At 31.3% G+C, this 57671-nt stretch carries 53 protein-coding genes and 1 other RNA gene (2 of these 54 only partly in view); 30 read left to right on the top strand and 24 right to left on the bottom strand.

Features of this window, described 5'->3' with window-relative positions; translation table 11 throughout:
- The 4 genes in view from MUN68_RS10440 to deoD are tightly spaced (at most 54 nt apart) and all read left to right on the top strand, a layout consistent with a single transcriptional unit that may run on beyond the window.
- Positions 1-624, top strand: partial view of a pyrimidine-nucleoside phosphorylase gene (locus MUN68_RS10440; RefSeq protein WP_249996602.1) — the 3' end only. The gene continues 675 nt to the left of window position 1, outside the view; only the last 624 of its 1299 coding nucleotides appear in the window; its start codon lies off the left edge, out of view; the stop codon is at positions 622-624.
- A 54-nt stretch (positions 625-678) separates the two neighbouring features.
- On the top strand, positions 679-1686 hold the full coding sequence (gene deoC / locus MUN68_RS10435; RefSeq protein WP_249996603.1) for a deoxyribose-phosphate aldolase: 1008 nt from the start codon (positions 679-681) through the stop codon (positions 1684-1686).
- Between the two features lie 12 nt (positions 1687-1698).
- Positions 1699-4086: an aldehyde dehydrogenase family protein gene (locus MUN68_RS10430; RefSeq protein WP_249996604.1), complete on the top strand. Its 2388-nt coding sequence runs from the start codon at positions 1699-1701 to the stop codon at positions 4084-4086.
- 47 nt (positions 4087-4133) lie between these two features.
- Positions 4134-4835 carry a purine-nucleoside phosphorylase gene (gene deoD, locus MUN68_RS10425; RefSeq protein WP_249996605.1) on the top strand — a complete coding sequence of 234 codons (702 nt, stop codon included), beginning with the start codon at positions 4134-4136 and terminating at the stop codon, positions 4833-4835.
- 39 nt (positions 4836-4874) lie between these two features.
- Here the strand turns inward: deoD and deoC (MUN68_RS10420) are convergent, their stop codons facing one another.
- From deoC (MUN68_RS10420) to MUN68_RS10410, 3 genes are all read right to left on the bottom strand, one after another.
- Positions 4875-5540, bottom strand: a complete 666-nt coding sequence (deoC, locus tag MUN68_RS10420; RefSeq protein WP_249996606.1) for a deoxyribose-phosphate aldolase — start codon at positions 5538-5540, stop codon at positions 4875-4877.
- 298 nt (positions 5541-5838) lie between these two features.
- Positions 5839-6330, bottom strand: a complete 492-nt coding sequence (locus MUN68_RS10415) for an acyl-CoA thioesterase (RefSeq protein WP_249996607.1) — start codon at positions 6328-6330, stop codon at positions 5839-5841.
- Between the two features lie 52 nt (positions 6331-6382).
- On the bottom strand, positions 6383-6979 hold the full coding sequence (locus MUN68_RS10410; RefSeq protein ID WP_272792362.1) for a TetR/AcrR family transcriptional regulator: 597 nt from the start codon (positions 6977-6979) through the stop codon (positions 6383-6385).
- A 157-nt stretch (positions 6980-7136) separates the two neighbouring features.
- Here MUN68_RS10410 and MUN68_RS10405 point away from each other — a divergent pair, with 157 nt between their 5' ends.
- Positions 7137-7784, top strand: a complete 648-nt coding sequence (locus tag MUN68_RS10405; protein WP_249996610.1) for an OmpW/AlkL family protein — start codon at positions 7137-7139, stop codon at positions 7782-7784.
- Between the two features lie 212 nt (positions 7785-7996).
- On the opposite strand, the gene clpB is transcribed toward MUN68_RS10405, so the two are convergent.
- On the bottom strand, positions 7997-10603 hold the full coding sequence (clpB, locus tag MUN68_RS10400) for an ATP-dependent chaperone ClpB (protein ID WP_249996611.1): 2607 nt from the start codon (positions 10601-10603) through the stop codon (positions 7997-7999).
- A gap of 206 nt (positions 10604-10809) precedes the next feature.
- On the opposite strand from clpB, the gene ytxJ reads away from it, so the two are divergent.
- Both ytxJ and MUN68_RS10390 read left to right on the top strand, forming a co-directional pair.
- On the top strand, positions 10810-11193 hold the full coding sequence (gene ytxJ / locus MUN68_RS10395) for a bacillithiol system redox-active protein YtxJ (RefSeq protein WP_249996613.1): 384 nt from the start codon (positions 10810-10812) through the stop codon (positions 11191-11193).
- Positions 11194-11267: 74 nt separating this feature from the next.
- Positions 11268-13736, top strand: a complete 2469-nt coding sequence (locus tag MUN68_RS10390; protein ID WP_249996614.1) for an ELWxxDGT repeat protein — start codon at positions 11268-11270, stop codon at positions 13734-13736.
- 38 nt (positions 13737-13774) lie between these two features.
- On the opposite strand, the gene MUN68_RS10385 is transcribed toward MUN68_RS10390, so the two are convergent.
- From MUN68_RS10385 to fahA, 3 genes are all read right to left on the bottom strand, one after another.
- Positions 13775-17197 (bottom strand): DUF7619 domain-containing protein, encoded by a 3423-nt coding sequence (locus MUN68_RS10385; RefSeq protein WP_249996615.1) that lies wholly within the window; start codon positions 17195-17197, stop codon positions 13775-13777.
- Between the two features lie 147 nt (positions 17198-17344).
- Entirely contained in the window at positions 17345-18520 is a 1176-nt protein-coding gene (locus MUN68_RS10380) for a hypothetical protein (protein ID WP_249996616.1), read from the bottom strand.
- Between the two features lie 115 nt (positions 18521-18635).
- Entirely contained in the window at positions 18636-19928 is a 1293-nt protein-coding gene (fahA, locus tag MUN68_RS10375; RefSeq protein ID WP_249996617.1) for a fumarylacetoacetase, read from the bottom strand.
- A gap of 199 nt (positions 19929-20127) precedes the next feature.
- Between fahA and glyA the strand changes: the two genes are divergently transcribed.
- Together glyA and MUN68_RS10365 are read left to right on the top strand one after the other, a co-directional pair.
- Positions 20128-21399, top strand: coding sequence for a serine hydroxymethyltransferase (gene glyA / locus MUN68_RS10370; protein ID WP_272792361.1), 1272 nt, complete (start codon positions 20128-20130; stop codon positions 21397-21399).
- Positions 21400-21499: 100 nt separating this feature from the next.
- A complete protein-coding gene (locus tag MUN68_RS10365; protein WP_249996618.1) occupies positions 21500-23233 on the top strand; it encodes an FG-GAP-like repeat-containing protein in 1734 nt (577 codons plus the stop codon).
- Here MUN68_RS10365 and MUN68_RS10360 read toward each other — a convergent pair.
- The 4 genes from MUN68_RS10360 to MUN68_RS10345 form a co-directional block, all read right to left on the bottom strand.
- On the bottom strand, positions 23230-24768 hold the full coding sequence (locus MUN68_RS10360) for a hypothetical protein (RefSeq protein WP_249996620.1): 1539 nt from the start codon (positions 24766-24768) through the stop codon (positions 23230-23232). The two genes, MUN68_RS10365 and MUN68_RS10360, sit on opposite strands and share 4 nt — an antisense overlap.
- Positions 24769-24887: 119 nt before the next feature.
- Positions 24888-25631 (bottom strand): carboxypeptidase-like regulatory domain-containing protein, encoded by a 744-nt coding sequence (locus tag MUN68_RS10355; protein ID WP_249996621.1) that lies wholly within the window; start codon positions 25629-25631, stop codon positions 24888-24890.
- Positions 25632-25715: 84 nt separating this feature from the next.
- On the bottom strand, positions 25716-26105 hold the full coding sequence (locus MUN68_RS10350; protein WP_249996622.1) for an acyl-CoA thioesterase: 390 nt from the start codon (positions 26103-26105) through the stop codon (positions 25716-25718).
- A 1-nt stretch (position 26106) separates the two neighbouring features.
- Positions 26107-27138 carry a glutaminyl-peptide cyclotransferase gene (locus tag MUN68_RS10345; protein WP_249996623.1) on the bottom strand — a complete coding sequence of 344 codons (1032 nt, stop codon included), beginning with the start codon at positions 27136-27138 and terminating at the stop codon, positions 26107-26109.
- Between the two features lie 259 nt (positions 27139-27397).
- Between MUN68_RS10345 and ffs the strand changes: the two genes are divergently transcribed.
- The 3 genes from ffs to fsa all read left to right on the top strand — a co-directional run bounded on the left by ffs (position 27398) and on the right by fsa (position 29196).
- Positions 27398-27496: signal recognition particle sRNA small type (gene ffs / locus MUN68_RS10340), an RNA gene on the top strand.
- Between the two features lie 61 nt (positions 27497-27557).
- Positions 27558-28361: an SDR family oxidoreductase gene (locus tag MUN68_RS10335; RefSeq protein ID WP_249996624.1), complete on the top strand. Its 804-nt coding sequence runs from the start codon at positions 27558-27560 to the stop codon at positions 28359-28361.
- A 181-nt stretch (positions 28362-28542) separates the two neighbouring features.
- Positions 28543-29196, top strand: coding sequence for a fructose-6-phosphate aldolase (fsa, locus tag MUN68_RS10330; protein WP_249996625.1), 654 nt, complete (start codon positions 28543-28545; stop codon positions 29194-29196).
- Between the two features lie 55 nt (positions 29197-29251).
- On the opposite strand, the gene MUN68_RS10325 is transcribed toward fsa, so the two are convergent.
- A complete protein-coding gene (locus MUN68_RS10325; protein ID WP_249996627.1) occupies positions 29252-30691 on the bottom strand; it encodes a TlpA family protein disulfide reductase in 1440 nt (479 codons plus the stop codon).
- Between the two features lie 275 nt (positions 30692-30966).
- On the opposite strand from MUN68_RS10325, the gene MUN68_RS10320 reads away from it, so the two are divergent.
- Positions 30967-32592 (top strand): ABC-F family ATP-binding cassette domain-containing protein, encoded by a 1626-nt coding sequence (locus MUN68_RS10320; protein WP_249996628.1) that lies wholly within the window; start codon positions 30967-30969, stop codon positions 32590-32592.
- A gap of 65 nt (positions 32593-32657) precedes the next feature.
- Here MUN68_RS10320 and MUN68_RS10315 read toward each other — a convergent pair whose 3' ends face one another.
- From MUN68_RS10315 to nhaC, 5 genes are all read right to left on the bottom strand, one after another.
- On the bottom strand, positions 32658-32900 hold the full coding sequence (locus MUN68_RS10315; protein ID WP_249996629.1) for a putative signal transducing protein: 243 nt from the start codon (positions 32898-32900) through the stop codon (positions 32658-32660).
- A 129-nt stretch (positions 32901-33029) separates the two neighbouring features.
- Entirely contained in the window at positions 33030-33287 is a 258-nt protein-coding gene (locus MUN68_RS10310) for a DUF6952 family protein (RefSeq protein WP_249996630.1), read from the bottom strand.
- Between the two features lie 20 nt (positions 33288-33307).
- On the bottom strand, positions 33308-33616 hold the full coding sequence (locus tag MUN68_RS10305; RefSeq protein ID WP_249996631.1) for a thioredoxin family protein: 309 nt from the start codon (positions 33614-33616) through the stop codon (positions 33308-33310).
- 80 nt (positions 33617-33696) lie between these two features.
- Positions 33697-34335 carry a peroxiredoxin gene (locus tag MUN68_RS10300; protein ID WP_249996632.1) on the bottom strand — a complete coding sequence of 213 codons (639 nt, stop codon included), beginning with the start codon at positions 34333-34335 and terminating at the stop codon, positions 33697-33699.
- 140 nt (positions 34336-34475) lie between these two features.
- Positions 34476-35945 (bottom strand): Na+/H+ antiporter NhaC, encoded by a 1470-nt coding sequence (nhaC, locus tag MUN68_RS10295; protein WP_249996633.1) that lies wholly within the window; start codon positions 35943-35945, stop codon positions 34476-34478.
- Positions 35946-36039: 94 nt separating this feature from the next.
- On the opposite strand from nhaC, the gene MUN68_RS10290 reads away from it, so the two are divergent.
- Positions 36040-37059 (top strand): metal-dependent hydrolase, encoded by a 1020-nt coding sequence (locus tag MUN68_RS10290; protein WP_249996635.1) that lies wholly within the window; start codon positions 36040-36042, stop codon positions 37057-37059.
- Here the strand turns inward: MUN68_RS10290 and MUN68_RS10285 are convergent.
- The 3 genes from MUN68_RS10285 to MUN68_RS10275 are packed head-to-tail and all read right to left on the bottom strand — an operon-like array spanning position 37056 to position 39997.
- Entirely contained in the window at positions 37056-37592 is a 537-nt protein-coding gene (locus tag MUN68_RS10285; protein WP_249996636.1) for an OsmC family protein, read from the bottom strand. The genes MUN68_RS10290 and MUN68_RS10285 overlap by 4 nt on opposite strands.
- Complete coding sequence (locus MUN68_RS10280) at positions 37585-38895, bottom strand: trans-sulfuration enzyme family protein (protein WP_249996637.1); 1311 nt, start codon at positions 38893-38895, stop codon at positions 37585-37587. Before MUN68_RS10280 ends, MUN68_RS10285 begins: the two co-directional genes overlap by 8 nt.
- Before the next feature lie 16 nt (positions 38896-38911).
- Positions 38912-39997 (bottom strand): flavin-containing monooxygenase, encoded by a 1086-nt coding sequence (locus tag MUN68_RS10275; protein ID WP_249996638.1) that lies wholly within the window; start codon positions 39995-39997, stop codon positions 38912-38914.
- Between the two features lie 140 nt (positions 39998-40137).
- Here MUN68_RS10275 and MUN68_RS10270 point away from each other — a divergent pair, with 140 nt between their 5' ends.
- The 8 genes from MUN68_RS10270 to MUN68_RS10235 all read left to right on the top strand — a co-directional run bounded on the left by MUN68_RS10270 (position 40138) and on the right by MUN68_RS10235 (position 46914).
- Positions 40138-40599, top strand: coding sequence for an Lrp/AsnC family transcriptional regulator (locus tag MUN68_RS10270; protein WP_249996639.1), 462 nt, complete (start codon positions 40138-40140; stop codon positions 40597-40599).
- Positions 40600-40621: 22 nt separating this feature from the next.
- Positions 40622-41248: a CPBP family intramembrane glutamic endopeptidase gene (locus MUN68_RS10265; protein ID WP_249996640.1), complete on the top strand. Its 627-nt coding sequence runs from the start codon at positions 40622-40624 to the stop codon at positions 41246-41248.
- A gap of 46 nt (positions 41249-41294) precedes the next feature.
- The gene (locus tag MUN68_RS10260; RefSeq protein ID WP_249996641.1) at positions 41295-42065 is read left to right on the top strand and encodes a LuxR C-terminal-related transcriptional regulator; all 771 of its coding nucleotides are present in this window, start codon (positions 41295-41297) and stop codon (positions 42063-42065) included.
- A 227-nt stretch (positions 42066-42292) separates the two neighbouring features.
- Positions 42293-43693, top strand: a complete 1401-nt coding sequence (gene lpdA, locus MUN68_RS10255; protein ID WP_249996643.1) for a dihydrolipoyl dehydrogenase — start codon at positions 42293-42295, stop codon at positions 43691-43693.
- Positions 43694-44156: 463 nt separating this feature from the next.
- Positions 44157-44894, top strand: a complete 738-nt coding sequence (locus tag MUN68_RS10250) for a DUF6090 family protein (RefSeq protein ID WP_249996644.1) — start codon at positions 44157-44159, stop codon at positions 44892-44894.
- Positions 44887-45576, top strand: coding sequence for a DUF6090 family protein (locus MUN68_RS10245; protein WP_249996645.1), 690 nt, complete (start codon positions 44887-44889; stop codon positions 45574-45576). Before MUN68_RS10250 ends, MUN68_RS10245 begins: the two co-directional genes overlap by 8 nt.
- Before the next feature lie 97 nt (positions 45577-45673).
- Positions 45674-46483 carry a DUF6090 family protein gene (locus MUN68_RS10240; protein WP_449421295.1) on the top strand — a complete coding sequence of 270 codons (810 nt, stop codon included), beginning with the start codon at positions 45674-45676 and terminating at the stop codon, positions 46481-46483.
- A gap of 23 nt (positions 46484-46506) precedes the next feature.
- Positions 46507-46914: a DUF2721 domain-containing protein gene (locus MUN68_RS10235; RefSeq protein WP_249996647.1), complete on the top strand. Its 408-nt coding sequence runs from the start codon at positions 46507-46509 to the stop codon at positions 46912-46914.
- Positions 46915-46917: 3 nt separating this feature from the next.
- On the opposite strand, the gene MUN68_RS10230 is transcribed toward MUN68_RS10235, so the two are convergent.
- From MUN68_RS10230 to MUN68_RS10220, 3 genes are all read right to left on the bottom strand, one after another.
- Complete coding sequence (locus MUN68_RS10230; protein WP_249996648.1) at positions 46918-47508, bottom strand: hypothetical protein; 591 nt, start codon at positions 47506-47508, stop codon at positions 46918-46920.
- Positions 47509-47575: 67 nt separating this feature from the next.
- Positions 47576-48292 (bottom strand): LytR/AlgR family response regulator transcription factor, encoded by a 717-nt coding sequence (locus MUN68_RS10225; protein ID WP_249996649.1) that lies wholly within the window; start codon positions 48290-48292, stop codon positions 47576-47578.
- Positions 48285-49346, bottom strand: a complete 1062-nt coding sequence (locus MUN68_RS10220; protein WP_249996651.1) for a sensor histidine kinase — start codon at positions 49344-49346, stop codon at positions 48285-48287. Before MUN68_RS10220 ends, MUN68_RS10225 begins: the two co-directional genes overlap by 8 nt.
- 189 nt (positions 49347-49535) lie before the next feature.
- Between MUN68_RS10220 and MUN68_RS10215 the strand changes: the two genes are divergently transcribed.
- The 5 genes from MUN68_RS10215 to MUN68_RS10195 all read left to right on the top strand — a co-directional run bounded on the left by MUN68_RS10215 (position 49536) and on the right by MUN68_RS10195 (position 53016).
- Positions 49536-49958 carry a MotA/TolQ/ExbB proton channel family protein gene (locus MUN68_RS10215; RefSeq protein ID WP_249996652.1) on the top strand — a complete coding sequence of 141 codons (423 nt, stop codon included), beginning with the start codon at positions 49536-49538 and terminating at the stop codon, positions 49956-49958.
- A gap of 21 nt (positions 49959-49979) precedes the next feature.
- Positions 49980-51233 carry an alpha/beta hydrolase-fold protein gene (locus MUN68_RS10210; RefSeq protein WP_249996653.1) on the top strand — a complete coding sequence of 418 codons (1254 nt, stop codon included), beginning with the start codon at positions 49980-49982 and terminating at the stop codon, positions 51231-51233.
- Between the two features lie 149 nt (positions 51234-51382).
- On the top strand, positions 51383-51985 hold the full coding sequence (locus tag MUN68_RS10205) for an RNA polymerase sigma factor (protein ID WP_394357620.1): 603 nt from the start codon (positions 51383-51385) through the stop codon (positions 51983-51985).
- Entirely contained in the window at positions 51985-52161 is a 177-nt protein-coding gene (locus MUN68_RS10200) for a hypothetical protein (RefSeq protein WP_249996655.1), read from the top strand. Before MUN68_RS10205 ends, MUN68_RS10200 begins: the two co-directional genes overlap by 1 nt.
- Positions 52162-52188: 27 nt before the next feature.
- Positions 52189-53016, top strand: coding sequence for a mechanosensitive ion channel family protein (locus tag MUN68_RS10195; protein ID WP_249996656.1), 828 nt, complete (start codon positions 52189-52191; stop codon positions 53014-53016).
- A 188-nt stretch (positions 53017-53204) separates the two neighbouring features.
- Here MUN68_RS10195 and MUN68_RS10190 read toward each other — a convergent pair whose 3' ends face one another.
- Positions 53205-54554 (bottom strand): DEAD/DEAH box helicase, encoded by a 1350-nt coding sequence (locus tag MUN68_RS10190; protein ID WP_249996720.1) that lies wholly within the window; start codon positions 54552-54554, stop codon positions 53205-53207.
- Positions 54555-54655: 101 nt separating this feature from the next.
- Here MUN68_RS10190 and pabB point away from each other — a divergent pair, with 101 nt between their 5' ends.
- From pabB to ade, 3 genes are all read left to right on the top strand, one after another.
- Positions 54656-55981, top strand: a complete 1326-nt coding sequence (gene pabB / locus MUN68_RS10185) for an aminodeoxychorismate synthase component I (RefSeq protein ID WP_249996657.1) — start codon at positions 54656-54658, stop codon at positions 55979-55981.
- An 81-nt stretch (positions 55982-56062) separates the two neighbouring features.
- On the top strand, positions 56063-57379 hold the full coding sequence (gene tilS, locus MUN68_RS10180) for a tRNA lysidine(34) synthetase TilS (RefSeq protein WP_249996659.1): 1317 nt from the start codon (positions 56063-56065) through the stop codon (positions 57377-57379).
- A gap of 47 nt (positions 57380-57426) precedes the next feature.
- Positions 57427-57671: the 5' end (the start) of an adenine deaminase gene (ade, locus tag MUN68_RS10175; RefSeq protein WP_249996660.1), read on the top strand. It continues 1375 nt past the right edge of the window; 245 of the gene's 1620 nt are visible here — the first part of the coding sequence; its start codon is at positions 57427-57429; its stop codon lies beyond the right edge, outside the window.

The following is a 57671-nucleotide window of genomic DNA, read 5'->3' as shown; positions in this document are numbered from 1 at the left end:
ATGAATAGAAATGTCATTGCTGTAATTACTTCAATGAGCGAACCTCTTGGGTATACTATTGGAAATGCTCTAGAAGTAAAAGAAGCTATTGATACATTAAAAGGGAAAGGACCAAAAGATTTAACAGATCTCTGTTTAGAATTAGGTGGACATATGTTAGTCTTAGGAAACGTTTCTAAAAATCACGAGGAAGCTGTAGAAAAATTAAAGACCTTGATTAGCTCTGGAAAAGCATTTGATAAATTTAAAGAATTTGTAAAAGCTCAAGGAGGCGATGTTAATTCTGTAGAAAATACAGATCAATTGCCAAGTACTAAATATTCAAGAACTTACAAAAGCGAACATCAAGGTTATATAAGTGAATTAAATGCACTCGACGTAGGCTTAGCTTCAGTAAAACTTGGAGCAGGTAGAGAAACAAAAACCAGTAATATTGATTTTGGAGCTGGAATTGTGCTAAAAAAGAAAATAGGAGATTTTGTAAATAAAGGGGATTCACTTGCTGAATTATTTTCCAATGATGAAGGCTCTTTTGAAAAAGCAAATGAACTAATGACTTTAGCCTATAAATTTGCTGATAAAAAACCTTTAGCAAACCCATTAATCCTTAAAACAGTAAGGTAAATTCTTTAAGAATTGTTATTTTTATAAATAGAATAAAACTAAACGAATAATTGTATGAGTAATACAAAAATGAAGGTGAAGAATAAGACATCAAATAAGACGCAGAAATCTCTGCATCAACGAAACGATGGTATTCCATTTGATTCAAGTCTATTTGAAGATATAAATGTAAATAGAAGTGCTGTTGAAAGACGTGCTGCTACATTAAGTGGAAGAAGGTCTGTTAAGAAGGAATGGCAAGCGGCTTGGTTGTTAAAAGCTGTGAGTTGTATCGATTTAACGACACTTTCTGGTGATGATACCGAAAGTAATGTATTGAGACTTTGTGCAAAAGCAAAATCGCCAATAAGATTAGACATATTAGAGTCTATGGGAATGAAAGATGCAAATATCCAAACAGGAGCAGTTTGTGTTTATCATAACTTTATTAAGGATGCTAAAAAAGGTTTAAAAGGTAGTGCAATACCAATTGCTGCTGTATCAACAGGATTTCCAGCTGGTAATATTCCTCTTAAGGAACGGTTAAAGCAAATAGAATTATCTGTAGCTGCTGGTGCAACTGAAATAGACATCGTAGTTAGTAGAGATTTGGTATTACGATCAGATTGGAAAACATTATATGATGAAGTATCTGCATGTAGAAAAGCTTGTGGTGATGCCCATATGAAAACCATATTAGCTACTGGAGAAATCCCAACATATACGAAAGTTGCCAAGGCAAGTTGGGTTAGCATGATGGCTGGTTCAGATTTTATAAAAACGAGTACAGGAAAAGAGCCAGTGAATGCAACAATTCCTGTAAGCCTTGTAATGATTAGAACTATTAGAGAGTATCATGAATTAACAGGATATAAAGTTGGTTTTAAACCAGCAGGTGGAATTGGTAAAGCGAAACAAGCAATCAATTGGTTGGTTTTAATTAAGGAAGAACTTGGTGATGAATGGTTAAATCCAGATTTATTTAGGTTTGGAGCTAGTAGTTTACTTGGTGATATTGAACGACAATTAGAACATTATGTAACTGGACGATATTCAGCGTCATTTAGACACCCAATGGCATAAATAATATAACGCATGGAAATTAAAGAAATATACAATACAATGACATATGGTCCTGCTCCAGAAAGCACTGATGAAGCCATTCAATTTTTAGAAAGTCATAAAAGAAAATTCAAATTATTTATAAATGGAGCATGGGTTGCTCCTTCATCTAAAGAGTATTTTGACAGTATTAATCCTTCAAACAAGGAAAAATTAGCAAAAATCTCTGAAGCCAACGAAACAGATGTTAATAAAGCAGTTGCTGCTGCTAAAAAGGCTTTGCCTGAATGGGTGAAGATTGGATCGCATCAACGTGCTAGATATCTATATGCTTTAGCAAGACAAATTCAGAAGCATTCTCGACTGTTTGCTGTATTAGAGTCAATGGATAATGGAAAACCAATTAGAGAGACCAGAGATATTGATATTCCAATTGTAGCAAGACATTTTTATCATCATGCAGGTTGGGCACAATTAAAAGATTCTGAATTAAGCGATTATAAAGAACTTGGAGTCATTGGTCAAATTATTCCATGGAACTTTCCATTAATGATGTTGGCTTGGAAAATCGCACCTGCTATTGCAATGGGAAATACCGTAGTTTTAAAACCTGCAGAATCAACCTCCTTAACAGCATTGCTTTTTGCCGAAATTTGTGAACAAATAGGGTTGCCAAATGGTGTTGTAAATATTATTACTGGACATGGTAAGACAGGAGCAGATATTGTAAATCATAAGGATGTCAATAAAATTGCTTTTACAGGGTCTACTGAAGTTGGAAAACTGATAAGACGAGCTACAGCAGGAACAGGAAAAAAATTGTCATTAGAACTTGGTGGGAAATCACCTTTTATCGTTTTTGATGATGCAGATTTAGATAGTGTAGTGGAAGGTATCGTTGATGCTATATGGTTTAATCAAGGACAAGTGTGTTGCGCAGGTTCAAGATTATTAGTTCAAGAAAGTGTCGCAGAAAAACTTTATAAAAAAATTAGAGCAAGAATGGAAACCCTAAGAATAGGTAACCCATTAGACAAAAGTATTGATATAGGAGCCATTGTCGATAAAGCGCAACTTAATACCATTACAAAAATGGTTAAATTAGGCATTGATGAAGGAAATACATTAAATCAGCCATCTTGGTCATGCCCAAAAGAAGGCTATTATTTTCCTCCAACCATGTTTACTGATGTTTCGCCTTCTGCAACTATAGCACAAGAAGAGATTTTCGGACCAGTTTTAGTGGCAATGACATTCAGATCTCATAAAGAAGCTGTAAAATTGGCTAATAATACCAGATATGGCTTGGCTTGTAGTATTTGGACAGAAAATATTAATCTAGCTCTAGATATTGCTCCACAAATAAAGGCTGGTGTTGCTTGGATTAATTGTACCAATGTGTTTGATGCTGCAGCTGGTTTTGGTGGTTATCGTGAATCTGGATTTGGTAGAGAAGGAGGAAAGGAAGGTTTAATGGAATATTTAAAACCAAAAATTGAAGAGTCGTTTTCAGACCAACCTATTTCTCAATCAAAGCAAAAATTAAAACGCGTTCAAAATTCAGAACCAAATATAGGAATAGATAGAACGACTAAAATGTATATTGGTGGCAAGCAATCTCGACCTGATGGAGGCTATAGTGAGGTTGTTAACGGTGTTGATGGTAGCTATATTGGTGAAGTTTCGAAAGGAAATCGTAAAGATATTAGAAATGCCGTTGAAGCAGCTCATTCTTGTAGTAAATGGACCAATATGACAGGTCATTCAAGAGCACAAGTGTTGTATTATTTGGCAGAAAACTTAGCAATTCGTAGAGATGAATTTGCAAGTAGAATTGTTCAAATGACCAATCAAAGTAAAGCTGATGGATTAAAAGAAGTGGATTTATCTATTGAAAGAATTTATACTTATGCAGCGTTAGCAGATAAATATGATGGACATGTACATCATACTATTCATCGAAACGTGACTTTGGCAATGCCAGAATCTTTTGGTGTGATGGGAATTATTTGTCCTGATGATTTTCCGCTATTAGGTTTCATATCTACTGTAATTCCAGCGATTGCTATGGGTAACAATGTGGTGGTAGTGCCTTCTGAAAAATCACCTTTTTCTGCAACTGATTTTTATCAAATCTTGGAAACATCAGATGTACCAGGTAGTGCCGTAAATATTGTCACAGGACATAAAGATGAATTAGCACAGGTATTAGCAAAGCATGATGACGTAGACGCTATTTGGTATTTTGGTAGTAAAGAAGGTTGTAAGGATATGGAATTATTATCAGCGGATAATATGAAACGCACTTGGGTGAATTACGGCAAGTATAGAAATTGGTTAGATAAAGCACAAGGCGAAGGAGGAGAATTTCTTAAAAATGCAAGTCAGATTAAAAATATTTGGATTCCTTATGGTGCTTAATTTATGAGCTCCGAATAATGAAAAATAATTAAAAATAAAATTAGAATATGAGTAGTATACATTTAGAGGCTAAAGTTGGCGATATAGCCGAAACGGTACTTTTGCCAGGAGATCCATTAAGAGCAAAGCATGTAGCAGAAACAATGTTAGATGATGCTGTGTGTTATAATAGAGTTAGAGGAATGCTTGGGTTTACTGGTTATTATAATGGAAACAGAGTGTCTATACAAGGTACAGGAATGGGAATGGGAAGTACTTCTATTTATGTGAATGAACTCATTACAACATATAAAGCGAAAAATTTGATTAGAGTCGGTACTTGTGGTTCAATTCAAGAAGATATCAATTTAGGGCAAGTACTTTTAGCCATGAGTGCTTCTGGAGACTGTGATGCTAATAGCTTGTATTTCGAAGGCATGCAATATGCAGCTACAGCTGATTTTGATTTATTGCTTAAAGCTTACAATGCTGCAAAATCTATGAATATCAAAACGTATCAAGGTTCTGTATTTAGTACGAATACGTTTTATGATACTAGAGAAAATCGATGGGAAAAATGGAAAAAACAAGGGATTCTTGGTGTAGAAATGGAAACACAAATCCTATTCACATTAGCTAAACGATTTGGTGTAAAGGCACTTTCAGTACTTACAGTTAGTGATAATATAATTACAGGAGAAGGTACAAGTTCTCTGGAAAGAGAGCAATCTTTTAATGATATGATGAAAATCGCTTTAGAATTGGCTTAGAAAATCATTATACAGATGTGAAAACATCGAATAGAAAATTTAATTCATATTTTGGTTGATAATTTTATTTGATACGATTTCAATTCCTGAAAAAGTACCTAGCCGTTCAACTCCAATATCTATATATTTTTTAGCTGTTTCATAATCATCAATTCCTCCAAGAGCTTTTATTTTTGCATGATTTTTTAGAGTTTTCTTCATGATTTTAACTGCAGTAAGCGTAGCTCCACTTTTTGAAAAACCAGTTGAAGTTTTTACGAAGTTAGCTTTGGCGTCTAAACAAATTTCACATGCCTTAACAATATCGTTTTTTGATAATTCGCTTATTTCAATTGTAACTTTAAGTGGTGTTCTGCCAATTGCTAGCTTAACATCACTTATATCTTTAAAGACTTCAACGTAGTTTTTACTCTTTAAAAAACCAATATTAATGACCATATCGATTTCATGAGCTCCAGCTTCAATAGCTTGTTTTGCTTCAAAAACTTTAGCTTCTGTAGCACTTGCTCCAAGAGGAAAACCTACAACAGTACATATTTTTATTGAGGTTCCTTTTAATAATTGTTTTACAAGAGGTACATAACTACTGTTGACGCAAACCGAGTAAAATCTGTGCTTTTTTGCATCATTACAAAGATCGATAATATCTCTTTCAGTGGCTGTAGACTTTAATAAAGTATGGTCTATGTATTTATTTAATTCCATGGTATTCTTTAGTAGGTATTTGAAAATAACTTAAAAACTCTCTTTAAGTTGAGGGATTAACTTTTAGACAAAATAAATTATTGTCCTAAAGTCGTGTTGGAATTAATAGCAATTCAAAGTTAATATTTATATATTAATACTAATGTTAAAACTTTGCTTTTATTGTGCAGTTCATCGAATACTTTTATGTGAAAATTATAACTATTTAGTAAAAAGCAAGTTATCTAACTTAGAATTTGTACAAAAATTGAGATTTTAAATCGGTATATAAATGAATAAAAATTAAGCGAATTACGTACTATGTCATAGCGTTTTCTCCAAACTTTAAACGAGTTACTCTTTTTTCAAATTGTAATTCTTCAATCGGATTGAGTATAGATTTAAACAAAGACATGAATTCTTCTGCATGAGCTTCTTTTTGCTGTTTTAGTAAATTAAAATGAGTGAATCCACACCAAATGATAGCTTTAAGATTTGTCTTATCTGAATTGTACATGCGCATTTCTACTTTTAAATTACTGTTATTAAATGCAATTAATTGTGATTCGATAGTGATTTTCTCCATTAAAAAGGCAGGTTTAATGTATGCGATTTGATTACTGCTAGACACCCAACTTATTCCTGTTTTTCTCGCCATCTCATAAATATCAATATCATATGCTTTAATAAGTTGATCTTCACGATGGTTCATGAAGTAATTGATATAACTCGCATTGTTTAAATGATTAAAAGGATCACAATCTTGAAATCTGATTGTTGCTAAACTCGATACTGTTTTAGATAATTTCATTTTTTGTTTGTTTTCGAAATATACCAATTGGTATATTAAAAATTAAATTTTTTTATGCTTTCATTTCTGTTAATATCATATGGTCAATTTGATCCATGGTGTCTTTCATATAAAACTCATCATTCATAGTATAAGTCATGAATATTGCTCCTTGAATTAAAGTGTCTAATCGTTTTGCATATTGCATTGCATTAATTTCTGAAGATATTTCTCCAATTTCAATGCCATTTTCTATTATAGTTGCTACTTGATCTTGAATCTTCTCGATTACAATTCTAACGTTTTCTAATAATAATGTATTTTGATTATTAGCATCAACTCCAATATTCAAAACAGGACAACCACCAAGCTTCTTACTAAATTCATAATAGTTTCTGTAAAAGTCTGAAATTAAATATAGTTTTTGAATTGGTGAGTTGCTACGTGATAAGTGATCTGAAATTTTAGACATCATCTGTTTTACATTGTATTTAAATGCTGAAATAGAAAGAACTTCTTTATTTTTGAAATGTCCATATATTGCTCCTTTTGTTAATCCACTAGCATTGGTAATGTCGCTCATGCTTGTTGCAGCGTAACCATTTTTATTAAAAATAGGTGCTACAGTCTTTAAAATATGAAGTTTTGTATGTTCTGATTTTGTTAACACATTACAAATATACAAAATATACCAATTGGTATATTGTTAGTTGTATTATTTATTATTTATCGTAATAATTCATTACTATTTAATGGAGTTACTTACATTATTTTGCATTACATATTAAATCACATATATTGCGTTAAATATTAAACTATTAATTCTTATGAAAAAAATTATTTTTAGTGCTATTCTAGCATGCATATTTACTTTCAACACACAAGCACAAGAGGAAACAACATCTAATCAAGATGATACAGCGTCTAATGATGATTATAGTAAATGGCAGGCTCGTGTTAGAGCAATTTATATTGCACCTTCGCCTTATAATAGGCACAATGGTATTAATAATGTTGATGTTAATTTTTCTTCGACATATGCTCCAGAAGTTGATATCACCTATTTTTTGACTAAAAACTTTTCTGCTGAGTTGATGCTAACAACATCTAAGCATAATATAGAAATTGATGAAGGATCAGATTTAGGATCTGTTTCAATGATACCATTAAATATTAATTTTCAATACCATTTTTATTTCGGCAAGTTTAAGCCCTATTTTGCAACTGGAATGGTTTACTCTATTTTCTATGGTGAGGATGCTGGTGATTTAGAATCTCTTGAATTTGAAAGCGCACTTGGACATTCTCTCCAATTAGGAGCAGATTATAGTATAAATGATAAATGGTTTATAAATTTAGATCTAAAAAAAATGTTTTTGAAAACAGATATTACTGCTAACAATGACAATTCAAATAAAGTAGAAGTTAATGTTGATCCGATTCTTGTAGGTTTAGGTGTAGGAATGAGGTTTTAAGCATATAACTGATTAAAAATTATTATAAAAAAACGAGTCTATTTAGGCTCGTTTTTCTTTTTAAAGCAAATATCGTGTATGATTATTGGTTTTAATTTACACCTATTTGCAAAAAGAAAAGCAACGCTTATTTTATTTCTAAAATTCGCATTGCTTTTCAACTAACCAACCATTATAAGGACTCTTTCTTTTAGATTTTGTTACAATAGATTTTAAATTTCTTCTGTAACAAAACTCGCTTCATTTCTAAACACCAATTTGTCATCAAAAGCATCCAGTAATATAATGCTATCTGTTGTTATTTTTCCAGATAGAATTTCTTTACTTAAAGCATTTAAAACTTCTTTTTGAATCACTCGTTTTACAGGTCTTGCTCCATATTCTGGATTGTAACCTCTTTCTGCTAGATAGCTCATCGCTTCTGGTGTTGCATCAAATGTGATGCCTTGTTTTGCAATCATTTTTTGAACACCTTTTAATTGTAATCCAACAATTTCTTTAATATTGTCTTTGCTTAAAGGCGTGAACATGATAGTGTCATCGATTCGGTTTAAAAACTCAGGACGAACACTTTGCTTTAATAAGGCTAAAACATCAACTTTAGCAGCTTCCATAGCAGAATCGATATCTTTAGTCGCTTGAAAACGTTCTTGTATAATGTGACTTCCCATATTGGATGTCATAATGATAATCGTGTTTTTAAAATCGGCAACACGGCCTTTGTTATCTGTTAATCGTCCTTCATCTAATACTTGTAATAAGATATTGAAAGTATCAGGATGTGCTTTTTCAATTTCATCTAGTAACACAACTGAATAGGGTTTACGTCTCACTGCTTCAGTTAATTGTCCGCCTTCATCATATCCTACATATCCAGGAGGAGCACCTACTAATCTGCTTACACTATGACTTTCTTGAAATTCGCTCATGTCAATTCTTGTCATTGCATTTTCATCATCAAACAAGTATTCAGCTAAAGCTTTTGCTAATTCAGTTTTACCAACACCTGTTGTTCCTAAGAATAAAAAAGTACCTACTGGTTTTTGCGGATTTTGTAATCCTGCTCTTGATCTTCTCACAGCATCACTTACAGCAACTATAGCTTCTTCTTGTCCGACAACACGTTTGTGTAATTCTTTTTCAAGGTTTAGAAGTTTCTCACGATCACTCTGAAGCATTTTAGTCACAGGAATTCCTGTCCATTTTGCTACAACTTCAGCTATATCATCGTATGTAACTTCCTCTTTGATTAAAGCATTTTCTTTTTGGTTAGAGAGTAAAGCTTGCTGAGTTTCCAGTGTTTCTTGAGCTTCTTTAATTTTTCCATAACGAATTTCGGCTACTTTACCATAATCGCCTTCACGTTCTGCTCGTTCAGCTTCAAGCTTATAGTCTTCTATGTTTGATTTTGTTGTTTGAATGTTGTCAACGACTTCTTTTTCACTTTTCCATTTAGCATTAAGTTCGTTTCGCTCTTCTTTTAGATTTGCTAAATCTGAACGAAGGGATTTTAATTTCACTTCATCTTTTTCACGCTTAATGGCTTCAATCTCAATTTCAAGTTGCATTACCTTTCTATCTAAAACATCTAACTCTTCTGGTTTTGAATTGATTTCCATTCGTAATTTTGAAGCAGCTTCATCCATTAAATCAATAGCTTTATCTGGTAAAAAACGATTCGTAATATAACGTTCTGAAAGTTCAACAGCACCAATAATCGCTTCATCTTTAATTCGAACTTTATGATGTGTTTCATACTTTTCTTTAATTCCTCTTAAGATAGAAATAGCACTTTCAGTATCGGGTTCATTTACCATTACTTTTTGGAAACGACGCTCTAAGGCTTTATCTTTTTCAAAATATTTTTGGTATTCATCAAGTGTTGTTGCGCCTATTGCACGTAGTTCACCTCGCGCTAATGCAGGTTTTAAAATATTTGCTGCATCCATGGCGCCTTGTCCTCCTCCAGCACCTACAAGTGTGTGGATTTCATCAATAAAGAGAACAACATCACCATCACTATTTGTAACTTCTTTGATGACTGCTTTTAATCGTTCTTCAAATTCTCCTTTAAATTTAGCACCAGCAATCAATGCTCCCATATCTAAGGCGTAGATTTGCTTATCTATAAGGTTTTCTGGAATATCTCCATCTATAATTCTGTGTGCTAAACCTTCTGCAATAGCTGTTTTACCTGTGCCTGGTTCTCCAACTAAAATGGGATTGTTCTTTGTTCTTCGTGATAAAATTTGAAGGATTCGTCTAATTTCTTCATCACGACCAATGACAGGATCTAATTTTCCGTCCTTAGCTAATTGGTTTAGATTCTTAGCATATTTATTAAGCGAATTATAAGTTTCTTCTTGACTTTGTGATGTTACCCGATCACCTTTACGTAATTCGTCAATTGCGGCATTTAGACTTTTTTCGGTAACGCCTTGGTCTTTTAACATCTGAGCAATTTTGCTCTTCGATTTAAAAACAGCAAGAATTAAATGCTCAATTGATACATAGTCATCATTCATTTTTTTAGCAATGATTGATGCTTCATTAAGTGTTTTTCCTGTATCTCTAGACAGCATAATGTCTGAACCAGAAACTTTAGAGAAACTTTCGAGTTGTTTATCTAATGCTAATTTTAAAACATCAACATTAACGTTTAACTTTTTTAGTATAAATGGCAATACGTTTTCATCTACTTCAAAAATGGCTTTTATAATATGTTCATTTTCTATGTGTTGGTGTCCTAAGCTTTGAGCAAGTTGTTGTGCTTGCTGGATTGCCTCTTGAGATTTTATGGTATAATTATTAAAATTCATAAGTATATAGTAATTTTTTTATTAGTATTTTACGATAGCATTAAGTCAATAACCTTACCAATCGTAAAATGTTAGACGTAAACGACAAAATGTCTGATTTAGCGTGTAGCAGCGTGACTTTTAGTCAGTTTGTAAGATTGAATTAAAGATACGACTTATGCATTTGAAAGAAGTTCTGCATGAGTTAGAATGAAAAAATGATATCTATGGGATTTTTAAAAAACATATTCGGTTCGTCTGAACCAAAAGAAGAAAAATTATTGCCTTGGCAAGCTTTAACAAATGTCTCTCAATTAGAAGAGATAGCGCAAAGTTCTAAAACGAAGACTCAAGTTGTTTTTAAACATTCGACACGTTGTGGTATAAGTAGTATGGTTATGAATCAATTTGTTAGCATGTATGATGTAGATGCTAATCTAGATCTATACTATTTAGACTTATTGAGTCATCGTGATGTGTCTAATGAAATAGGATATAAATTTCAAGTGATGCATCAATCACCACAAATCCTAATTATAAAAAACGGAACAACAGTTGCTCATGCTGCTCATGGAGCGATTAATGAGATTGATTTGAGTATATTTGTATAAAATATTAAGACTCAACTATATATTGTCATTGACTTAAAACTAGTTCTAGAGTAGTATATAAAAAAAACAACATTTTGAGAAAAGTTACTTTCATTATAGCTTTTATATTTCAGGTTGTAGTAGTTGCTCAAGTACAGATTGTTAAAGATGTATATACTTCAACACAGAATAGTTCTATTTTAAATGGTAGTAATAGTTATAATGTTGATGGTTATGTTGCAGCTGATAATGGTCTTCTAGGTTCAGAACTGTATGTGATTAATAATTCTAATTCTGAAATTGCATTTATTAAAGACATACAAATTGGATGTGGGTCAAGCACACCAACTAACTTTGTTAAATTCTCTAATGGATTATCTGTTTTTCTTGCAGATGATGGAATTAATGGTCAAGAATTGTGGCAATCAGATGGAACTGTTGCAGGTACATTTATGCTCAAGGATGTATATAATGAATCTTCTAATGCGTTTGTTAGGCATCTAACGCTTTATAATAATGAAATCTATTTTACGGCTAACTCTTCATCAGGAAGAGAGCTATGGAAAAGTGATGGGACAGAAGCTGGAACCGTTTTAGTAAAAGATATAAGATCAGGAACTGTTGGTAGTAATCCTAATGGCTTGATAGTAAGTAATGGTTTGTTGTTTTTTACTGCATACAGTGGTTCTAGCGGAAAAGAACTATGGAAAACGAATGGAACAGAATCTGGAACAATAATGGTAAAGAATATTGCTTCTAGTTCTGGAAATAGCGGTTTAAGTTTTTTATCGTATGTTGATGTCAATGGCGTTTTATTTTTTGACATCTCTGGTGATTTATGGAAAAGTGATGGTACATCTTCAGGTACAGTATTAGTTAAGGATGTTAATAATTCCACGAATTCTTCTTCGCTAACACAGTTAACTTCTTATAATGGAAACGCCTATTTTTCTGCAAATGATGATGTTAATGGTCAAGAGCTATGGATTAGTGATGGTTCAACTTCTGGTACTTCACTATTAAAAGATATTAATGTTGGTGATTTAAGTTCTAATCCAGATTCTTTTTATGTTTATAATGGAACACTTTACTTTTCAGCAGAAAACCCTATAGAAGGTAATGAACTTTGGACTACAGATGGTACTTTGGCAGGTACAACTATATTTAAAGATATAAATGTTGGAGTGGATAATAGTAGCCCTTCAATACCTTTTGAGTTAAATGGAGAACTCGTTTTTTCTGCTAATGAGGAATTATCGGGAATAGAGCTTTGGACTTCGGATGGCAGTTCTATGGGAACACAATTAATTGAGGATGTAAATACAATTACCGCAGACAGTTATCCTGTCATTCATAATGTCATTGATGAATATCTTTATTTTTCTGCAGTTGATGGTGAATTTGATGATGAATTATGGAAGACGGATGGTACAGAATATGGAACAATACGATTATTTGGAGGAGATAATTATTCTGGAGAGCGCTATATCAATTCAGTTCAAGAAGTAAACGGAAGAATACTATTTAATGTCAAACAATTTGAAAATGATGATGAACTTTGGGTTAGTGATGGAAATACAGATGATGCAGTTATGTTAAAAGATATCAATCCTGGAGATGCTGCTGGAGTTTTACTGCCTTGGGTTAAGTTTAATGGCGAACTTTATTTTGTTGCAAATCATGATGATTATGGTGGAGAAATATGGAAAACAGATGGTACAGATGCAGGAACGATGATGATAAAAGATATAAGACCAGGTATCAATTCTTCTTTTCCAATATATTTAAAAGAAATGAATGATGAGCTCTATTTTAGAGCTGATGATGGAACTGGAAATGAATTATGGAAAACTGATGGAACAGAATTAGGGACTATAATGGTGAAAAACATAAACACTACTTCAAATTATAATGGTGTAAGTAATTTGCAAGTTTATAATAATGAATTGTATTTTAGAGCCAATGACGCGACTTTTAATTATGAGTTATGGAAAACTGATGGGACAGATAGTGGTACCGTAATAGTTAAAGAAATTAACACCAATGGAAGTTCTAGTCCTTTGCATATGCAAGTGTTTGATGGTCAATTATTATTTCAAGCTACCGATTCTGATGGCGATATTGAACTATGGATTACTGATGGAACAGAAAATGGTACACAACGTTTATATGATATCTTTCCTGGTATATGTAGAAGTAGTTTGCCTTATGGTTTAACAGTATTTAATAATGAATTGTATTTTGGATCTACAGATGCTGTTTATGGCACAGAATTGAGAAAATTGAATACCGCTACTTTAGAAACTAGCGTATTTTCTAAAGTAGATTTTACTCATAAATTATTTCCAAATCCTGTAAAGTCTTACTTTTCATTGAAAAAGAAAACTTCGGAAGCGATTGAAAGTGTCAGGTTATATAATATAGAAGGAAAAAAACTATTAAGTTTTTCAAATGAATCCATTTTGAATAATCGTTATGATATTAGAAATTTATCTAGAGGTATTTACTTAGTAGAAATAAGAACCAATCAAGTAACAATTTCCAAACGACTAATTAAAAATTAGTGTATTGGAAATACAATTAGAATAATATATATGCAAAATTATTCTTTAATAATCTTGACCGTTTTTTCATTTCCATTACTCGATAATGTTACAAAATAGATGCCACTATCTATTTCACTCAAATCTACATTAGCAGTTCTGTCATTAATTTCTTTGGTCATAATTTGTTGTCCAAGAATAGAGGTGACCTTTATCGTTTCAATAAGTGTATTATTTTTTATGTACAGCGTGTTTTTAGTAGGTGTTGGATGTATTTTTAAGCTCTCAAATGAAAAATTAGTCACACTTAAATTTTCTTCTACAAACTCAGTAGTCCAAGTATTAGTGACGATAGCTGGATTAAAGTCAAAATAAATTTCAGCAGTATTAGGTATGATGTCACCTATTGCAAAATCTGGAAAAGGTTTAATTTTAAAAGTTATGTAACCATGACCAATTGGAGAATCATCATCTTCTGAAGGTGGTAAATCTATTCCGAAGAAATTCCACTCTAGATCCTTTCCAACACGTTCTAAAGTATATTGATGACTAGCATTTACCATTTTAAGTGTCGATTCATCAAGTTGTTCATCAAGAAGATCTTCAACTCTTATATTGATGGCATTTGCAGTTCCGGTGTTTTCAAAACGAATGGTATAGGTTAGGTAGTCGTCTGTTGTAAATTCTGAATGAATAATCTCAGGACCATGACGTTCTGTAACATCATTTGGATCATAAGAACCAACAATGGTCTGAGTCAAACTAGAAGTGTTATTTGTAGGATTAATATCTCCAGGTAATAATTCAATATCAGCAGAATTAGTTATTAGGTCACCTAAATTTACAGTAGGTATTGTTGCAACTTCCATTTTTACAAAAATAGTTCTAGATTCATAAGGTTCAAGATCTGAAAAGTTATAGCTAAAACCTGCAGTATTAATAGTAACGTCGTTTGGAGATGTTTCTATTAATGTAAATACATCGTCCATTGCGAAATTTACCGTTCCTGAGTTAATAACTTCACTAGAATTATTTGTGTAAGTAATATAATTAGTATAGTTGAATCCAGGTACAGGGTTGTTAAGGCAAGAATAAATGCTTATAGATAAATCATCATAAGCTGATGCAGTTATTGGAAAATTATATTCTGTAATACCAGAACCTGTTAGGACAGATACATTAGAATAATTTGAAGAAGTTGTATTTACTGAAGTATAATCATTATCTACAACATAATTTAAATCGTAGGTTGTACTTGGATCAGATTCATAAAGATAATGTGGTGAAACATATAAGTAACGAAGAATACCATCGTTATTAACTTCATATTCAAATTCACCTAAAGGGAAATTAATTTCATCACTTTCTTGTGTGCCGTTTCCATTTGTATCCACAAAGGCATTTAATTTTAAGCCGTCAGATTGCATTAATTCATAGTATAGATTGGGTTGTATAGGACCAGATGAAACTTCATCACCATAATAAGTGCCTTCGAATTCTACTCCATAACCATCTAACAAATTATCTACATAACCAAAATTAATATTATTTTGTGTTATAATATGCGTAGCAGTAAATGTTGTAGTGTCTGTTTGTCCTGGAGATAAATTAGCCAATGGTCCGCCAAGAATTTCAAAAGTAGAAAAAAACACATCTGGATAAATATTTGTAATATCAGTATTTCCAATATTTGATATTAAAAAGTCATATTCAATAATATCACCTACACTTATAAAACCATCACCATTAAAGTCTACATAATTCATATCTGCATAAGCCTCGAGGGGACTTATAATGCGAATATTTATAGTAGCAGTATCACAATTATCTGGATTAGCTGAGTTACACATTTCGTAATCAAAACTATAAGCTCCATAAGGCACGTTAGTAGGAATAGATAGCAATCCAGAAGGATCTAATGTTACTCCAATTGCATTTGTTTCAATTAAACTTACAATTGGGTTGATTGGTATTACTGGTAGTCCTTCAAATGTATCATTATCTAGAATTTGAAATGTTGTGCCAACTTGTAACACTGAAATAACCTCATCTGGTTGGGCATTAAGACCGTAATTATTTAATATAAAAGCTTCTTTTGAATAGCTAGTATCAAAGGTATTGCCTGAAGTAATATTTGCTGTAATAAAAAGATTTTCTTCACTTTCATCTAACTGATCTAAAATTGTAGGATAACTTAATTCTTCACTAAAACTGATGACTTGTCCGGCAGGTATTGTATGAGTAAGTATAGATGTTGTATAATCTGTATTATCTGCAGAACCATCAGTTGTAGTTATGACGATATCTGTATCCATTGGACTTGAATGTGTTAATCTTGCATAAAATTTTATTGGATATCCTTCCTCAGCATCTATGCTGTCTCCAATACTAGTTGGAGTTGGAACAGAAATTATAAGTACATCTGGTATGCCATCATTATCAATAATATCTACTGTTCCAGATGCTATAGTATTTGTAGTGTTTCCTGAGGTTACAGTTGCCGTAATATTGAAATTTTCAACAGGTTCATCTAATGAATCATCAGATGTAGGAACTTCAAACCAGATCCCAGTTACTCCTGCTGTTATTGTTCTTGTCTCATTAATAGCAGTATAATCTGAGTTATCAGCGGTTCCATTTGAGGTTGTAAGTTGTAAATCTATATCAGTATTGAAAGGTCTACTAAGGCTCAGGAAAAGTGAAGAGGTATTTCCTTCAGATATTTGATAATCATGAAAAGGTAGTAATGTAGGTGTTGTATCGTCATCAATAATAGTTGTTATGAATGTGTTGGAGTTATTAGTAGTATTTCCAGAGGTAATCGTAGCATTAATTGTGTAGGTTTCATCTAACTCTACAAGACCATCTTGGATAGTAGATATATTTAATACCACTGAGATTTCACCCGCTGCGATAGTTTCTGATGTATTTATTTCGTTATAATCAGAACTATCAGCTGAACCAGAAATAGTAGTAAAATCTATAGTGACATCAGAATTAAAAGGATTACTTAAATAGAAAGTATAAGCTCTACTTTGACCCTCATTTATTGTATATGCCGTTGGTAACCTAAGAGTTGGTGTTTTATCATTATCCCAGATACCTATTGATCTTTTTGTAAAAGAATTTTGTGTATTGCTACTGGTAACTGTAGCATCAATGGCAAAGCTTTCAGGTAACTCAATAATAGCGTCATTGGTTGTTGGAATAGACAATATATTACTATTTAGTTGACCAGCTTGAATTGTAACTGTTGTTGAAATAGGAGTATAATCACTATTGTCTGCTGTATTTGAAATTGTTGTTACATCAATAATAACATCTGTAGCAGCTATAAGGTTGATGCTTACAGTAAATTCGTAAGTGTTTCCCTCAATTACAGAAAAACTAGAATTTGCATTTTTTAAAGAAACAATTGGATCTTGTGAAAAACAAAAAAAAGAACATAAAGAAATCAAGATAAAAAGGACTAATTTTTTCATAGTTAATGCGTTAGAGTTTCTTTATAGATGAATTTTCTTATAAATGGTTGCGTGAAAAAAAAAGTTTTTTCAACGGAATTTAAAATTACAAAAAACTCCATAACAATTTTTGTTATGGAGTTTTTTTTAGTTTAAATGGACTTGTTCTCAAATTCGATACGAATTGATAACATCTTTTAATCTTGACTTTAAATCTTCGCCAGTATCGTAAACCATTTGTGCATCTGTTGGGAAATATAAAGGGTTGCGTTTTGTTAATTCTAATTCTGATCGATTTAAAGCTCTTTCATCACCTCTAAAGGTTGCATAACTGTGTTCGAAAATAAATTCGCTGTCAATTGGAAATACATCTAATGTCTGATTCGATCTTAAATCTGTAAAGACAACATCTGCTAAAACATGAGTTGATTTGAGTTGATTTACAATAGTATACCTAGCCTTTGCATTAATGATTTTATCGATTTTTATTTTGTTGCCAAGACTATCGGTTACAAAATTGCCTTGTCTATCTTTTTTAAATTCCCAACCATCTACAATGTTTTTTTGCTTCAATTCTTCACTTCTGTTTACTTGTTCAGGTGAAATATTAATCTGCTTTAATTGTAATTGCATGATATAATCATAATTAATGTTTTGATCAGCATCTATGTGATACTCAGTCCAAAATTTATTTAAATCATAAGTGCTAAAGTTTAGTAAATCAACTTCTAATTGCTGAGGAATAAATTGATAGGTTTGGTTTTCAATAGATACCATAATATAATCTGTTCCTTTTTGATGCGCTTCAGTAATTAAACTTCTAGTGTCTTCAAAGTTTGGATTAATTTGTTCTATATAACTAAAAATATCATATGCTTTTCTAGCATTGTATTTATCTTCAGAATCTAATAAGGCAATCCCTTCTTCAATTAAATAATCAGAAGTTTTATATCTGTAATCCACAATTTCAGACGTATAGTTATTGAATTTTAGATTTAGTGTTTTGCCATTTATTTTTAAAGGTAAAACACGTTTTATTGCATTTTGTCTTTCATCTAAATCTAAATAGATTTCATAAATTGTTTTGAATTGCTCTGGATTCCCATCCTTTTTTAGATGTTCAAGATCTTGTAAGTCTTCTTCTAAAACTTTATAATAAGCATCTTCAAGCATGACGATATAGTCCTGCTTTCGCTTTTTATCTTTATTGTTTTCGAGTTTTCGTAACGCGTCATTAATTGCTAAGTCATAGTTTCCATGAGTGATTGCTTTTTCAATTTGTTTTCTTCCGCTACATGATGTTAGTACCAGAAGAAGTACTGTTGTAAGTAGTAATTGCTTCATAATTCTGGATTTTAATTGTTATTTCTATATAGAATTCAAATATGATGCCAAACAAAAAACTCGAAGATAGATTACTGACTATCTTCGAGTTATATTTACTAATTTAGTATTGCAATTATTTCTTTTTCTTCGGATTGTAAACAGGCAACAACTCTGTAGAAACTTCACCAAAACCAATTCTGGTATCATCTTTTTCACAGTAACCACGCATAATTACTTTATCGTAATCATTGATGAATTTACGTTCAGAACCATCTTTCATTTTAATAGGCTTTTCACCTCTCCAAGTAATCTCTAACATCGAACCATAAGAATCTGGTGTTGGACCAGAAATCGTTCCACTTCCCATCATATCACCAGAATTTATTGGACAACCATTAACTGTGTGATGTGCTAGTTGCTGAGACATGCTCCAATACATATGCTTAAAATTAGACTGACTTACAGTTGTTTCTTTAGCACCTTTAGGTTTAATAGCGACTTCAAGATTGATATCAAATCCTTTTTTACCCTTTTGTTGTAAATAAGGCAATTGAGGTTTTAATGGTTTAGGATTTTCAACTCTAAATGGTTCAAGCGCATCTAACGTAACAATCCAAGGCGACATACTAGACGCAAAACTTTTAGCTAAGAAAGGACCTAATGGAACATATTCCCATTTTTGAATATCTCTAGCTGACCAATCATTAAATAGGACTAAACCAAAGATATATTCTTCGGCTTCTTCAATAGGGATTGGTTCACCTAAATCATTGGCATCTGTTGTGATGAAAGCCATTTCTAATTCGAAATCTACCAATTTTGAAGGTCCAAAAACAGGTTGGTCACTATCTGCAGGAATCGTTTGTCCTTGTGGTCTATGAATTGGTATTCCAGAAGGAATAATAGAACTGCTTCTTCCGTGATAACCTACAGGTATATGAAGCCAATTTGGCAATAAAGCATTATTAGGATCTCTAAACATTGTACCTACATTAGTAGCATGTTCGATACTGGAATAGAAATCGGTATAATCACCAATTTGAACTGGTAATTGCATTTCAATTTCATCTAATCGAAATAAAACAATTTCTTTATGCTTTGTGTTATTTTTTAAAATTGTGTTATTACTGTCGAATATTTCAGCAATACGATTACGAACTAAACGCCAAGTTTTTCTTCCATCTGCTATAAAGTCGTTTAGCGTGTCTTGTAGAAAAATATCATCTGTTAAAGGAATTCCTTCAAAATAACCCAATTGATGTAAAGCACCAAGGTCAATAGCAGTGTCTCCAATTCGAGTACCAATGGTTATGATGTCATCTCGTGTTAAAAAAACACCAAAAGGAATATTTTGAATAGGGAAATCAGAATTTTTTCCAACATGTAACCATGAGCTACGATCAGGATTATTTGCAGATAAAGGCATAGTTTTTAATATTATTTTGTTATTATTTTCTATTCAAACGTACATATTTTTTTTTGTTTTAATTGCATAAATCCTTAAAAAATAGTTTAAAATTAATGTTAATAACCTGCTCATAAAACATTGCGTTAAACTCACATTTTTAAAACCTTTTCAGAAGATGATTTCTTATTTTTGATAAATTTTAATTCAAATATTATATATGCAACGCGATCAACAAATCTTCGAACTCATAGAAGCTGAAAAACAACGACAAATTAATGGTTTAGAACTTATTGCTTCAGAAAATTTTGTTAGCGACCAAGTTATGGAAGCTGCAGGTTCAGTTTTAACTAACAAATATGCTGAAGGTTATCCTGGTAAGCGTTATTATGGAGGTTGTGAAATCGTTGATGAAGTTGAGCAGTTAGCAATTGATCGCGCAAAAACTTTATTTGGTGCTTCTTATGCTAATGTGCAACCACATTCTGGAAGTCAGGCAAATACTGCTGTTTTTGCAGCGTGTTTAAAACCAGGAGATAAGATATTGGGTTTTGATTTATCTCATGGTGGTCATTTAACTCATGGCTCTCCTGTAAATTTCTCTGGTAAATTATACAATCCAGTGTTTTATGGAGTAGAAGAAGAAACAGGTGTCTTAAATTATGACAAGATTCAAGAGATCGCTACACGTGAAAAGCCTCAATTGATAATAGCTGGTGCTTCTGCATACTCTCGTGATATTGATTTTAAACGTTTTCGTGAAATAGCTGATAGTGTTGATGCGATATTATTTGCAGATATTTCACATCCTTCTGGGTTGATAGCTAAAGGTATTCTTAATGATCCCATACCACATTGTCATGTAGTTACTACGACAACACATAAAACATTACGTGGACCAAGAGGTGGTTTGATTTTAATGGGTCAAGATTTTGACAATCCGTTTGGTTTAAAATTAAAAAGTGGAAATCTAAAAAAGATGTCCTCACTTTTTAATTCGGCAGTTTTTCCTGGGAATCAAGGAGGACCATTAGAACACATCATTGCTGCTAAAGCTATTGCTTTTGGAGAAGCATTAACTGACGATTTTATGCACTATATGTTACAAGTGAAGGCTAATGCCGCTGCAATGGCGAGTGCTTTTGTAAGTCGAGGATATCATATCATTTCTGGTGGTACAGATAATCATATGATGCTTATTGATTTGCGTAATAAAAATATTACTGGAAAAGCTGCAGAAGAAGCGCTAGGAAAGGCAGATATTACTGTAAATAAAAACATGGTGCCTTTTGATGATAAAAGTCCGTTTGTTACATCTGGAATTCGTGTAGGAACAGCTGCGATAACGACAAGAGGATTAAAAGAAAATGATATGGAAGCTATTGTAGCTTTTATTGATGATGTGATTAATCATTATGAAAACGATGAGAAACTTGAAGCAATAGCAGAAAGTGTAAATGTAATGATGAGTGATAAGCCTCTATTTTCATAAGAGTAGTTATTAATCAAGATTTTGTAATTCTGCTCTAAAAGGAAATAAATATAGATATTTAATAATTTAGCTATTTTTAAATGTTTTTAAAACAATCGCTATGTTTTTAATCAAAAAAAATGGACAACCTTTTGTATCAGTTCTAGTTGTGTTATTAGTCACTATTAGTTTACATTCTCAGGTTATATTTCAAAATAATGCCATTCCTTTAGGTTTGGTTAATAATTCATCTACTGGAAGCAATTTAGGAGGTGTTAGTTTTTTTGATTATGATAATGATGGTTGGGACGATATTACTATTGCTTGCAAAGGAGATGATCCCGTTCGTTTTTTTAAAAATATTTCTGGTCAATTTGTCGAACAGTTCTATGGAATGACCATAACAGGTCATTCAAAACAAGTCATTTGGGTCGATTATGATAATGATGATGATAATGATTTATTTGTGACTAGATTAGATGGCATCAATTTATTATATCAAAATGATGGTAATTTAAACTTCACAAACGTAACAGTAGCAGCAGGTTTTTCTAACTTTAATATTCTGTCGACTTATGGAGCAACTTTTGGAGATATTGATAATGATGGCTATTTAGATTTATTTATTTCTAATAAAGATGTAAGTGGAACATTACCCAATAAATTATTTAGGAATAATGGAAATGGGACGTTTACAGATATATCTATTTCCTCAGGAATAAGCTTAAATGGTCACTTAACGTTTTGTGCATCCTTTTTTGATTATGACAAAGATGGTTTTCAAGATATATACATGTCAAACGATAGAATCTTAAATACTAATATTTTATATCGAAATAATGGCGATAATACTTTTACAGACGTAAGCGCTGCTTCTGGTACTGATGTAGCTGCAAATGCAATGTCTACTACAATTGATGATTATAATTATGATGGATGGCTCGATATTTATATAACAAATACAGTAGAAGGGAATCATTTACTGAAAAATAATGGCGATGGAACCTTTAATGATATTGCTATTGATAGTGGATTGAGTTTTAATAGTATTGGTTGGGGCGCAAATTTTTTTGATGCAGATAATGATACAGATTTGGATTTGTACATTAGCTCTTATATAGATAATCCAAATATCGGATTATTAACTGCAGCGTTTTACGAATGCCAAGAGGGTTATACATATCAATTATCTAATACTTCAGGGTTTGAAGATGATATATTTAAAAGTTTTTCAAATGCTATTGGTGATATTGATAATGATGGCTTTCAAGATTTTATAGTGGCTAATCAAACCCCGAATAATCATTCACTTTGGCAAAATCAAGGGAATACAAATAATTGGCTCAAAGTGAAATTGAAAGGCGTGCAAAGCAATAAAAATGGGATAGGTTCTTGGATAGAAGTCTTTGCAAATAATGAAGTTATGTATCGCTATACCATTTGTGGTGAAGCATTTTTAGGACAAAATTCTGCTACAGAAATTTTCGGAATAGGTGATGCAACTACTATAGATTATGTAAAAGTGACATGGTTAAGTGGAGTAGAAGATGTATTGACAGATGTTACTCCCAATCAAACCTTATTAATTGAGGAAAGTAGTACGTTGTCAACTTCAGAACATCAATTAAAAAGCATTCGTATGTTGCCAAATCCTACAAATGGAATTGTTACAGTTAAAAACTTTACTGAAACTTTAGATGTTCAAGTTGTAGATTATTTGGGGCGTTTAATTCTAACAAAGACAATTACTCAAGCAGATAATAGCATTAACCTTAGCAATTATTCTAAAGGTGTATATTTATTAAAAGCTAAAGGAGAAACGTCACATGTTATTAAGAAAATTATACGTAATTAGTCTTCTGTAGGCACATATTGATAAGCGCCTAAATCAAATATTGTTGGTCTTTCAACTCCCAATATATCATCTGGTATAGGTAGCATAGAACTACCAAGTCCTATAGCACCAGAACCTTCGTTCAGTCTTAAATCATTTTCAAAAGGTAGTTTAAACAGTGGATCATCATTTAAGCTAATGTTTGCGAAGTGTTCAGAGTCTTCAAAATCAATTGGATCTCCAAAGACATCAAAACGAATCAAACAGTCTGTGAATTTATACAGTAAAGCACTATCAGAATCACCAGAAATATCAATTTCAGCATTATCATTTCCGTAGATGATACAATTGTTGAAATTGGCTGCTTCTAATGGATTTAGAGTTAATGAATTGTCTTCGTTTATGAGATAATTATTGAGTAAAACCGAAGGAAACTGTCTAAAACTTGTATTCCAGTAATTTGCAAAGGTGCAATGTGTGAAATTATATATTCCACCAATTGTTCCAGCAAAAGATGACTGACCAGAATTATTAATGACTAAATTTTCTCCTCTAATTGAAGTAGCTCGAGCTAATATTCCAAAATTACTAGAATTGTAAATTTGTGAATTGGTAATGGTTAATTTATCGTTTGTTGCATCTTGGTTAAACTCACATAATACACCAACAGTTGAATTTTTAATGGTAGCATAATTGATTTCATTATCGACACTTCCATCAAATAAATAAATTGTAGACCATTGCCCAGGAATATTCTCATAAAGTGGTTCTAAACGATCACCTTCAAAAATAACTTCGTTTTCTAATAATTCTTGATCATTACTTAATAAACCATTAACTTTTAAGGATGCATTATTGGTTACAAGTAATCCAGAATTGGCATGAAAATGTACACGAGCTCCAGCTTCAATGGTTAATACATCGCCTTGATCTACAGCTGCAAAACCATAAATAACATAAGGTTTTTCGTTTGTGAAAGTTAATTCATCATCTTCAAGAAAACGTCCTTGAAGAGAAGTTTCATCAGGCAAACCATCGCCATCTACATCAAAAGTTAAGGTTTCAATTATTCCAGTAGAATTGTCTTTATCAGGAAAAATAAAAATAGCATCTTTAACTAAAGTTACTAATTCCACTTTTTGAAAATTACTACCACTATCAAATTCAATAGCATCTGTGTATAAAAACTGATTGTCTGCAGCTACAACCGATTGAATATCAAAAGTGGTTTCAACAAAAATAAACAGACTATCGTTTGCAAGAAGTTCAACGTCTTCAAATACTTTTCCAGCCATTCCGTCTACATTTAATCTGTAGTTTGAATTTTCACCTTGAGTTAAACGTAAGGTAGGAATGGAAATATCGGCATCACTTCTGTTGTAAACTTTTAAATTATAAGTGCTAGAACCAATATTAGTGAAAACGGTATCAAGATAAATCGTGTCTTTCGAAAAAGTAAGGTCACCATTGCTTGGAGAAAATTCAAAGTCTTTTCGGCAAGAACTCCAAAGCGCTATAAATAATATTGTAAATAGGACGTATAATAATCTTTTCATAATTGTTTTAATATCTACTAAACAAGAGTGAGAAACTTAATGTGCATTTTGCGTTAAAAATATGACTTTTGAAGTCAATTTGTAGTATAAAAACCGAAATTTAGAACAAATCGTATAATTTAGTTGTCTTTTTTTGACTCCTCTATGATTTTTTGAAATTCCTGACTGCAAATTACAAGTTCTTCAAGGAGGTCAACTTGTTTGTTTTTAGCCAATAATTTTGAATCAATTTCTTTAGCATCACAATAATCAAAGAACAAAATTTGATACTCCTTTGGAATATTTAAGTCCAAAACTAGTAAGTCTTTATTAAAAAAGCGATCGTTTAGAAAAAGTGTAGAAAGCTCCTTATATGTAATTGGGATTATTGGTTCTGCTATTGGTTTTTTGCTTTTAAAAAGTCGACCAACCATTCCAATTATAGCAATAATATCCATATTACCACTAGGTGTTGGTTGATATTTAAATGAGTTTCGTTTTATATCTTCTTTAATTTGTGAATTTACCTGAGAAGCCATCTTGACAGAATCAAATTGTCGTTCTCGTTCTTCTCTTAAAAGTACGGCATCTAGTTCATTAATGGCTTTTTTTACTTCAATGACCACAACATGGTCGAAATCAACTTTTTTTATTTTAATAAATGTTTTAGTGTGAAAAAGAGAACTTATATATAAAGTATCTTTGACTTTGGCTTCAATTTTAAAATCTCCATTGTCATTGGTGTATGTCATTATGTTTTGTGTCACATTTACGACTAAAGCGCCTTTAACAGTAGTTTCAGCATCATAAACTTTTCCATTAATAGTTTGAGCTAAAATTGAAATTGGTAAAAGAAGTAGATATAGAAGAACTCGTCTTGTCACGAATGTATATAAATTGATTTGTGATCCAAATTAAGAAAATTTGAACGACAACTCATATATGGTTAAGATTTTTTAACACTGAAATTATTGAAACAAATCAATGATTTCTTGACTAATACGAGTCGGTTTATTAGTTTTATGAGACATTAAACACCAAATGGTTTCAGATAAACTCAACAATTTATTTGTGTTTTGATTATAGATTTCTACTATTCGAGTTGATCTAAAACCTTCAGCTTTGGTGACAAATGTTTTTAATTGTAATTTATCTCCTAAAACAGCTTCGGCTTTATATTGAATGTGATGACTTAGCATCACCCAGTAATACGTTTCTCTTAGTGTAGTTGTGGTGTTTTTAATCCAATTATCTTCAGCAATGTCTTGAACCCATTGCACATATCTTACATTATTAACATGATTACGAGCGTCTATGTCTTTAGTTGAAACAGTAATGTTTTTTATAAATATGAGCATATTACTTTTCGAATACTTCTACTTCAAACAATTTGTCCCATCGTTTACCTGTTACAAAAATAGTTTTGGTAGCTGGATTATAAGCAATGCCATTCAGAACATCTAAACCTTGGTGTTGAGTGACTAATTTATGTAAAGGAGAAAAGTCTATAACGCCTTCAACAGCACCATTTTTGGGATTAATAATAGCGACTCCATTTTTTTGATAACGATTGGCATAGATTTTTCCGTTGATCCATTCCATTTCATTAATTTCTGTGATTTTACCTCTATTAGTATAAACTTGAAGTTTCGAGTCTTCTGTTAGTGTTTTCGGATTTAATAACCAGATGTTTTCTGTGCCATCAGATTTGTAAAGTGTTGTTCCATCATTACAAATTCCCCAACCTTCTTTGCTTTGGCCATATTTAAAACTACTCGTTTTTTCAAAAGTTTCAGTATTGTAAACGAAACCTGTGTTTTCTCTCCATGTTAATTGGTAGATGTTATTGTTTAAAATGGTTAATCCTTCTCCAAAATACTGTTGCGTTAAATCTACATTTTTTAAGACTTCAGCAGTTTGATAATCTACTTTTCTAAGTTTAGATTCTCCATATTGACCTGTACTTTCATATAACTCACCATTATGGAATTCTAAACCTTGTGTGTATGATGTGATATCATGTGGATACTCGTTAATAATTTTGTATCCATATATTTTAGGAAGTTCATTATTTAGAATGGTAATTTTAGTAGATATATTCTCTTTTAAATCTCCATAATCTATCGTTGCCGTAATAGTTTGAATACCTAGTCGCTGATTATTTAAATGAAAAGATTCATTTATGCTTTCTCCATTAAGCGTATAATTAATAGAAGATATCTCAAGATTATCTGGATTATTAACCGAAAGTTTTACAGTTTCGCCCAATTTTACAACATTATCTTTTGCATTAGTATGAATAGAAACATTATTTTTTTTAGGTTTTGAATCTCCACAGTTGATTAATAAATGAGATAATGCTATGAGAATTAAAGATTTAAATGTCGACATTTTGTATCAAATTTTAATGCAAGTTATTTAATAAAATTCGGTAAAAAAAATCATTGTTATACCCAAATTAAGTTTTAGAATGACGTAGCGATGTGGAAAAATACAATAAAGCATAATTTTTTATAAGTTTTAGCATAGTATTGCTAAGTTTAGACTTAAAAAAATAGTAAAACGAAATGTTTTGAAGTTGTTTTTTGCAGTAGTAGTTTTTCTGAAATATATTTTGGGTTATAGTATTAAAAGATTGTATCTTTGCAACTGGCAAGTCCTACACAACCAGCTCCTGCTTAATCCTCCAGGTCGGGAACGAAGCAAAGGTACGCGGTCGTAGCGGTGTGATGTAGGTAGCTTGCCTTTTTTTGTGCGCAATACTTTCCTAATTATATTGTATTTTTAACTTCAAATTGTTCAATTAATTTATGTCTAAAGTTGTATTAATTACAGGAGGCTCTTCTGGAATCGGAAAATCTATAGGTGAATTTTTATCCTCTAAAGGTTATGACGTTTTTGGTACAAGTAGAAATCCAGATCGTTATCCAAATTCTAAATTTAAATTGGTCGCTCTAGATGTTGCAGATATTATTTCTATAAAAAAAGCAATTCAAGCAGTCGTAGAAACGTCTGGTAGATTAGATGTTCTTATTAATAATGCTGGATCAGGAATTACTGGTCCAATAGAAGAAATTCCTGATGAAGAAATCAAGCGTAATTTTGAGACTAATTTTTTCGGGCCAATAAATGTGATAAAATCGGTTTTGCCTCAAATGCGCGAACAAAATTCTGGATTGATAATAAATATAACTTCTATTGCTGGATATATGGGATTACCATATCGTGGAATTTATAGCGCAAGCAAAGGTGCTTTAGAATTGGTAACAGAAGCATTTAGAATGGAAATTAGTGGATTTAATATTAAAATGACTAACGTTGCTCCAGGTGATTTTGCTACAAATATTGCAGCTGGACGATATCATGCTCCAGTTTTAGACAACTCTCCATATAAAGAAACTTATCAAAATACTTTAAGCATGATGGATGCACATGTAGATAGTGGAAATGATCCCAAACAAATGGCAAGAGCCATATATAAAATCATTGAAACTAAAAACCCGAAAATTCATTATAAAGTAGGTGCTTTTATGCAAAAATTTTCAATTGTTTTAAAACGAATTCTTCCAGATAAAATTTACGAGAAGTTATTACGTAATCATTATAAATTATAGAGAAAAGTGCTCTAAAAATTATGAATGTGTTTTCTGTTTTGATATGTTGATATGTTTTGAAAAAAAGATGTCATTTAAGCAATGTTAAATTTGTAATTTCGTGACTGGAATAAATCACAATAACGTTTTTTCTTAACTGAAATAAATTCAGTAAAACAGAGAAAATAAAAACACAATTTATATGAAATTTTTTATTGATACAGCTAATCTTGATCAAATTAAGGAAGCTCAAGATATGGGTATTTTAGATGGAGTAACTACAAATCCATCATTAATGGCTAAAGAAGGAATTACAGGTCATGACAACATTATGAAGCATTATGTTAATATCTGCAATATTGTTGAAGGTGATGTTTCTGCAGAAGTCATATCAACAGATTTTGAAGGAATGATCAGAGAAGGTGAAGCTTTGGCTGAACTTCATGATCAAATTGTAGTTAAATTACCTATGATTAAAGATGGGATAAAGGCTTGTAAGTATTTTAGCGATAAAGGGATAAAAACAAATGTGACTTTAGTGTTTTCTCCAGGACAAGCTTTATTGGCAGCTAAAGCAGGAGCGACTTATGTGTCACCTTTTATTGGTCGTTTGGATGATATTTCTACTGATGGTTTAAATCTTATTGCTGAAATAAGAATGATTTATGATAATTATGGTTTTGAAACTGAAATATTAGCCGCTTCTGTTCGTCATACAATGCATGTTATTGATTGTGCAAAACTTGGAGCAGATGTCATGACTGGACCTTTAAGTTCAATTGTTGGGTTGTTGAAGCATCCTCTAACAGATTTAGGTTTAGAAAAGTTTTTAGCAGATTATAATAAAGGAAACTAAAGGTACTTTATTGAATAATGGAGACACTCTTGAATAATATTATTTAAGAGTGTTTTTATTTTAAGCTTGATGATTTATAGGCATTGGAAACTTTTTTTAAACTTTCAGCCATGTCATCGCTAAATAGACCAACATTAGAGCTTATAATTCCCATATGCTCATCAAGCACTAATGTTTTGTGATTGAAAGTAATCACATACTTTTCTACTGCTTCAGTTGGATTTGAAAACTTGAACTCATTTTTAGCCGAAAACTTTAAAGATCTTAAGGTCTTTTTCCAATAGTTAAAATCATTATCGTTAAAGTTAATAGCAATAAAGTTTACTTTAGGAAACTTAGCCTGTAACTCTCTTATTTTATAATGACTGTTTCTTGAATGCATTTTAAAATTAGTAGACCAACAATAAATAACTGTAGGCGAATTTATAAGTGAGCTTAATTCAATAGAATTTCCTTGATAATCAATTAAAGTAGCATCTGGAAGATCATGTCCAGCCGTTAATTTATTTGCTGCTTCTACAAGTGCTTTTAAATAAATTTTATCTTCAGGGTTTGTGCTTTTTTTAAGATAAAAATTAATCAACTCAATGGTAGCATCACGATTATCTGAATTCAGTATAAAATTTCTAATATTGTGTTTTAATAAGTAATTTTTAATTTTTTTACTGGTAATCGAGCTGTCAATAAGTCGTAGTTTTTCAATATTGTAGTCTAAAGCCATTCTATCAAATGCTTCATGAATACCATCTTTATAATACTGTTTTAATGCAATATTATTAAAGTGCCAAAATAGAAACCTATTGTAAGCATATAGTTCGCTAATACTTTCATTATTAAGATCTATTTCATTTCTGTAATCATAAAAACCTTCAGGTAAATCCTTAAAATGAATCAATTTCTTATTTCCATAATAGCCAAATGGAAACATTTCGTGATAGGCATAATGGTTATAGTTAATACTAGATGTAATAATGTTTTTAAATAAGTCTGAAGACGGTTTCTTAGATAAGAATTCTTCAAAATGTGCTAGTTTTTGTTTTCTAAGGAGATCCATATGCTCAACAAAAACCTCTGGTTCTAAAAGACTAGTATTCATAAATTCCTTATTCTCAATTTCGTTATCTAGAAACGATTTTATAAGGTAATTATTTTTTTTAGAGCCTTTCCCTGTGTATACTAAAGACTCATCAAAATCATTTGTATTTAACCTGAAAAGCAAACTGTCATTGGGTTCTAATAATATAGTTTGAAATTCGCCACCATGAGTAAATGAATATAATCCAGGTTTTAAACTATCAATTTTGTGAAGAAATCTATTGTTCTTATCAAGATAAATAGTGTCTTTGCCTACAAATGAATTATTAAGAGTTATGTAATTGTTACTTGGGTTAATTATTTCACCACCAAAATATGCATAGTCAGTATCTGTTGAATTAGAGTTTTTACAACTAAAAACAAGTAAGGCTACTAGAAATGTAAAAAAATAAATTTTCATAAATATATTGTAGGTCGTTCAATATCAAAAACAAAAATAGAGCTTGCAAATAATAACTCTTGTTAATACGCTGTTAAATCTTGCTATATGCAATGTTTCAAACCATTTAGTTGAAAAATAATTAGTGCTAGTTACTTCTTACAATGGATAGATTTCTCTACTTTTGCAAAACTTACAAGATTTTTATGTCAAGGAGTAAAATTTATTAATTTGTAAGTACACGAAGTCTTATTTATTAAGTTATCATTATCTGAGTAAAAATTAAAATACATTTTATGTTAACAGTTTCTAACCTTTCAGTACAATTTGGTAAACGCATTTTATTTGACGAAGTGAATACAACTTTTAATAATGGAAATTGCTACGGAATCATTGGAGCCAATGGTGCAGGTAAATCTACTTTTTTGAAGATTATTGCAGGAAAACAAGATCCAACTTCAGGACATGTTCATTTAGAACCTGGCAAACGTATGTCTGTTTTAGAACAAAATCATAATTTATATGATGAACATACAGTTTTAGAAACGATCATAATGGGTAATAAGCCTTTGTTTAAGCTTAAATCTGAAATTGATGCTTTATATGCAGATTATACTGATGAAAATGCTGATAAAATAGGAGAGCTTCAAGTGCAATTTGAAGAAATGAATGGTTGGAATGCAGATAGTGATGCAGCAGCAATGCTTTCAAATCTAGGAATCAAAGAAGAATACCATTATACTTTAATGAAAGATTTGGATGGTAAGCAAAAAGTACGTGTTCTCTTGGCTCAAGCTCTTTTTGGAAATCCTGATTTACTAATTATGGATGAGCCTACCAATGATTTAGATTATGAAACAATTTCTTGGCTAGAAAATTTCTTAGCTAATTACGATAATTGTGTGATAGTTGTATCTCATGATAGACACTTTTTAGATTCAGTTTGTACACATATTTCTGATATTGATTTTAGTAAAATCAACCATTTTTCTGGGAATTATACCTTTTGGTATGAATCGTCACAATTAGCAGCAAGACAGCATGCACAACAAAATAAAAAAGCTGAAGACAAGAAAAAAGAATTAGAAGAATTTATTAGACGTTTCTCTGCCAATGTTGCAAAATCAAAACAAGCAACGAGTAGAAAGAAAATGATAGATAAATTAAATATATCTGAAATTAGACGCTCTAGCCGTCGTTATCCAGCTATAATTTTTGAACGTGATCGCGAAGCTGGTGATCAAATTTTAAATATAGAAGGCTTAGCGGCTTCTATTGAAGGTGAAACATTATTTAAAAACATAGACATTAACCTTAATAAAGGAGATAAGGTTGTCGTATTTTCTAAAGATTCTAGAGCAACAACTGCTTTTTATCAAATTATTAATGGCAATGAAGTTGCTGAAGCTGGAAAATATGCTTGGGGAATTACGACAACTCAATCGTATTTGCCATTAGATAATAGTGCATTTTTTGATAATAATTTAACCCTTGTAGATTGGTTACGTCAGTGGGCAACTACTGAAGAAGAACGTGAAGAGGTTCATATTCGTGGATTCTTAGGGAAAATGATTTTTAGTGGAGAAGAAGCGTTAAAAACATCTAATGTGCTTTCAGGAGGAGAAAAAGTACGTTGTATGTTAAGTCGCATGATGATGGTTAGAGCAAATGTTTTAATGCTTGATGAGCCAACAAACCATTTGGACTTAGAAAGCATTACAGCGTTTAATAATTCGCTTAAAAACTTTAAAGGCACTGTGATGTTTACGTCACACGATCATGAGTTTTCACAAACTGTAGCAAATAGAGTTATTGAATTAACTCCAAGCGGAATTATAGATCGTTATATGACATTTGATGATTATATGAGCGATAAAAAAATAAAGGAGTTGCGTAATAAAATGTACGCAGTTACAGTATAAAAAGTCCTAATTAATAAAGATTATAAATGTTGGTGTAAAATTTACACCAACATTTTTTATGTTAATTAAGAAGTCGCTTCCATCTCAGATTTTACTCGATTTACAATTTCAAGTGCTTGCTTTAATTCATCATTATGTACAAAGACTTCTTGAAATCCTTGATTCATAGATGCGTATCCTGCTAAGCGTTGCGATTCACCTTCGTCTTTTACAATAGGAACAATACCTAAATGTTCTAATTCATCTTTTACACGAGTAACTAAAATAAAATTGCCGTAATAAACTTTTGTGTATTCTGAAGTGTTCATAATTATAGGTTTTAAATTCTACCTATAAGGTACAAAAAAGTTGAGAATGTTACACTATGTATTGTGATGTCTTTAACTAAAAAAGCGCTCTAATTTAGAACGCTTTTTAAATGTTAAAATATGAATCGGTTATTTGTCTATAGAACCCAAAACACGTTGCATAAAGTTATTTAATGCTTCTTTTTTTGGAGTACCATCTTTTATCATCTTGTTAACTTCTATAGCTCCATACATATTAGAAATGAGTTCTCCAATAACATCGAGTTCTTCATCTTTTAATGACGAAACTTCAGTAAGATTTTCTAGAGTTTCAATCGTCTCTAGAACAAAATCTTCATCGTTATCTTCAATGAATTGTGTCAATTGTTTAATTACAGGTAGTTTCATTGATACTAAGTTTTGTGTTATTATACGACTTCTTCAACAAGTTCTTTAAGTACATCAAATTTATTCGTCTGAACCTGATTTTTAAACGCACCAGCTTTAAAAGTAGCAAACGTTGGTAAATTATCTACAGTTGCTAATTTTCTAGATTCAGGAAATTTTTCAGCATCTGCAATCACAAAAGTTATACCTTCGTTTTCAGAAGCTAATTTCTTGAATTTTGGTTTCATTATTCTACAGTTACCACACCATGTTGCAGAATATTGCACAATAACAGTATCATTACTATTAATTATGTCTTGTAAATTGTCTTGTTCTAATTCTTGAATCATAACAGAAAGTTTTAAAAGTAAGCATTTGCTAAGTGATACAACCTGTTAATCAATATACAGATTGTATCATCTTAAATTTGTTAGTGAGATGCTAAATATTCAGCAGTACCTTTAGCATTTGGTGCCATTGCATCTTTTCCTTCTTCCCAATTTGCTGGGCAAACTTCACCTTTTTCTTGTACGTGAGTTAAAGCATCAATTAATCTTAAATACTCATTTACATTTCTACCTAAAGGCATATTGTTTATGCTTTCGTGCTGAACGGTTCCTTCTTCATCAATGATGTAAGTCGCTCTGTATGTTACATTATCGCCTTCAACTTGAACCGTTCCAGTTGCTTCGTCGTAAACTTCGTTTTGGATATCTAAAATACCTAAGATACTAGATAAGTTTCTATTACTATCTGCAAGAATAGGGTAGGTAACACCTTCAATTCCTCCATTGTCTTTGGAAGTACTTAACCATGCAAAGTGTACTTCTGGAGTATCACAAGATGCACCAATTACAATTGTGTTTCTTTTTTCGAATTCACCAACTGCAGCTTGAAATGCGTGAAGTTCAGTTGGACAAACAAAAGTGAAATCTTTTGGATACCAAAAAAGAACTACTTTTTTATTATTGTTTTTTGCTTCTTCAAGAACGTTTACTTTGAAAGTGTCTCCCATATCGTTCATTGCGTCAACGTTAAGGTTAGGGAATTGTTTTCCTACTAATGCCATGTTTTTATAGTTTTAAATTGATTATTATTTTCTACTACAAAGATACATTACATTACTATATTTTTAAGGGAAACAAATTTTAAATCTCAATAAAAGTATTGATTTTGATTATAGTAAAGTGAAAATTCAATAGAAAACATCTATTTCGATTTTAGCATTTTAATTTTAATCCTAAAGGCAGCAAATAATAATGTAGTAAATGGACTTAGCCAGTTAAATATCGCGTACGCAAAATATTCACCAACACCAACACCTAAAACACCAGATTGATAAGCTCCACAGGTATTCCACGGAATTAAAACCGAAGTCACTGTTCCAGCGTCTTCTAATGTTCTACTTAAATTTTCAGGAGCTAATCCTTTATCATCATAAGCTTTCTTGAACATCTTTCCAGGAATTACTATTGCTAAATATTGATCAGATGCAATTGCATTTAATCCTAAACAACTAATAACTGTACTGGCAAATAATCCGAAAATTGTAGTCGCAACTGATAATAAAACTTGTGTAATTCTTGAAAGCGCTCCTATAGCATCCATAATACCTCCAAAAACCATAGCACAAAGTATGAGATATATGGTCCAAAGCATACCTTTCAATCCTCCAGAAGAAAATAAATCATTAAGTTTTTCATTATCAGTTTCAATGCTAGTATCTGTTAATGCAGAATTAATTACAGCTCCAAATTTTGATTCAGAAAGATTGCTTAAAACCTCAGGCTGAAAAATAAAAGCAAAAAATCCTGCTAAAATGACACCAGTTCCAAGCGCAATTAATGGTTTTGTCTTTAAAAGAATCAAAGCAATAACAACTCCAGGCACTAAAAATAACCAAGGCGAAATATTAAACGTATTGTCGATTGAGCTTAATAAGCTACTAATATCTGCACTTCCAGTAGTATTGATATTCATACTTATAATAGCAAATACAATTAGCGTAATCACTATTGTTGGAATTGTTGTTATTGTCATATATCTAATATGTGTAAACAAATCTGTTCCAGCCATTGCAGGAGCAAGGTTAGTTGTATCACTTAAAGGCGACATTTTATCTCCAAAATAGGCACCCGAAATTACAGCGCCTGCAATCATACCAGGATTTATACCTAAAGCGGTTCCTATGCCAACTAAAGCTATGCCAACAGTTGCTGAAGTCGTCCAAGAACTACCAGTTGCTATTGAAATCACTGCTGCAATTACTACAGAAGCTGGTAAAAATATTTCAGGACTTAATACTTGTAAACCATAATAGACCATCGCAGGAATTACACCACTTACCAACCAGGTTCCTGCTAATGCACCAACTAAAAATAAAATCATGATTGGGACAAAAACACTTTTAAGGTTTTCCCAAACTTCTTTAATCATGAGCGATAGTGAAACTTTATTCAAAAAACCACCAATCATTGCAACAAAACCGCCAATCAATAAAATAAGCTGATTTGTGTAGCCTCCTAACCATTCTTGATCTTCAACAAAAAAGATATTATAAGCTAATAAGCTCATTAAAATTACAACAGGAATAAGTGCTTCAAAAATATTGAGCTCTTTGTTTTTAACAATGTTTTGTTTATCAGCTTTGAATTCGGAAATGTTATCGTCCTCTTGCATTTGTATGGTTTTAGTTTTGTAATGTTACGATTTTGTGATACGAATTGCAAATCGATTTAGTTGTGTACTTTTGTAGCTTATTGTTGATTATTCTATGGATTCATTAACTCAAATTGTTTTAGGAGCTGCTTGTGGAGAAGCTGTTCTAGGAAAGAAAATCGGAAATAAAGCCTTGCTTTTTGGAGCAATTGGTGGTACAATTCCCGATTTAGATGTTTTAGTTGGACGATGGATTTTCAATAACGAAATAGATATTATGGCCTTTCATAGAGGTTTTATGCATTCTATTTTGTTTTCAGTTATTGCAGCGTTTGTATTCGGATGGCTCATTTTTAAATTATACAATTCAGGAAAACGGAAAGATTCAACAACTCAAAAAAATTGGATGTGGCTATTTTTTTGGTGTTTGTTTACGCATCCTATTTTAGATTGTTTTACACCTTATGGCACACAATTATTTGCACCTTTTTCAAATTATCGTGTTGCTATCAATAACATTTCAGTAGTAGATCCTTTGTACACGATTCCGTTTTTAATATGTATGATTGTGCTAATGTTTTTCAATAGAAAAACGACAAGACGTCATTTATGGTTAAAACTTGGTGTTGGAATCAGTTCTGTTTATATGGCTTTTACCTTAGTGAATAAAGTATATATCAATTCAGTTTATAAAGCATCTTTAGTAGAAGCTGGAATTAATTACAACAGGTTTCAGACTCAGCCATCCATTTTAAATAATGTGTTATGGTATGGAGTTGCTGAAACAGATAGCAGTTATCAAGTCGGATTTTATTCATTATTTGATGCCTCAAATAGAGTAGAACTTTGGAATGAATTGCCTAAGAATCACGATTTAGCACCAAATTCTAATGGTGATATAAAAACCTTAGCGTGGTTTAGTAATGGGTATTATAATTTAATCAAAAATGAAGGTGATACTTTACGTTATAACGATTTACGTTACCCTTCGTTTGATGAAAAAAATCCAAATAATGCTGTATTTAGTTTTACTATTAAGAAAGAAGGAGAGCGATGGAATGCGCTTCCTTTTGATGGAAAGCCACCTTCTAGTGAAAATTTAAATTATTTCTGGAATAGAATTAAAGGACATTAACTTTTTAACTCACCAATTAATTTTACTTCATTTTTTATTGTATTATAGTTAGGAGAATGCATTGTGACTCGTTCCATGAGTTTTTGATATTGTTCTAGTGTTCCATTTCCATTCACATGAAAAATGAATTTTAATTCAGGAAAACCAGGATTCACATCTGGATTTAGCCCTAAAAAAGCTTGCAAATCTAATTGTCCATCAATGTCAAGTTGCAATTGATTAATTTCAATATTCATTGCAGTTGCACCTGCCATAAATGTCACAGCCATGCAGCCAGCCATTCCACCTAGCATGTATTCAGCAGGATTTGGAGCACAGTTTATACCAAGTAATTGATTTGGCTCATCAATAGTAAATTGAAAATCGCGAATCAATTTGTGCTCACCAAGTATCATGTTTTTTGTAGATACTGTAGTTTTTGTTCCGCTTTCCCAATTGAGTTTTACACCATATGAAGCTTTCCCTTGAATAGTATTTTCTTTGACTTCGTTTGCATATTCGCTTAGACCTGCAATATTTATATTATTAAGCATAATTAGGTTGTTTTTTAAATATGGAATGTAATGCGTGTTCAAAATCTGATATTAAATCTTCAATATCTTCAACACCAACCGAAAGACGTACAAGTCCGTCGTTAATACCAATTGCTTTTTGTTGTTCTTTAGTTAGTGATGCTTGCGATGTGTTGTATGGCAGCGAGATCAAACTTTCAACACCACCAAGGCTTGTGGCTTCTTTAGGTAATTTTAAAAGTTTTAAAAGTGCATGAGCATTGTTGTCACCACCTTCAATTTCAAAACTAATCATTCCTGAGTTTTTTCCTTTTAATTGAAGTTTTGCTAATTCATATTGATCATAAGATGCTAAACCTGGATAGTATACCTTTTTGATGTTTGTATGGTTTTCTAAATACGTTGCTAATGTCATCGCATTAGAATTGTGAGTTCGCATACGTAAAGCGAATGTTTTTAAGCTTCGTTCTAATAAAAAACAAGCGTGAGGATCCATTGAACCTCCGTTTTTTAGTAGTTGTGGCCACAAACGATCTACTAGTTTTCTAGATCCTGAAACGGTTCCTCCAATTAAGTCTGAATGACCATTTAAATACTTAGTAGCAGAATTTACAACTAAATCGACACCTAAATCTAAAGGTTTTACATTATAAGGTGTTAAGAATGTGTTGTCTATAATGACTCTTAAATTGTACTTTTTTCCTAAAGCGACAATCGCTTCAATAGGTGTGATTTTTAATAGAGGATTTGTTAAAGCTTCAAAGTATAGTATTTTGGTATTGTCTTGAATAGCAGCTTCAATCTCTTTAATGTCTGTAGGAGAAGTGAAGGTGACAGACATTCCGAATTTATCTAAATCTTCATATAAAAAATTATAAGTTCCGCCATAAATATCTCTAGATGAAACCACGTGACTTCCTTTATCTAACATGCCCAGAATTGCTGTCGAAATTGCTGCCATTCCTGAAGAAAAGACAATAGAGCTTTCGGCATTTTCTAAAGCAGATAATTTCTCTTGAACACTCCATTGTGATGGATTTCCATAACGTGTATAAATCATTTCGTCACGTCCTCGACCTTCTTCAATAGCTTCGTAAGACGCTTCATTTAAGTAAAACGTAGAGCATTGAAAAATTGGAGTTCCAAGTGCTCCAGTAACAGGATCGTCGTATTGACCAGCATGAATAGATTTAGTAGATTCCTTGCAATTCTCATATCTATTTGTACTTAAAGTAGGTCCTTGAGACCGTTTGCGTTTAAGATCGTTAAACCAAATGTCGCCTTGGGTTCTTTTTTGTTCAATACCTTGATAACTTTTTTTCATAGGCTATAGGATTAAATTAGACAAACTGTTTTTTTAATGTAATTTTAGAGTACGTTGGTTTTTCTTCTAATTTTTCAATGTAATTACTTAAAAATTTAGCATCCTTTTTTACTCCACCTAAAGTAGCAGAACCTCTTGTGTATAACCAAGGAAGTCCTAAAAAGTATAGTCCTTCAAGATTGCTAACGCCTCTATAATTTTTTGGATATTTGTAGTCATTTAAGGTGACGCCTTTAATCCATTCAAAGTTGGGTTTAAAGCCTGTAGCCCAAACAATATTTTTTATGTTTTTGAAAACCCCTTCTTCAAAGTGTAGTTCAGTGTTATTTGCATCTAAAGTTCTACCAACGCAAATCACATTTTCTTTTTTTAGAAGTGATTTAACATCTGTTCCAATAATTGGTTGTCCGCCTTTACTTAGTTTTTTACCGATATATGAAAACTTACTAACAGATAGGAAACCGATTTTTTTAAACCACCACCACAATGTTTTTCCTAGTATTTCTTGAGGAATTGAAGTGATATTAGTATCTCCTGAGAAATAAACCTTGCGATTAGTATTTGAAATTTCATTAAGAATTTGAACTCCAGAATCTCCAGCACCAACAACTAAGGTGTCTCCATCTTGAAGTTGTTCTGGGTTTTTATAATGCTCACTATGAATTTGAATAACGTCCTTTGAAATTTTAGTATGAAATGAAGGCGTAAAAGGTTTGTGAAATGGACCAGTTGCAGCGACTACATTTTTTGCTTTAAAGGTTTCGGATTTGCTTTTTAGAACAAAATAATCATCTTCCTTTTTTAGACCTGTGATTTTTTGATTGAACGTAATTGGGATTTTGAATTTTTCAACATAAGATTTCAAATAGGACGCAACTTCATATTTATCTGGATAGTATCCTTTTTCTTTCGGGAAATCCATTCCTGGTAAATGGTTGAATTCTGTTGGTGTAAATAACTTTAGTGAATCCCAACGTTTAAGCCAAGGTGCACCAGTTTCACTATTTGCATCAACAATAATAAAATCTTTTTTTAATTGAGTAAGATGGTAAGCCATTGATAATCCTGCTTGTCCAGCTCCAATAATTATAAAGTCCTTCATGCATCAAAAATCAATATATTTAGATTATTAAACAATAATATGTTCTATTTTTAGAATATAAAACTATGTATAAGTGTTTTGTTAGTTATATTTGTTTGTTCTTCTACGTTATGTAGACATGAAACTGAAAATTTTTCCATATGATACTTTTAGATCACATTGATAAAAAACTAGTGCAATTCTTGCAAGAGGATAGTAAACAAACCAATAAAGAGTTATCTAATAAATTGAGCCTTTCTGTAACAGCAGTATATGAACGTATTAAAAAATTAGAACGTGAAGGTGTTATTTCTAAATATGTTGCGTTAATTAATAAGCGAGAAGTAGATAAGGCTTTCGTTACTTTTTGCAGTATAAAATTGGTACAACATTCTAAAGATTATGTCATGAAATTTGAACGAGAAGTAACCAAATTAGATGAAGTTATGGAATGCTACCATATTAGTGGAGATTATGATTATCTTCTTAAAGTTATTGTTGCAGATATGGATGAATTTCGTGAATTTATGGTTAAGAAATTAACAACGATAAGCCATATTGGCAGCACTCATAGCGCTTTTATGATTAATGAAGTAAAACATACAACAGCTATTAAAGTATAAGGTATTATTATATATTTATAGAATGCAAACAACTACATATAAGCTTATAGAATTATTCATTATTTTTATTATAATACCAGTTAGTTTCGCAATAGAATATGCCATTTGGGTAAAGATGTTTATTGCGGTTTTAGGATTTATATACATATTGTTTGTTCTTTTAAGAGTTGAAAAAAACAGATTTAAAATAGCTCCTAATTTAAGTTGGAAACACTTTTTTAAACGCGTTGCAGCTCAGTTAATTGGAATCGCAATTCTCACGATATTATACATGTGGTTTGTAGATAAAGAAAATCTATTTGTAGTGATGTTGAACAAACCTTTAAAATGGCTAGCTTTTTTATTTCTTTATAGTTTTCTTTCTGTTTATCCACAAGAACTTATTTACAGAACATTCTTTTTTCAACGTTATAAAAAACTATTTAGTAATGAATCTGTATTCATATTTTTCAATGCTGTTTTATTTTCATTAGCTCATATTTTTTTCAGAAGCAGTTTGGTGCTTTTTATGACGTTTTTAGGAGGCATCTTATTTGCTCTAACATTTAAAAAAACAAAATCTACACTTTTAGTATCCATAGAACATGCTATTTATGGTTGTTGGTTATTTACCGTTGGAATGGGAAGTATGTTAGGTTTTCCTAGTTGAAAAAAACGTGTATTTTTATGCTGCTCTAAAGACACATGTACTTTTTATGAAATACCATCGAATTAAAGACTATTATAAGTCTATTTTTGAATCCTTCGAAAAGCCTTTACTTGAAGAACATATTAAGAAAATTATTGAGTTTGATAAGTTTTTGCCTTATAGTTCTACTTTTTTCTGTGTCACCAATACTCAAGATTTAACTTTCGAATACATTAGTAAAAACTTTAATGCGTGTTTGGGTTTAGACCCTCTCGAAATGAAAGCAAGTGGTATGCGTTATTTTTGGACAAGAATACATCCAGATGATATTAAAGGTTGGCTATCTGCACTAGATCACTTGATGGAGTTTACACTTCAAAATATTCCAGAAGAAGATAGAGAACGAGCTAATTATACTTGGAATTTTAGATTCCAAAATAAAGCTGGAGACTATGTTAATATAGTTCAAAATACGACACCTTTAGCATTTGATTCTGAAGGAAAACCCATTATTGGATTGGCACATTATACGGTGTTAGATCCAAGTATTAAAATGGAGATTACTGCATCTGCAAAATTGTTGAATGCTCAAAATGAATACGAAACCATTTATTATAGTAATTTTAATCAAAAACTATTACATGATGGAATTAGTAATAGAGAGCGTGATGTAATTAGATTGCTTTTATTAGATTATTCTAGTAAACTCATATCAGAAAAATTAAATATAAGTCCGCATACTGTCGATACGCACAGAAGAAACATTCTCAAAAAACTCAATGTGTCTTCAACAGGAGAACTTGTAGGAATGCTCAAAATGAATCAGCATTTTTTATGATTTATTACAAATACTCAATTTGAGTATTGCTAATTTTTTTTTTAATCATGAATTTTGAACTGTTATTAATTCAAGAGGGAAAATACGCTCATTCAAATTTAGATTTTATTAGAATCTAAATAGAATGAGCTTTTTTTGTGCCTAAGTAAACACTTAAAAATAATAGTAATTCAATAATCAAAATTGTATTTTTGTAATTGAATTAAAAATTGATAAAATAATAGTTTATGAAATCTTACGATGTAGCAATAATAGGTTCTGGTCCTGGTGGATATGTAGCAGCAATTCGTTGTGCACAACTAGGTATGAAAACAGCAATAATCGAAAAGTATTCTACACTTGGTGGTACGTGCTTAAACGTTGGTTGTATTCCAAGTAAAGCCATGTTGTCCTCTTCTCACCATTATGAAGAAGCGACTAAACATTTTGAAGAACATGGTATTGAAATTCCTGGAGACATCAAAGTAAATTTAGAAAAAATGATTGCTCGTAAACAAGCTGTTGTTGATCAAACTACTGGTGGAATTGATTTCTTAATGAAGAAAAATAATATAGATGTTTATGAAGGCTTAGGAAGCTTTAAAGATGCAACGCATATTAAGATAGACGGAAAAGATGCTGGTGAAATTGAAGCAAAAAATATTATCGTTGCTACAGGTTCAAAACCATCAAATTTACCGTTTATTACATTAGATAAAGAACGTGTGATTACATCTACTGAAGCCTTAGAACTTAAAGAAATTCCAAAACACATGATTGTGATTGGAGGTGGCGTTATTGGTTTAGAACTCGGACAAGTGTACAGGCGTTTAGGAGCCGAAGTAACTGTGATTGAGTTTATGGATAGAATTCTTCCAACAATGGATGCTGGACTATCTAAAGAACTAAATAAAGTCTTTAAAAAGGCAAAATGTAAAATGATGATGTCTCACAAAGTGCAGTCTGTTGAACGCAATGGAGATGAGGTTGTTGTAAAAGCTGAAAACAAAAAAGGTGAAGTAGTCGAGTTTAAAGGTGATTATTGTTTAGTGTCTGTTGGACGTCGTCCTTATACAGATGGTTTAAACGTTGATGCTGCTGGACTTAAACTTACAGATAGAGGACAAATTGAAGTTAACGAGCATTTACAAACTAATGTGAGTAATATTTACGCTATTGGTGATGTTGTAAAAGGTGCAATGTTGGCTCATAAAGCTGAAGAAGAAGGTACTTTTGTTGCTGAAACTTTAGCAGGACAAAAACCACATATCGATTATAATTTAATTCCAGGTGTTGTGTATACATGGCCTGAAGTTGCTGCTGTAGGAAAAACAGAAGAGGAATTAAAAGATGCTGGTGTTGAGTATAAAGTTGGACAATTTCCATTTAGAGCTTTAGGAAGAGCAAGAGCAAGTGGAGATCTTGACGGATTTGTAAAAATATTAGCCGATAAAACTACAGATGAAGTTTTAGGTGTTCATATGATTGGTGCACGTTGTGCAGATTTAATTGCTGAAGCTGTAGTTGCTATGGAATACAGAGCATCTGCTGAAGATATTTCTCGTATGTCTCATGCGCATCCAACATTTGCTGAAGCTATAAAAGAAGCGGCTTTAGCTGCAACCGAAGATAGAGCACTTCACGTTTAATCAAAACTGTTATTTCGAGCGTAGTCAAGAAAATCGAAGATTCAGTGAATTGAATCTCAATATCAACGTATAAGAATTAAAGCGAACTTTTTAGTTCGCTTTTTTTGTGCAGTGTTGTCATTCCTCACTTGATTGGGAGTCTAAATTCCATTTCAAAATGGATTCTTACTTTCATAAGAATGATATATGTTTTGTGCTTATTATTATAATTTGTCATTCCTGTGCATGCAGGAAGCCAAAAGGAAAACTAAATAGCTTTTCTTTAATTTAATAAGAATATTTGCTGCAATTTAATATCTTTAAACACAAACAATTAACCAGCTTCAACTACAACCATCAACCTAATTTGCTTTTTAACCAAAGTGAATGATTAAATCTTTGATACAAAATAAATGTCACCTCGAGCGTAGTCGAGAGGTCTTAATTAGGTCTCGACTGCGCTCGACTAGAGAATACTTGTATTATGATTAAATTTTTTAGACACATTCGTAAAAACCTTCTTAATGAAGGCAAAACCACTAAATATTTCAAATACGCAATAGGAGAAATCATCCTTGTGGTTATTGGTATTTTGATAGCCCTGAGTATCAATAATTGGAATGAAAAAAGGCTCAAACAGGAGCAACTCATTTCAATTTATGAACGCATTGTCGTAGATATTGACAATGATGTTCAACAAATGTCGCAAACATTAGAGTATTACAATGGAGTAGAATTTATCTTCAAAAGAGTCATTAGCGATTCTATAACACCCGATTTATTTGACGTTGGCTTATCTAGAATAATTACAGGAAGGAGCGTAAACACAAATTTAAATAAAACAGGAGTAAATCAATTAAAAGAACTGGCTGTCAAAGATAGTTTGTCTCTAAGTGTCATAGGGATTTATGATTTTATGGATCGAAGAATGGTTCACCGTTTCGAAACAAGAATAAATGATGAATCTATTGAATTGGTGAATATTTTCAGAGATAATTACGATTGGTATCCTGAATATATGAGTAAAACCATTATGCAAGATAACAGCAGTGTAGCATTACAAAACTATTTTCTTTATAGTACTGAATATAGATATCGTGTGATAAGTAACAACCAATTAATATATAATAATTATTTAAGGATACTTAAACGTGTAATTCCTAGTCTTAAAAAAATGAAAGAAGATTTAAAACTAATTATAGAAAAAACTCGAAATGATTAAATTTTTTAGACATATTCGTAAAAACTTACTCATAGAAAATAAAACATCAAAATACTTCAAATACGCCATTGGTGAAATTATCCTTGTTGTGATTGGTATTCTTATTGCATTACAAATCAATAATTGGAATGAAAGTAGAAAACATGCTATTGCAGAACAAGAGTTTTTTAAGAGTGTAAAAGATGATCTTACACAAGATCTAGAATTTATAAATTATGTGCAATCCTATTCCAAACCTAAAGTTGATGCTTATAACCTATTAAGTAGTAGGTGTTCAGAAGATTATGATAGTGATAAATCACAAATAGATTCTTTAATGTCTGTCTATCTTTTTTCTGGGCAACGTACATTTTATCCTGTTTCAGGAGCTTTTAAATCATCAATAGCAGGAAATGAAATCAATACTTACAAACAGAAAAAAATCATCCAAAATATTATAAAGCTTTATGGTTCTAATTATGATAGACTGATAGACAACGGAAAAATTGTAGATGATAGATGGAGTAAATTAAGTGAAACATATATTTATAGCAGAAGAACTTCTTCTTTTGATAAAGTAACTAACGAAGTATATAGTAAAATGTTAGACGACTTTCACTTTCATTTTATTCAGTTAAACTGGTACAATCAAATTTTAGATGACACTGAAAAAGAAGTCAATCAATTATTGAAACAATTATAATGATAAAATTCTTTAAGAATTATGCTAGTTGTCAGGTCGAGCGCAGTCGAGACCTATTAATAACCTCTCGACTGCGCTCGAGGAGACATTTAATACTATGATAAAATTCTTCAGACATATTCGTAAAAACTTACTCATGGAAAATAAAAGTGGTAAATACTTCAAATACGCTATTGGTGAAATTGTGCTCGTAGTTATTGGTATTCTCATTGCACTTCAAATTAATAATTGGAATCAAAACCGTATTAGTAAAGAATTAGAATCTCAATATTGTAATCGACTTCTAGAAGATGTTAGGGAAGAAAAAGTAATTCTTCAAGGCCTTTTAAATTATTCAACTCAAGTTGTTAGTCATGCTAAGAATGCTATTTCAGTTTATGAGAATTCTCCAGACTCTAATCCTAATCCTGTCGATAATTTAATAGATATGTATCAGGCAAGTCAAATAATGGATCCAAATTCTGCAGAATCAACATACAGAGAATTGATCGCTTCTGGTCAAATCAATCTGATTCAAAATGACCGCTTAAAAACGGCTTTAATACGCTACTATGAAGTCGATTGGACCGAATCAATTTTGTTTAAACTAACAAATAGCTACAGAAAAAATTTAAGAGGGAAAATGCCAGATCCTATTCAGACAGAAATAAGATCAAAATGTGGTGATATCTTTATTAAATATAAAAAAGGATATGGATTTGAAGTAGTTTTACCAAAAACATGTGAGGTTGATATTGATGCTACTTTTGCTCAATCTGTTGTTGATGTTTTAAGTAAAGATGAAAGTTTAAAAAAGGATTTACGTTATTTGATTGGAAATGAATCTTCAAAATTACAAAGTATTAATGCAGTTATAGTACAACTTGAAGATCTTATATCACAATTAGAAACTATTAATATTGACTAACTATTACATTAAAAAAGACCTTAATGAACGAACTCACACTCACAACTCCAGCACTTTTGTTTTCTGCAATATCATTAATCATGTTGGCTTACACCAATCGTTTTTTAGCTTATGCTGCAGTCATTAGAAATTTACACGATAAGTATTTGGAGCAAATGGACGATTCACTCATTGAGCAAATAAAGAATCTGAAATTAAGACTAAATCTTACCCGTTGGATGCAAATTTTTGGAATTTCAAGCTTACTGCTTTGTGTTTTAACGATGTTCCTGATTTATATCGATTATTATACGTTCGCTGTTTGGGTTTTCGGATTGGCTTTAATTCTACTTATTCTGTCTTTAACATTATTGATTAAAGAAATTCAAATTTCGGCTAAAGCATTAAGTCTTCATTTAAGTGATATTGAAAGTCATTTGAAAAAGAAGTAATCGTTATAGTTCCTTTATTAAATCATAAACTCGTAATCGATTGCTGTAATCATCTTCGTTAATGTCTCTAACGAAGCAATACGGACTTATAAGTTCAGATTTTACTTTTTCTGAAAGTTCTTCGACAGTAAAAGGTCCATATTCTTTAAACGATTCGATGTAGTAAAATTCGTGATCATAAATTAAATTGGATACTTTTTGTTTGTATTTTTCTCTTAAGAATACCTGAACGTCTTCAACGTTATTTAGGTCTTCTGAATAGTTTGTAGCATTTATGAAAAGCGCAAATTCATTTTTGTTTTGATGATTTAATACCAAAACATCATCGTCCTTAAAATAGGCTTTAACGATGATGAGACCATCTTCGGTTTCAATAGAAAAAATATTACTAATGCTTAATGTCCATGAGGTTTTTATTATAGAAGCTTTTCTAGATATTTCAAGGATATGATCTTCCTTAAAGGTGTAAATCGACTTTTTCTTTGAAATCCCATTCACTAAAACCCATTCTTTATTAATAAAATGCGAATCGTGATGACGATTATAATCAAATGGTTTTAAATTAGGAATAGTGTTGCGTAAATAATCGTCCATTAAGTAGGTTTTCTACAAAAATAATAATTATTAGTTCAACGTAATTAAAGAGGATTTATTGAATAGATTAAAATTTTTCTAAAAAACTTAAGACTTCTTTTTTATACGTTCTGCTAATTGGCAACGCATTATTTTGAATGGTAATGTGTTCATTCGTAAACGAATTAATGGAGGCAATAGAAATAATATACGATCTGTGAATTCTCAAAAACAAAGACTTCGGAAGTTTGGCTTCAATAGACGTAATGGTTTCTCTAGTAATTATAGTTGATTCATTTAAATGTATTTTAAGGTAATCGCTATAACTTTCAATGTAGATGATAGCATCAAAATTTATTTTGATCATTTTACGTTCTGATCGTACAAAAATGAAATCAGAATTTTCAGAAGATGCTATTAATATTTGCTCATTTTTGCCATAGATTTCAAAATAGGAGTGAAGCGCTTTCTGAAGTCTTTCAAATGAAATAGGCTTTAATAAATAATCAACAGCTTTAAGCTCAAAACCTTCAACAGCGTAGTCTCTGTAGGCTGTTGTAAATATAACTTTAATGTCATTATTAATAGATTTTGCGAACGAAATACCAGAAATTTCAGGCATATTAATATCTAAAAATACCAAATCAATTTTTTGATTACTGATGTGGTTAAACGCTTCAACAGCATTACTACAACTCGCAACAATATGGATGTTGTCAATTTTTGATAAATGAGTTGCAATGATTTCTCTGGCAATCGCTTCATCATCGACAATTAAACAGGAAATAGGATGCTTTTTAGTCATGATTAACTGTTTTTAACTGAAGTTGTACAGAAAATTGATTCTCTTGATTTTTTATGTTTAATTGATATTGGTTAGCATATAATAATTCCAATCGTTTTTGTATGTTGTCTAGTCCAATACCTTGTTGAGAATCGTAGTTTTTAGAATTAGAATTTTGTATGCTGAAATCAATGGAGTTTGTATCTGCTGTAAGTTGAATGTTAATTGTGAGTTTGCCATCAACAATACTTCCATGTTTGAAACTGTTTTCTATAAACGGAAGCAATAGCATTGGAGCAATGCTTGTCGTTTCTGAAGCAACTTCAATATTAAAATTGACTTGTAGTGTGTCGTTAAATCGCATTTTTTCTAAATCGATATAATCTTTAATATGTGCAATTTCTTCAGACAATAAAACGAAAGGTTTTTCAGCTTGATACAATAGATAATCTAATAGGTTAGACAGTTTCAGAATCATATCTGGTGTTTGTTCAGCTTTCTTCAACGCAAAACCATACATCGTATTTAGTGTATTAAATAAGAAATGCGGATGAATTTGCATCTTCAAATAATTAAGCTCTTGTTCCTTAAGTTTTAGTTGCGTGTCTAGGATTTTAGTTTCTAATGCTTTTGTTTCAGAAGCTTGCTTTAAATTCAGTTTTAATAGTTTAAAAGCGCTAACGATGACGACGACTAAATAAACAGCAGTGCAAATAAAAATTATATTTTTGGTAGCAGGATTCATTTCGTCATATTCGAAATTTGAAATGTAAATGAGACTAAAAAAAATCGAAACCATTAATAAATATACAGATATGATGAGTGTGTATAAACTATAAAGAGCAAATCGCCAATACTGTTTAGTGACTAAATAATCTGGTATTAATTTATACGTCGAGACATAAGTAGTTGCAATTGTTGTAGGCATTAAACAAAGTGAAAAGAGTAAGGTATCTTCAAATTTAGAGCTATTTACTCCAAAAAAATAGGTGTAGAAAAATAATACACCAACCCAAAAAAGAAGGTGTAAAATGATCTGTCCTATTTTTTTTAAAATGAATTGCTTTGTAAACATATACTGTTGTTCAATACAATAATACTATATTTTTTTACTGGATAAGTCTATTTTGAGATGAACAACCAATTTAGCAAGCTTTTTGACATTTATGTAGAATCCATCTGCAAAATGGTTGTTGGTCGCATTAATTAAATATCAGAACTCTTAATTTTTAAGTTTGAGTATGTTTAACTAAATTTAAAAACTATGATGACACTAACACTTGCTTTAAAGAGCATATTTAACTTTTCAATTTTTATGAATATTTTTATGGATGGTGGACCATTTTTCATGACGCTAATATTAATTTGTTTGCTTATTTCCATTGTATTTCTTGTGATTGGATTTTCTTCTGCAAAAAAAACTGAAGAAAAAGCACGTAAAATGTTAAAACTTGCATCCGATTCTAGCTTGCTAGGTCTTGTATTAGGATTTCTAGGTTCAGTTCTTGGTTTAATTACAGCGTTTGATTCTGTTGAAGCAATGGGTAATCCTGATCCATCTATTTTTGCTGGAGGACTAAAAGTGTCATTATTAACAGCAACTTTTGGACTTTTTACTTTTGTAGTGACTAGAGTAGGAATTATTGTTTTAAGATTTGTGTTAACTTCTGAAGAGGTTTCAGAATAATTTAATATTCATGTTTAAATTATGAGAAAAATAATTCAAATAACAGTAACTATAATTACGGTATTATCAAGTCTGTCGATATATGCTCAATCTACACAAGATGGATTTAATCAAATAGATTATGAGATTACAGATAGTATATATTCAAAGACTTTAAATAGTTATAGGCATTTTTGGGTAAAATTGCCAGAAAATTACAATCCGAAAAGCAAAGCTAAATATCCTGTAATCTATTTATTAGATGGTTTTTCGTTAAAATCAAGTTTAGAAGTTGTTTATGATAATTATTGGGGACATTATATGCCGCATATGATTTTGGTAGGCATATCAAATAGAAAAAACAGAACACGTAATTTAACGATTTCAAAAATTGAAAATCGTCGTGGCGCTACTATGCAAAATGAAAGTGGAGGAGCAGAACAGTTTACAACATTTATTGAAACCGATTTAATGCCTTACATTGATAAAACATTTCAGACGTCTAGATATCGAACATTGATTGGCCATTCTTACGCTGGACTGTTTACAATAAATGTTTTGCTAAAACATTCTCATCTTTTTAATAATTATATAGCAATTGACCCAAGTTTAGATTGGGATGGTCAAAAATTATTAAAAGAAGCAAAAGTTAAGTTGAAAAGTAAATCCTTTAAAGGTAAATCATTGTTTGTCGCTTTTGCTGCTGAGCAATTACATATGTCTGATGATACAGTTACAATAGATAATTTGATGGAAAATACTTCAGAGTTTACATTGTTTCCGCGTTCAATTGTTGAGTTTTCTGAATATGCTTCAGCTCAAAAACAAAACGGACTTCAATTTAGCTGGAAGGTGTACCCTGAAGATTTGCATGGAACTGTGCCATTGCCAGCAATTAGAGATGGATTAGTTGCTGTTTTCAAATGGTATCAATTTAAAAGTCCGCAGACATATAATAATCCTGAAACTTCAATAGAAGATTTAATTGAATCATTAAAAAATCAAGAAGAAATATATAAAAACCATTTTGGTTATGTTGTGCCACCTATGGTAGAAGAACTTTTTGTAGGCTATGGACACATGTATTTTCAAACTGATCAAAAAGAAAAGGCCAAATTATTTTTAAATAAAGCAATTGAGTATTATCCAAATAAAACTCTGGCATATGAAATGCTAGCTGATTATTTCGAATCGGTAAATGATATAGAAAACGCTATAAAACACCTTAATATTGCTTACAATATAAATAGAGATGAACAACTAAAAAGACGTATAGAAGCTCTAAGTCAAAACTAAAATAGTTTATTTATATCTTAATTTAAAAAGCGAATTCATTTGAATTCGCTTTTTTTATGTGTGCTTTTTGAAGTCTTCAACTGTTAATTTTCATAATTTTGAAATTCTTAAGTATTAAGATGTGACTTAATTTATAAGTGTGTGTCTTAATGTTAACCTTTATAATCAATCCAATATTTTTGGAACCCTTAAAAAAAAATAACAAGCAAACAGACGAAGAACTGGTGAGTAATATTGTGAAAAACAATGATACTTTACTTTTTGAAGTCCTGTATGATCGTTTTGCATCTTTAGTTTATAACAAATGTTATGGTTTTGCTAAAGATGAAGACGAAGCAAAAGATTTAACGCAAGACGTGTTTTTGAAACTATTTGTTAAGCTGGCAAGTTTCAAAGGGAAGTCTAAGTTTTCAACATGGTTGTATGCATTTACCTATAACCATTGTGTTAATTATGTCACACGAAATACAGCTAAAAAATTTGAAAAGCAATCTGTAGATTATGCAGATATAGAAAATATTTCTGAAGAGCCAAACGACGAAGAGTTTAATGATATGAGAATAGATAAACTCAAACAAGCTTTAGAACTCGTTTCGCCTGAAGAAAAAATGATACTGTTGCTAAAATACCAAGATAATCTTTCCATTAGAGAGATTGTAAGTGTTTTAGATATTGGAGAAAGTGCTGTGAAGATGAGAATCAAACGTGCTAAGGACAAATTGTTAACTGTTTATAATGATAATCTTGTGTAATGGAGAATCCTTTTAAAGACATAAATAAGCCATTGAGAGCAGTTCCACCAGAACTTAAGTCTAAGGTGATGAATGATATTGCTATTGCAAAATTATTGATGGAGTTAGCAGAATTGTTTTCTTACAATCTTGGTGACGTTATAGAGACAGTAATGAATAAAAGAGATAAAAAATAATTAGCTATTAATATATAATCAAACGTAATGGACAAAGTAACAGATATTAAGAATAACGCATTAGATTCATTAAGTGGTATGTGGCCAGAAATATCTAGCATGTTAATGAATGTCGTTTTAGCATTAGTAGTATTAATCATAGGTTGGTTAATTACTAAAATTGTAGTTAAGCTTATCAAAAAAGCATTGAAACTCGCTCACGCTAATAAACTAGATGATAAGTTAAATGAAATAGAAATTGTTGAAGGTAAACAACTCAATTTTGATACTATAAAAATTGTGTCAACCTTTGTAAAATGGGTTATTTATATCATGTTGCTGATTATAGTTTCTGATATATTAAATATGAAAACCTTATCAGAGCAAATCAGTAATTTCTTAGGTTATTTGCCTCAATTATTTGTAGCTCTAATCATCTTTACTTTAGGATTGTTGTTTGCAAATTTTGTAAAAAACGGACTAAAATCCTTTTTTGAGTCTATGGATTTGTCTGGTGGAAAAATGATAAGTCAAGTCGTGTTTTTCTTGTTAATCATATTCATTTCAATAACAGCTCTAAATCAAGCAGGTGTTGATACAGAAATCATAACAAGTAATCTTACAATGATTCTTGCTGCTTTCTTAGTGTCATTTGCATTGGCATTTGGATTAGGAGCAAGAGAAGTAGTTGCCGATTTATTAAGAACATTTTATACAAGAAAGACCTATGAAGTTGGTCAGAAAATAGAGTTTGAGACTAAAGTGTACGAAGTAGGTGCAATAAGCAATATCTCAGTGACACTCAAAAACTCAGAAGGAAAACTTATAGTTCCTATTAAAGATATAGTGGAGAATCAGATAAAAATTATAGACTAAGTAATTTAGGGTTAAAGGTTAGTATGATTATAAGTCTTTAACGATTTGACGATGGTTCACTTTCCCTTTTCATTAATTTGAAAAGGGATTTTTTTATGATAAATCAAGCAGAACATTCTTAATTGTTTTACATACGAGTAAGGACTGAATACTGAATACTGAATACTGAATACTGTGTGCTGTATTACTTATTTCTTATTTCGCTTGTTGTAATTTTTGTCTCCTCTAGTTTTAGGTTTCTTGTATTTTGCTGCAATTTTAAATTTATAAGAACCTCCTAAATTTTCCTTTTTGTTTTTGTCTTTTTTCTCATGAAATGCTGGGCCAGGAACATCATCTCCAGTTTGTTTTGTTGGATTGTTGTGTTCTCTAATTTGAGGACGCTCTTCTTCAATTAATTGTTTAGAAATTTCAACGTTTTCTGGGAAATCTATTAATGGGATTTTCATTTCCATATACTCCTGAATGGTCTCAATCGCTTCTTGCTCTTTTTTAGTAGAGAAGGTGAGTGCTCGACCTTGTTGTTCAGCACGTCCAGTTCTACCAATACGATGCATGTAATTTTCTGGAAACTTTGGCGTGTCAAAATTAATAACATGACTTATGTTTTCAATATCTAGTCCACGAGCCATGACATCTGTAGCGATCAACATTCTATTATCTCCAGCTCTAAATTGCTCAATGCTTCTTAGTCGGTAATTTTGAGTTTTATTAGAATGAATCACACAAGATTGTCCTGGGAAGCGTTCTTCTATTTCTTCAAATAGTAAATCTGCCAATCTTTTAAAAGCGACAAAAACGAGAACTTTATTATAGGTTTCAGAATCGTTTAATAGATATTCTAATAAATTAGTCTTCGTATGAAAGTTTGCAACATCATAACGTTCTTGTTCAATATTATGCAACGGTGTTCCAGAAACTGCAATAGTTACGCGTTGAGGTTTTGTGAAGAAATCTGTTATTAATGCATCAACATCTTCAGTCATAGTTGCCGAAAACATAATGTTTTGTCTTCGCTCAGGTAAGATGTCAAATATATTAAGTAATTGATGTCTAAATCCTAAATCTAACATCACATCAACTTCATCAATCACTAATTTTTGAATGCTTTTTAAATGCAACACATGACTTACAGCGAGATCAAATAAACGGCCTGGAGTTGCTACAATAATATCTTGCCCTTGAGCAACAGCCTGTTTTTGTGTATTGATATTTGTGCCACCATAAACACCTAAAACTCTAACATTAATGTAAGCAGCTAGTTTTTCAATTTCATCAACGACCTGAACAACAAGTTCACGTGTAGGAACCAAAATTAAAACTCTAGGATTGTCTTGAGTAGAATATTTTAAATGACGCAAAATAGGTAGCATGTAAGCAAATGTTTTACCTGTTCCAGTTTGCGCAATACCAACAACATCTTTTCCTGAAGCCACAAGATTGAAAGCTTTAGACTGAATAGGAGTCGGTTTTACAAAGCCCAAGTCGTTTAGCGCATTGTATAATGGTGTGTTTAAATTTAAATCTTCAAAAGAGATGGCATCGTTTTCCATGGTGCAAAGATAATTTTTTACTTTGGAATATCAGACTTGTTCTACACCGCATTAATTCTGTATTTTTGTGATTCATACATTTTGCATTGAGAAGCCATAAATCCGTACATATTTCTAATCCAGAAACCTTTAAAAATCAACTGCTACTTTGGAGTCAGAAATTTGATGAAGTCGTTTGGTTAGATTCTAATAATTACACGCAAAAATATGCTAGTTATGATGCGGTTTTAGCTATTGAAGCTTTTACGAGTATTCAAACAGATTATTACGATGCTTTTGAGCAACTTAAAGTGTATCAGTCTAGTACAAAAGATTGGCTGTTTGGGTATTTGTCTTACGATTTAAAAAATGATGTAGAATTATTATCTTCTAAAAATTTTGACGGATTGCAGTTTCCTGAATTATGCTTTTTTCAGCCTAAAAAATTATTTTTTTTAAAAGGTAATACCTTAGAAACTCACTATTTAAATTTTGTTTCTGATGAATTAGAAGACGATTTGAAACAAATTGAATCTAGTGCCACTTCTATTGCATACGAAAAAGTTTTAGAGCAAAGTGATATCAAAATAAAGCTAAGAGTGCACAAAGACGAATATTTCGAAAAAGTTAATACTGTACTGAGTCATATTCACAGAGGTGATATTTATGAGGCTAATTTTTGTCAAGAGTTTTATGCTGAAAACACGTCGATAAATCCAATAGAAATTTATAACAATCTTAATCAGATTTCAAAACCACCTTTTGCCACCTTTTTGAGGTTATATGATAAGTATTTGTTATCAGCTTCACCTGAACGTTATATCAAGAAAGAAGGGCGTAAAATCACATCGCAACCTATAAAGGGAACGGCAAAACGATCACTAAATCCAGCAGAAGATAATCAACTTAAAAAAGAACTTTCTGAAGATATTAAAGAGCGTAGTGAAAATGTTATGATTGTAGATTTAGTGCGTAACGATTTGTCAAAAACTGCTACAAAAGGAAGTGTCAAAGTAGAGGAGCTTTGTAAGGTGTATTCTTTTGATCAAGTGCATCAAATGATGTCAACAATTATTTCCGAAATAAACGACACAACGCATCCTGTTGATGTTTTGAAAACGACTTTTCCGATGGGAAGCATGACAGGTGCTCCTAAAATTTCAGCAATGAAAATTATTGAAGAACTAGAAGTAACAAAACGCGGCTTATATTCTGGAGCTGTAGGTTATTTTACACCAGATAGTGATTTTGATTTCAATGTCGTGATTAGAAGCATTTTTTATAACGAGTCTGAAAAGTATGTGTCATATTCTGTTGGAGGAGCAATTACAGCAAAGAGTGATCCGTTAAAAGAATACGAAGAATGTTTGCTGAAAGCGAAGGCGATGCGAGAAGTTCTTGAGGGTTTGGGAAAAGTAAAAAGTAAAAAGTAAAAAGTTCAGAAGTAAAAGCTTTAAATTTGATATTAATAAAGAAGCTTTTAAACTAATTCCTAATCTATTGTATCTAGTAACTTGTTAGAGCAATTTCAAAATCATATCACTAATAATCTTCCTTTTCTAAAAGAAAGTAAGCTTCTTATTGCAATTTCTGGAGGTTTGGATAGTATTGTTTTGACGCATTTATGTTACACTTTGAAGTTCGACATAACCTTAGCACATTGTAATTTTAGTTTACGAGGAAATGAAAGTGATCAGGATGAAAATTTTGTTTTAGAATTTGCTAAAACCTTAAATCTAGAAGCCTTTGTAGAAGCTTTCAACACTGAGTCTTATGCTGAAACCGAGAAAATTTCAATTCAAATGGCTGCTAGAGAATTGCGATACCTTTGGTTTTCTGATGTGGCAGAAAGTTTGAATTTCGATTACATCTTAACAGCACATCATGCTGATGATAATCTAGAAACCTTTCTAATCAATTTAACTCGAGGAACTGGTCTCAATGGTTTAACAGGCATTCCTGAAATTAATGATAATATAGTCAGACCGTTATTGCCTTTTTCTAGAGATGAATTAGAGCGTTATACAAATAAAATTAATTTAAAATGGCGAGAGGATAGTAGTAATGCTTCAGATAAGTACCTTCGGAATAAATTACGACATCAAGTCATTCCTCATCTTAAAGAAGCGAATCCAGAATTACTTCAGAATTTTAAAAAGACACTTCAAAATTTAAATGATTCAATTGATATTGTCGATGAAAGTGTTGAAGAGGTTTTAAATCGTGCTATTGCTTCTGTTGATGAATATCAAATCACTTATAAAATTTCAGAATTTAAAAAGCTTAATAGCCCAAGAGCATATCTCTATGAAATATTTAAAGATTATGGGTTTACCGAATGGAACGATGTGATTGATTTATTAGATGCACAATCAGGAAAACAAGTGCTGTCAAAAACACATCGATTGATAAAAAATAGAGCGCGTTTAATTCTTACAGATTTATGTCATTCAGAGCAAAGTAAAGAATCTTTTGATATTAAAACTGATGATAAAACTTGTCAATTGCCTATTGGGACTTTGTTTTTTGATGAAGTTGATGCTATTTCTGAATCTTCAAAGACTATAATATTTGTTGATAATGACAAGTTGGAATTCCCTTTACATATTCGTCAATGGGAAAATGGTGATATTTTCCATCCGCAAGGAATGAATGGTAAAAAGAAACTCAGTAAATATTTTAAAGACGAGAAATTATCTTTAACAGATAAAGAAAAAGTGTGGTTACTCACTTCGGAAGATAAAATTGTTTGGGTTATTGGAATGCGAACAGATAGTCGGTTTAAAATCACTGAAAAGACAAATCATATATTAAAAATTGAAATTAAATAAACAGTCATTCCGCATTTGATGCAGGATTTATAAAAATAAAACTCATTGTGAAATTACAAGGACAAATAGTAGATATACAAAACAAGCGAATTTTTAAAGGTGAAATTACTATTGAAAATGGTAAAATAGTTTCTGTTGTAGAAAAAGATCATAATGTAAACCATTATATCCTTCCAGGATTTGTTGATGCACATATTCATATTGAAAGTTCTATGTTGGTGCCAAGTGAATTTGCTAGAATAGCCGTAAATCACGGAACGGTTGCTACAGTTTCTGATCCTCATGAAATAGC

Source organism: Psychroserpens ponticola, from assembly GCF_023556315.2.
Lineage (GTDB): Bacteria > Bacteroidota > Bacteroidia > Flavobacteriales > Flavobacteriaceae > Psychroserpens > Psychroserpens ponticola.
The sequence above is the reverse complement of the archived record's forward strand: the minus strand, read 5'-3'. Positions and strand labels throughout refer to the sequence as shown.

Bases quoted from the DNA above. Each gene is read 5' to 3' on its own strand.
- deoC (WP_249996603.1), top strand. From the start codon at position 679: ATGAGTAATACAAAAATGAAGGTGAAGAATAAGACATCAAATAAGACG.
- MUN68_RS10430 (WP_249996604.1), top strand. From the start codon at position 1,699: ATGGAAATTAAAGAAATATACAATACAATGACATATGGTCCTGCTCCA.
- deoD (WP_249996605.1), top strand. From the start codon at position 4,134: ATGAGTAGTATACATTTAGAGGCTAAAGTTGGCGATATAGCCGAAACG.
- deoC (WP_249996606.1), bottom strand. From the start codon at position 5,540: ATGGAATTAAATAAATACATAGACCATACTTTATTAAAGTCTACAGCC.
- MUN68_RS10415 (WP_249996607.1), bottom strand. From the start codon at position 6,330: ATGAAATTATCTAAAACAGTATCGAGTTTAGCAACAATCAGATTTCAA.
- MUN68_RS10405 (WP_249996610.1), top strand. From the start codon at position 7,137: ATGAAAAAAATTATTTTTAGTGCTATTCTAGCATGCATATTTACTTTC.
- clpB (WP_249996611.1), bottom strand. From the start codon at position 10,603: ATGAATTTTAATAATTATACCATAAAATCTCAAGAGGCAATCCAGCAA.
- ytxJ (WP_249996613.1), top strand. From the start codon at position 10,810: ATGGGATTTTTAAAAAACATATTCGGTTCGTCTGAACCAAAAGAAGAA.
- MUN68_RS10385 (WP_249996615.1), bottom strand. From the start codon at position 17,197: ATGAAAAAATTAGTCCTTTTTATCTTGATTTCTTTATGTTCTTTTTTT.
- MUN68_RS10380 (WP_249996616.1), bottom strand. From the start codon at position 18,520: ATGAAGCAATTACTACTTACAACAGTACTTCTTCTGGTACTAACATCA.
- fahA (WP_249996617.1), bottom strand. From the start codon at position 19,928: ATGCCTTTATCTGCAAATAATCCTGATCGTAGCTCATGGTTACATGTT.
- glyA (WP_272792361.1), top strand. From the start codon at position 20,128: ATGCAACGCGATCAACAAATCTTCGAACTCATAGAAGCTGAAAAACAA.
- MUN68_RS10365 (WP_249996618.1), top strand. From the start codon at position 21,500: ATGTTTTTAATCAAAAAAAATGGACAACCTTTTGTATCAGTTCTAGTT.
- MUN68_RS10360 (WP_249996620.1), bottom strand. From the start codon at position 24,768: ATGAAAAGATTATTATACGTCCTATTTACAATATTATTTATAGCGCTT.
- MUN68_RS10350 (WP_249996622.1), bottom strand. From the start codon at position 26,105: ATGCTCATATTTATAAAAAACATTACTGTTTCAACTAAAGACATAGAC.
- MUN68_RS10345 (WP_249996623.1), bottom strand. From the start codon at position 27,138: ATGTCGACATTTAAATCTTTAATTCTCATAGCATTATCTCATTTATTA.
- MUN68_RS10335 (WP_249996624.1), top strand. From the start codon at position 27,558: ATGTCTAAAGTTGTATTAATTACAGGAGGCTCTTCTGGAATCGGAAAA.
- fsa (WP_249996625.1), top strand. From the start codon at position 28,543: ATGAAATTTTTTATTGATACAGCTAATCTTGATCAAATTAAGGAAGCT.
- MUN68_RS10325 (WP_249996627.1), bottom strand. From the start codon at position 30,691: ATGAAAATTTATTTTTTTACATTTCTAGTAGCCTTACTTGTTTTTAGT.
- MUN68_RS10320 (WP_249996628.1), top strand. From the start codon at position 30,967: ATGTTAACAGTTTCTAACCTTTCAGTACAATTTGGTAAACGCATTTTA.
- MUN68_RS10315 (WP_249996629.1), bottom strand. From the start codon at position 32,900: ATGAACACTTCAGAATACACAAAAGTTTATTACGGCAATTTTATTTTA.
- MUN68_RS10310 (WP_249996630.1), bottom strand. From the start codon at position 33,287: ATGAAACTACCTGTAATTAAACAATTGACACAATTCATTGAAGATAAC.
- MUN68_RS10305 (WP_249996631.1), bottom strand. From the start codon at position 33,616: ATGATTCAAGAATTAGAACAAGACAATTTACAAGACATAATTAATAGT.
- MUN68_RS10300 (WP_249996632.1), bottom strand. From the start codon at position 34,335: ATGGCATTAGTAGGAAAACAATTCCCTAACCTTAACGTTGACGCAATG.
- nhaC (WP_249996633.1), bottom strand. From the start codon at position 35,945: ATGCAAGAGGACGATAACATTTCCGAATTCAAAGCTGATAAACAAAAC.
- MUN68_RS10290 (WP_249996635.1), top strand. From the start codon at position 36,040: ATGGATTCATTAACTCAAATTGTTTTAGGAGCTGCTTGTGGAGAAGCT.
- MUN68_RS10285 (WP_249996636.1), bottom strand. From the start codon at position 37,592: ATGCTTAATAATATAAATATTGCAGGTCTAAGCGAATATGCAAACGAA.
- MUN68_RS10280 (WP_249996637.1), bottom strand. From the start codon at position 38,895: ATGAAAAAAAGTTATCAAGGTATTGAACAAAAAAGAACCCAAGGCGAC.
- MUN68_RS10275 (WP_249996638.1), bottom strand. From the start codon at position 39,997: ATGAAGGACTTTATAATTATTGGAGCTGGACAAGCAGGATTATCAATG.
- MUN68_RS10270 (WP_249996639.1), top strand. From the start codon at position 40,138: ATGATACTTTTAGATCACATTGATAAAAAACTAGTGCAATTCTTGCAA.
- MUN68_RS10265 (WP_249996640.1), top strand. From the start codon at position 40,622: ATGCAAACAACTACATATAAGCTTATAGAATTATTCATTATTTTTATT.
- MUN68_RS10260 (WP_249996641.1), top strand. From the start codon at position 41,295: ATGAAATACCATCGAATTAAAGACTATTATAAGTCTATTTTTGAATCC.
- lpdA (WP_249996643.1), top strand. From the start codon at position 42,293: ATGAAATCTTACGATGTAGCAATAATAGGTTCTGGTCCTGGTGGATAT.
- MUN68_RS10250 (WP_249996644.1), top strand. From the start codon at position 44,157: ATGATTAAATTTTTTAGACACATTCGTAAAAACCTTCTTAATGAAGGC.
- MUN68_RS10245 (WP_249996645.1), top strand. From the start codon at position 44,887: ATGATTAAATTTTTTAGACATATTCGTAAAAACTTACTCATAGAAAAT.
- MUN68_RS10240 (WP_449421295.1), top strand. From the start codon at position 45,674: ATGATAAAATTCTTCAGACATATTCGTAAAAACTTACTCATGGAAAAT.
- MUN68_RS10235 (WP_249996647.1), top strand. From the start codon at position 46,507: ATGAACGAACTCACACTCACAACTCCAGCACTTTTGTTTTCTGCAATA.
- MUN68_RS10230 (WP_249996648.1), bottom strand. From the start codon at position 47,508: ATGGACGATTATTTACGCAACACTATTCCTAATTTAAAACCATTTGAT.
- MUN68_RS10225 (WP_249996649.1), bottom strand. From the start codon at position 48,292: ATGACTAAAAAGCATCCTATTTCCTGTTTAATTGTCGATGATGAAGCG.
- MUN68_RS10220 (WP_249996651.1), bottom strand. From the start codon at position 49,346: ATGTTTACAAAGCAATTCATTTTAAAAAAAATAGGACAGATCATTTTA.
- MUN68_RS10215 (WP_249996652.1), top strand. From the start codon at position 49,536: ATGATGACACTAACACTTGCTTTAAAGAGCATATTTAACTTTTCAATT.
- MUN68_RS10210 (WP_249996653.1), top strand. From the start codon at position 49,980: ATGAGAAAAATAATTCAAATAACAGTAACTATAATTACGGTATTATCA.
- MUN68_RS10205 (WP_394357620.1), top strand. From the start codon at position 51,383: ATGTTAACCTTTATAATCAATCCAATATTTTTGGAACCCTTAAAAAAA.
- MUN68_RS10200 (WP_249996655.1), top strand. From the start codon at position 51,985: ATGGAGAATCCTTTTAAAGACATAAATAAGCCATTGAGAGCAGTTCCA.
- MUN68_RS10195 (WP_249996656.1), top strand. From the start codon at position 52,189: ATGGACAAAGTAACAGATATTAAGAATAACGCATTAGATTCATTAAGT.